The 55,718-nt window shown below is 55.8% G+C and carries 55 protein-coding genes (2 of these 55 running past the window's edge); 34 read left to right on the top strand and 21 right to left on the bottom strand.

Translation table 11 applies throughout. The annotated features are described in order from the left end of the window. Window positions 1-231: the 5' portion of a DoxX family protein gene (locus IEW12_RS07725; RefSeq protein ID WP_188565339.1), read on the bottom strand. 162 nt of this gene lie to the left of the window's left edge; the window shows 231 of its 393 coding nt (coding positions 1-231); its start codon is at window positions 229-231; its stop codon lies beyond the left edge, outside the window. Between the two features lie 148 nt (window positions 232-379). Between IEW12_RS07725 and IEW12_RS07720 the strand changes: the two genes are divergently transcribed. After that, window positions 380-1,294 carry a LysR family transcriptional regulator gene (locus tag IEW12_RS07720; protein WP_188565338.1) on the top strand — a complete coding sequence of 305 codons (915 nt, stop codon included), beginning with the start codon at window positions 380-382 and terminating at the stop codon, window positions 1,292-1,294. Between the two features lie 108 nt (window positions 1,295-1,402). On the opposite strand, the gene IEW12_RS07715 is transcribed toward IEW12_RS07720, so the two are convergent. Then, entirely contained in the window at window positions 1,403-1,774 is a 372-nt protein-coding gene (locus IEW12_RS07715; RefSeq protein WP_188565337.1) for a DUF4148 domain-containing protein, read from the bottom strand. Window positions 1,775-1,813: 39 nt separating this feature from the next. Then, complete coding sequence (locus tag IEW12_RS07710) at window positions 1,814-2,239, bottom strand: organic hydroperoxide resistance protein (protein ID WP_188565336.1); 426 nt, start codon at window positions 2,237-2,239, stop codon at window positions 1,814-1,816. A 425-nt stretch (window positions 2,240-2,664) separates the two neighbouring features. Between IEW12_RS07710 and IEW12_RS07705 the strand changes: the two genes are divergently transcribed. Next, window positions 2,665-3,099 carry a MarR family winged helix-turn-helix transcriptional regulator gene (locus IEW12_RS07705; protein ID WP_188565335.1) on the top strand — a complete coding sequence of 145 codons (435 nt, stop codon included), beginning with the start codon at window positions 2,665-2,667 and terminating at the stop codon, window positions 3,097-3,099. 222 nt (window positions 3,100-3,321) lie between these two features. Then, window positions 3,322-4,092, top strand: a complete 771-nt coding sequence (locus IEW12_RS07700) for an alpha/beta fold hydrolase (protein ID WP_188565334.1) — start codon at window positions 3,322-3,324, stop codon at window positions 4,090-4,092. A gap of 118 nt (window positions 4,093-4,210) precedes the next feature. Here IEW12_RS07700 and IEW12_RS07695 read toward each other — a convergent pair whose 3' ends face one another. Together IEW12_RS07695 and IEW12_RS07690 are read right to left on the bottom strand one after the other, a co-directional pair. Further along, complete coding sequence (locus IEW12_RS07695) at window positions 4,211-4,717, bottom strand: DUF6882 domain-containing protein (protein WP_188565333.1); 507 nt, start codon at window positions 4,715-4,717, stop codon at window positions 4,211-4,213. A gap of 96 nt (window positions 4,718-4,813) precedes the next feature. Next, on the bottom strand, window positions 4,814-5,536 hold the full coding sequence (locus tag IEW12_RS07690) for a GntR family transcriptional regulator (protein WP_188565332.1): 723 nt from the start codon (window positions 5,534-5,536) through the stop codon (window positions 4,814-4,816). A 299-nt stretch (window positions 5,537-5,835) separates the two neighbouring features. Between IEW12_RS07690 and IEW12_RS07685 the strand changes: the two genes are divergently transcribed. The 4 genes from IEW12_RS07685 to IEW12_RS07670 all read left to right on the top strand — a co-directional run bounded on the left by IEW12_RS07685 (window position 5,836) and on the right by IEW12_RS07670 (window position 12,469). Beyond that, entirely contained in the window at window positions 5,836-7,041 is a 1,206-nt protein-coding gene (locus tag IEW12_RS07685; protein ID WP_188565331.1) for a pyridoxal-phosphate-dependent aminotransferase family protein, read from the top strand. 130 nt (window positions 7,042-7,171) lie between these two features. After that, a complete protein-coding gene (locus IEW12_RS07680; RefSeq protein WP_188565330.1) occupies window positions 7,172-8,464 on the top strand; it encodes an MFS transporter in 1,293 nt (430 codons plus the stop codon). A 123-nt stretch (window positions 8,465-8,587) separates the two neighbouring features. Next, window positions 8,588-9,379, top strand: coding sequence for a 2-keto-4-pentenoate hydratase (locus IEW12_RS07675; protein WP_188565329.1), 792 nt, complete (start codon window positions 8,588-8,590; stop codon window positions 9,377-9,379). A gap of 72 nt (window positions 9,380-9,451) precedes the next feature. Then, the gene (locus IEW12_RS07670; RefSeq protein ID WP_188565328.1) at window positions 9,452-12,469 is read left to right on the top strand and encodes an FAD-binding and (Fe-S)-binding domain-containing protein; all 3,018 of its coding nucleotides are present in this window, start codon (window positions 9,452-9,454) and stop codon (window positions 12,467-12,469) included. 17 nt (window positions 12,470-12,486) lie between these two features. Here IEW12_RS07670 and IEW12_RS07665 read toward each other — a convergent pair whose 3' ends face one another. Next, a complete protein-coding gene (locus IEW12_RS07665; RefSeq protein ID WP_188565327.1) occupies window positions 12,487-13,473 on the bottom strand; it encodes a helix-turn-helix domain-containing protein in 987 nt (328 codons plus the stop codon). A 136-nt stretch (window positions 13,474-13,609) separates the two neighbouring features. Between IEW12_RS07665 and IEW12_RS07660 the strand changes: the two genes are divergently transcribed. Next, complete coding sequence (locus IEW12_RS07660) at window positions 13,610-14,266, top strand: cysteine hydrolase family protein (RefSeq protein ID WP_188565326.1); 657 nt, start codon at window positions 13,610-13,612, stop codon at window positions 14,264-14,266. 128 nt (window positions 14,267-14,394) lie between these two features. Here IEW12_RS07660 and IEW12_RS07655 read toward each other — a convergent pair whose 3' ends face one another. The 3 genes from IEW12_RS07655 to IEW12_RS07645 all read right to left on the bottom strand — a co-directional run bounded on the left by IEW12_RS07655 (window position 14,395) and on the right by IEW12_RS07645 (window position 17,681). Further along, a complete protein-coding gene (locus IEW12_RS07655) occupies window positions 14,395-15,495 on the bottom strand; it encodes a S41 family peptidase (RefSeq protein WP_188565325.1) in 1,101 nt (366 codons plus the stop codon). 142 nt (window positions 15,496-15,637) lie between these two features. Then, entirely contained in the window at window positions 15,638-17,263 is a 1,626-nt protein-coding gene (locus tag IEW12_RS07650) for a M56 family metallopeptidase (protein ID WP_188565324.1), read from the bottom strand. Between the two features lie 31 nt (window positions 17,264-17,294). Then, the gene (locus IEW12_RS07645; RefSeq protein ID WP_188565323.1) at window positions 17,295-17,681 is read right to left on the bottom strand and encodes a BlaI/MecI/CopY family transcriptional regulator; all 387 of its coding nucleotides are present in this window, start codon (window positions 17,679-17,681) and stop codon (window positions 17,295-17,297) included. A gap of 134 nt (window positions 17,682-17,815) precedes the next feature. Between IEW12_RS07645 and IEW12_RS07640 the strand changes: the two genes are divergently transcribed. After that, window positions 17,816-18,163 (top strand): ArsR/SmtB family transcription factor, encoded by a 348-nt coding sequence (locus IEW12_RS07640; RefSeq protein WP_188565322.1) that lies wholly within the window; start codon window positions 17,816-17,818, stop codon window positions 18,161-18,163. 8 nt (window positions 18,164-18,171) lie between these two features. Further along, window positions 18,172-18,429, top strand: coding sequence for a hypothetical protein (locus tag IEW12_RS07635; protein WP_188565321.1), 258 nt, complete (start codon window positions 18,172-18,174; stop codon window positions 18,427-18,429). 159 nt (window positions 18,430-18,588) lie between these two features. On the opposite strand, the gene IEW12_RS07630 is transcribed toward IEW12_RS07635, so the two are convergent. Continuing rightward, window positions 18,589-19,590: a zinc-dependent alcohol dehydrogenase family protein gene (locus IEW12_RS07630; RefSeq protein WP_188565320.1), complete on the bottom strand. Its 1,002-nt coding sequence runs from the start codon at window positions 19,588-19,590 to the stop codon at window positions 18,589-18,591. 219 nt (window positions 19,591-19,809) lie between these two features. Between IEW12_RS07630 and IEW12_RS07625 the strand changes: the two genes are divergently transcribed. After that, on the top strand, window positions 19,810-20,700 hold the full coding sequence (locus IEW12_RS07625; RefSeq protein ID WP_188565319.1) for a LysR family transcriptional regulator: 891 nt from the start codon (window positions 19,810-19,812) through the stop codon (window positions 20,698-20,700). Between the two features lie 120 nt (window positions 20,701-20,820). Further along, window positions 20,821-22,038, top strand: a complete 1,218-nt coding sequence (locus IEW12_RS07620) for an aspartate aminotransferase type Ic (protein ID WP_188565318.1) — start codon at window positions 20,821-20,823, stop codon at window positions 22,036-22,038. A gap of 25 nt (window positions 22,039-22,063) precedes the next feature. Here IEW12_RS07620 and IEW12_RS07615 read toward each other — a convergent pair whose 3' ends face one another. Continuing rightward, the gene (locus IEW12_RS07615; protein WP_188565317.1) at window positions 22,064-23,017 is read right to left on the bottom strand and encodes a GlxA family transcriptional regulator; all 954 of its coding nucleotides are present in this window, start codon (window positions 23,015-23,017) and stop codon (window positions 22,064-22,066) included. Between the two features lie 201 nt (window positions 23,018-23,218). On the opposite strand from IEW12_RS07615, the gene IEW12_RS07610 reads away from it, so the two are divergent. After that, entirely contained in the window at window positions 23,219-24,019 is an 801-nt protein-coding gene (locus IEW12_RS07610) for an SDR family NAD(P)-dependent oxidoreductase (RefSeq protein ID WP_188565316.1), read from the top strand. Window positions 24,020-24,064: 45 nt separating this feature from the next. Here the strand turns inward: IEW12_RS07610 and IEW12_RS07605 are convergent, their stop codons facing one another. Both IEW12_RS07605 and IEW12_RS07600 read right to left on the bottom strand, forming a co-directional pair. Then, window positions 24,065-24,991 (bottom strand): lipase secretion chaperone, encoded by a 927-nt coding sequence (locus IEW12_RS07605; protein ID WP_268237232.1) that lies wholly within the window; start codon window positions 24,989-24,991, stop codon window positions 24,065-24,067. 26 nt (window positions 24,992-25,017) lie between these two features. Further along, a complete protein-coding gene (locus IEW12_RS07600; protein ID WP_188565314.1) occupies window positions 25,018-25,950 on the bottom strand; it encodes a lipase family alpha/beta hydrolase in 933 nt (310 codons plus the stop codon). Between the two features lie 407 nt (window positions 25,951-26,357). Between IEW12_RS07600 and IEW12_RS07595 the strand changes: the two genes are divergently transcribed. Then, the gene (locus tag IEW12_RS07595) at window positions 26,358-27,371 is read left to right on the top strand and encodes a DUF2804 domain-containing protein (protein WP_229750977.1); all 1,014 of its coding nucleotides are present in this window, start codon (window positions 26,358-26,360) and stop codon (window positions 27,369-27,371) included. 33 nt (window positions 27,372-27,404) lie between these two features. Here IEW12_RS07595 and IEW12_RS07590 read toward each other — a convergent pair whose 3' ends face one another. Next, window positions 27,405-28,541 carry a nickel/cobalt efflux transporter gene (locus IEW12_RS07590; RefSeq protein WP_188565313.1) on the bottom strand — a complete coding sequence of 379 codons (1,137 nt, stop codon included), beginning with the start codon at window positions 28,539-28,541 and terminating at the stop codon, window positions 27,405-27,407. Window positions 28,542-28,642: 101 nt separating this feature from the next. On the opposite strand from IEW12_RS07590, the gene IEW12_RS07585 reads away from it, so the two are divergent. Beyond that, window positions 28,643-28,918: a metal/formaldehyde-sensitive transcriptional repressor gene (locus IEW12_RS07585; protein ID WP_188565312.1), complete on the top strand. Its 276-nt coding sequence runs from the start codon at window positions 28,643-28,645 to the stop codon at window positions 28,916-28,918. Window positions 28,919-28,938: 20 nt separating this feature from the next. Here the strand turns inward: IEW12_RS07585 and IEW12_RS07580 are convergent, their stop codons facing one another. Beyond that, window positions 28,939-29,325 (bottom strand): cupredoxin domain-containing protein, encoded by a 387-nt coding sequence (locus tag IEW12_RS07580; protein ID WP_188565311.1) that lies wholly within the window; start codon window positions 29,323-29,325, stop codon window positions 28,939-28,941. Between the two features lie 13 nt (window positions 29,326-29,338). Beyond that, window positions 29,339-30,241: a metallophosphoesterase gene (locus tag IEW12_RS07575; protein ID WP_188565310.1), complete on the bottom strand. Its 903-nt coding sequence runs from the start codon at window positions 30,239-30,241 to the stop codon at window positions 29,339-29,341. 195 nt (window positions 30,242-30,436) lie between these two features. On the opposite strand from IEW12_RS07575, the gene IEW12_RS07570 reads away from it, so the two are divergent. From IEW12_RS07570 to wrbA, 3 genes are all read left to right on the top strand, one after another. Beyond that, the gene (locus IEW12_RS07570) at window positions 30,437-31,009 is read left to right on the top strand and encodes a sigma-70 family RNA polymerase sigma factor (RefSeq protein ID WP_188565309.1); all 573 of its coding nucleotides are present in this window, start codon (window positions 30,437-30,439) and stop codon (window positions 31,007-31,009) included. Beyond that, the gene (locus tag IEW12_RS07565; RefSeq protein WP_188565308.1) at window positions 31,009-31,806 is read left to right on the top strand and encodes an anti-sigma factor family protein; all 798 of its coding nucleotides are present in this window, start codon (window positions 31,009-31,011) and stop codon (window positions 31,804-31,806) included. The genes IEW12_RS07570 and IEW12_RS07565 overlap by 1 nt, the downstream gene beginning before the upstream one ends. A gap of 196 nt (window positions 31,807-32,002) precedes the next feature. Continuing rightward, complete coding sequence (gene wrbA, locus IEW12_RS07560) at window positions 32,003-32,602, top strand: NAD(P)H:quinone oxidoreductase (RefSeq protein WP_188565307.1); 600 nt, start codon at window positions 32,003-32,005, stop codon at window positions 32,600-32,602. 64 nt (window positions 32,603-32,666) lie between these two features. Here wrbA and IEW12_RS07555 read toward each other — a convergent pair whose 3' ends face one another. Both IEW12_RS07555 and manD read right to left on the bottom strand, forming a co-directional pair. Then, a complete protein-coding gene (locus tag IEW12_RS07555) occupies window positions 32,667-34,223 on the bottom strand; it encodes a UxaA family hydrolase (protein WP_188565306.1) in 1,557 nt (518 codons plus the stop codon). Between the two features lie 53 nt (window positions 34,224-34,276). Beyond that, entirely contained in the window at window positions 34,277-35,488 is a 1,212-nt protein-coding gene (manD, locus tag IEW12_RS07550) for a D-mannonate dehydratase ManD (protein ID WP_188565305.1), read from the bottom strand. A 253-nt stretch (window positions 35,489-35,741) separates the two neighbouring features. Here manD and IEW12_RS07545 point away from each other — a divergent pair, with 253 nt between their 5' ends. The 9 genes from IEW12_RS07545 (at window position 35,742) to IEW12_RS07505 (ending at window position 46,375) form a co-directional block, all read left to right on the top strand. Next, on the top strand, window positions 35,742-36,503 hold the full coding sequence (locus tag IEW12_RS07545) for a FadR/GntR family transcriptional regulator (RefSeq protein WP_188565304.1): 762 nt from the start codon (window positions 35,742-35,744) through the stop codon (window positions 36,501-36,503). 50 nt (window positions 36,504-36,553) lie between these two features. Beyond that, complete coding sequence (uxaC, locus tag IEW12_RS07540; RefSeq protein ID WP_188565303.1) at window positions 36,554-37,975, top strand: glucuronate isomerase; 1,422 nt, start codon at window positions 36,554-36,556, stop codon at window positions 37,973-37,975. A 256-nt stretch (window positions 37,976-38,231) separates the two neighbouring features. Beyond that, window positions 38,232-39,407: an extracellular solute-binding protein gene (locus IEW12_RS07535; RefSeq protein ID WP_188565302.1), complete on the top strand. Its 1,176-nt coding sequence runs from the start codon at window positions 38,232-38,234 to the stop codon at window positions 39,405-39,407. A gap of 119 nt (window positions 39,408-39,526) precedes the next feature. Then, on the top strand, window positions 39,527-40,627 hold the full coding sequence (locus IEW12_RS07530) for an ABC transporter ATP-binding protein (protein ID WP_188565301.1): 1,101 nt from the start codon (window positions 39,527-39,529) through the stop codon (window positions 40,625-40,627). After that, window positions 40,624-41,511 carry an ABC transporter permease gene (locus tag IEW12_RS07525; protein WP_229750976.1) on the top strand — a complete coding sequence of 296 codons (888 nt, stop codon included), beginning with the start codon at window positions 40,624-40,626 and terminating at the stop codon, window positions 41,509-41,511. Before IEW12_RS07530 ends, IEW12_RS07525 begins: the two co-directional genes overlap by 4 nt. Window positions 41,512-41,633: 122 nt before the next feature. Continuing rightward, on the top strand, window positions 41,634-42,422 hold the full coding sequence (locus tag IEW12_RS07520; protein WP_371874520.1) for an ABC transporter permease: 789 nt from the start codon (window positions 41,634-41,636) through the stop codon (window positions 42,420-42,422). Window positions 42,423-42,472: 50 nt separating this feature from the next. Next, window positions 42,473-43,975: a mannitol dehydrogenase family protein gene (locus IEW12_RS07515; RefSeq protein WP_188565299.1), complete on the top strand. Its 1,503-nt coding sequence runs from the start codon at window positions 42,473-42,475 to the stop codon at window positions 43,973-43,975. Further along, a complete protein-coding gene (locus IEW12_RS07510; RefSeq protein ID WP_188565298.1) occupies window positions 43,965-44,921 on the top strand; it encodes a sugar kinase in 957 nt (318 codons plus the stop codon). The genes IEW12_RS07515 and IEW12_RS07510 overlap by 11 nt, the downstream gene beginning before the upstream one ends. A gap of 419 nt (window positions 44,922-45,340) precedes the next feature. Further along, window positions 45,341-46,375, top strand: a complete 1,035-nt coding sequence (locus IEW12_RS07505) for a porin (protein ID WP_188565297.1) — start codon at window positions 45,341-45,343, stop codon at window positions 46,373-46,375. Window positions 46,376-46,446: 71 nt separating this feature from the next. On the opposite strand, the gene IEW12_RS07500 is transcribed toward IEW12_RS07505, so the two are convergent. Then, window positions 46,447-46,959 carry a disulfide bond formation protein B gene (locus IEW12_RS07500; RefSeq protein ID WP_188565296.1) on the bottom strand — a complete coding sequence of 171 codons (513 nt, stop codon included), beginning with the start codon at window positions 46,957-46,959 and terminating at the stop codon, window positions 46,447-46,449. A gap of 250 nt (window positions 46,960-47,209) precedes the next feature. On the opposite strand from IEW12_RS07500, the gene IEW12_RS07495 reads away from it, so the two are divergent. Further along, window positions 47,210-47,755: a hypothetical protein gene (locus IEW12_RS07495; RefSeq protein ID WP_188565295.1), complete on the top strand. Its 546-nt coding sequence runs from the start codon at window positions 47,210-47,212 to the stop codon at window positions 47,753-47,755. Between the two features lie 39 nt (window positions 47,756-47,794). Here the strand turns inward: IEW12_RS07495 and IEW12_RS07490 are convergent, their stop codons facing one another. Further along, window positions 47,795-48,190 (bottom strand): helix-turn-helix domain-containing protein, encoded by a 396-nt coding sequence (locus IEW12_RS07490; protein ID WP_188565294.1) that lies wholly within the window; start codon window positions 48,188-48,190, stop codon window positions 47,795-47,797. A 273-nt stretch (window positions 48,191-48,463) separates the two neighbouring features. Between IEW12_RS07490 and IEW12_RS07485 the strand changes: the two genes are divergently transcribed. From IEW12_RS07485 to IEW12_RS07470, 4 genes are read left to right on the top strand one after another with little or no spacing between them, the layout of a single operon-like run. Then, window positions 48,464-49,138, top strand: coding sequence for a paraquat-inducible protein A (locus tag IEW12_RS07485; protein WP_188565293.1), 675 nt, complete (start codon window positions 48,464-48,466; stop codon window positions 49,136-49,138). Continuing rightward, entirely contained in the window at window positions 49,125-49,781 is a 657-nt protein-coding gene (locus tag IEW12_RS07480; protein ID WP_188565292.1) for a paraquat-inducible protein A, read from the top strand. Before IEW12_RS07485 ends, IEW12_RS07480 begins: the two co-directional genes overlap by 14 nt. Beyond that, window positions 49,774-51,429 carry a PqiB family protein gene (locus IEW12_RS07475; protein WP_188565291.1) on the top strand — a complete coding sequence of 552 codons (1,656 nt, stop codon included), beginning with the start codon at window positions 49,774-49,776 and terminating at the stop codon, window positions 51,427-51,429. Before IEW12_RS07480 ends, IEW12_RS07475 begins: the two co-directional genes overlap by 8 nt. Next, on the top strand, window positions 51,426-52,070 hold the full coding sequence (locus tag IEW12_RS07470; protein ID WP_188565290.1) for a PqiC family protein: 645 nt from the start codon (window positions 51,426-51,428) through the stop codon (window positions 52,068-52,070). Before IEW12_RS07475 ends, IEW12_RS07470 begins: the two co-directional genes overlap by 4 nt. 53 nt (window positions 52,071-52,123) lie before the next feature. On the opposite strand, the gene IEW12_RS07465 is transcribed toward IEW12_RS07470, so the two are convergent. Continuing rightward, window positions 52,124-52,339 carry a hypothetical protein gene (locus tag IEW12_RS07465; RefSeq protein ID WP_188565289.1) on the bottom strand — a complete coding sequence of 72 codons (216 nt, stop codon included), beginning with the start codon at window positions 52,337-52,339 and terminating at the stop codon, window positions 52,124-52,126. A gap of 342 nt (window positions 52,340-52,681) precedes the next feature. Between IEW12_RS07465 and IEW12_RS07460 the strand changes: the two genes are divergently transcribed. Beyond that, complete coding sequence (locus IEW12_RS07460; RefSeq protein WP_188565288.1) at window positions 52,682-55,003, top strand: catecholate siderophore receptor Fiu; 2,322 nt, start codon at window positions 52,682-52,684, stop codon at window positions 55,001-55,003. A 111-nt stretch (window positions 55,004-55,114) separates the two neighbouring features. Then, window positions 55,115-55,718: the 5' portion of a Fe2+-dependent dioxygenase gene (locus IEW12_RS07455; RefSeq protein ID WP_188565287.1), read on the top strand. 77 nt of this gene lie beyond the right edge of the window; 604 of the gene's 681 nt are visible here — the first part of the coding sequence; its start codon is at window positions 55,115-55,117; its stop codon lies off the right edge, out of view.

Genomic DNA, 55,718 nt, shown 5'->3' with positions numbered 1-55,718 from the left:
GATCAACAATGCTGCCCAGCGTGCCTGGAAACCCAGTATCAATAACAATCCACCGCCGACTTCGATGGTGATCGTTGCAGCCAGCAACAGGCTGGCGAATGGCAGTCCGGCACTGGCCATCCAGCCGGCGACACCGGCAAATCCGGCAATTTTTCCCAAACCCGAGATCAGGAACAGCGCGCCGATCAAGGCACGACCAACGCGATACGCATTTTTATTCAAGTCTTGCATGATGATTTCCTTAGATGATTGATAAGTACTGCCGATTTTTCGCGCTAAACCTCGTTCAGCGTTGAAGCGATTCTAGGACACATCCTTTGTTCGGAAAAGTGGGATAATTTAGAACAATTTGTTCTAAATACTTGATAAGGTGATGCCGATGCCCCTGCCAAAGACACCAAGACCCCCTACGCTGGACCAGATCCAGGTTTTTTTGGCGGTAGTGGAGGAGGGCAGCTTTGTCGGTGCCGCCAGGAGGCTGAGCCGCGCCACTTCGGTCATTAGTTACGCGATTGCCAACCTGGAATCGCAACTGGAGCTGGAACTATTTGACCGTAATACCACCCGCAAACCGCAACTGACCGATGCCGGCCGCGCGGTGCTGGCAGAGCTGCGCAAGGTATCCATGGGGGTGGAAGATTTGCTGGCCAAGGCCAGGGGTTTGCTGACCGGGCTGGAGGCCGAGGTGGTACTGGTGGTGGACGTGATGTTTCCCACTGCCTGGCTGGTGGAGGTGATGCAGGATTTCCAGAAGACTTTCCCCACAGTCGGCCTGCGCCTGCATGTGGAGGCGCTGGGCGCGGTGGCGCAGCATGTGCTGGACGGTAGCGCCACCATAGGCGTCAGTGGGGCGATAGAAATCAAGACCGCGCAACTGGAGCGCTATAGCTTCGCCGGAGTCCGGCTGATACCGGTTGCCGCGCCTACGCATCCGCTCAGCCAGCATCAGGGCGAGGTCACGCAGGCGATGGCGCGCAACTACCAGCAACTGGTGCTGACGGACAGGTCAAGGCTGACCGAGGGGCAGGATTTTGGCGTAATCGCTGTCCGCACCCTGAGGCTGACTGATTTAAATGCGAAGTATGCGCTGCTGCTGGCCGGGCTGGGCTGGGGCAGTATGCCGGAAACCATGATAAGCGATGACATCGCATCTGGCCGGTTGAGCGTATTGCAATCCAGCGAATGGAGGCATGCGACGTACCGCTTCCAGACGCTATCCCGGACAGACATTCCGCCGGGTCCGGCAGCTCGCTGGATGCTGCAGCGGTTCAGGGAAACCAGCTGGCAGGTGTAACGTAGAGAAAAACATAGCGAAAAAAATAAAGGGAGCCGGCGTGCAGCACGCCGGCTCTCCGCTAGGGAATGTCATCGAAAGACGATATTTATCCGGTACGGTCCAGCCTTAGCCGCCGTAGTTATAGTCGCGATCGCTGCCGCTTGATTTTCTGGCGGCCACGGCTTCTGCTTTCACCTCGCTGCGTACGCGGCTGCTTGTTGCTACCGGGAGTGCAGGGTAGCTCGCATCGCCCACGGCCAGCAAGCCTTGCTGTTTGGCCTGTTTCAATTCCGCGGCAACTTCTGCCCTGGTTTTGCTGCCTGCCGTCTGCTGGTCAAAGAAGACAAAGTCCAGATGCTGGCCAAGTTCTCCGCTGGCACGAGCCTGCTTCAGTTCATTGATGACTTCGGTTCGGGTTTTGGCTGGTTCTGCCGCATTGGCGACGCCGAGACCGGTAGTAGCGAGTATGGCGGCGATGATCAGTTTTTGTGCGTTCATGGTAGTTCTCCTAAAACAATAGTGTGGATGGCGCTGGTGTTATACCAAGGTCAAGGTAATGTCGATATTGCCGCGGGTCGCGTTTGAGTAAGGGCAAACAATGTGGGCCTTGGCGATCAGGGCTTCTGCGGCTGCGCGCTCCATGCCGGGCAGGGAGATTTTCAATTCCACTTCTATGCCGAAGCCGGTGGGGATGGCACCTATGCCCACACTGCCGTCAACGCTGACGTCTGCCGGAATGGAAATCTTGTCGCGGGCTGCGGCAAATTTCATCGCACCGAGGAAGCATGCGGAGTAGCCGGCGGCAAACAGTTGTTCAGGATTGGTGGCAGCACCACCGGCGCCGCCGAGTTCTTTAGGGGTAGACAGTTTGACGTCGAGCACACCGTCAGAAGAAACGGCGCGTCCGTCACGGCCGCCGGAAGCTTTTGCATTTGCGCGGTACAGTACTTTTTCGATAGACATGGTAAATCTCCTTTGAATGATGATGCAGATATGAATAAATAAAATTAAATATCCAGCTATTAAATAGTGAGCTATGTATTTATCAAAGCCAGATGGATATTATTTCCAGATCCATCTACTTCCTTTATTGCTCGGCACTGCGTGTGTCGATGGAGTGAATTATAGTTAGTGCACTATTTAATAGCAAGCTATTTTTAAAAATAAATGAAATCTCGAGATGAAAGCCAAAATCAGCTACTTCAGTATGCGTGCATTTTAGCCGTGTGTTTTCTATTGCCCAGGCCGTTGGGACTAGACTTTTACGACATTGTGCGAGGGCGAAGCCGCACGATGCTAAAGCCGATTCGGACAGGAATGGATTGACATCTGAGTGTGGCATGGTAATTTATGTATATTGTTTATCTTTTGCCTGCACCGCACCACTTATGACCAAGAACAGCCCTCCCAGCATCGATCAGCACCTGTGTTTTCAGTTGTATACCACGTCGCTGAGAATGACCCAGCTATATAAGCCCTTGCTGGAAAAGCTGAAGCTGACCTATCCGCAATATCTGGTCATGGTTGTGCTATGGGAGCAGCAGGGCATAGGGCTGAAGGATCTGGCGGAAAAGCTGCATCAGGATTCAGGTTCCGTCACGCCTCTGGTCAAGCGCCTGGAGGCAGAGGGATATCTCTTGCGCCGCCGCGATCCTCAGGATGAGCGCAGCCTGATCCTGACACTCACTCCTGCAGGGGAGACGCTGCGCAAGCAAGCCTACGAGGTAAGCCAGGCCATACAGTCGGCATGCAATATCGATGAAAAAGGCTTCCTTAGCCTGATGAGGGGGCTGGCCTCCCTGCAAAAAGAGCTGGATAAGTAGCCATCCATTCTGCGGCGCCGCCACTGCGCGCCAATTGCCCTATCCACGTATCGCCCTCGAAATCGCCTGAAATAAAAAAACTAAAATACATGTTGCGTACTAACTATTAGTGCGCTATATTTATGTCTACGCGCTGATTCAAACCTTAAAGAAGCAGCATGCGGAACCGGACAACCCACATTTTTTGAACAATTTAGCTCTTAATTCTATAAAGGAAATCGTATGAAACAAGCATCCTCCCTGTTGAAAAAATCCCTGTTGGCCCTGGCTGCTGTGAGCGCATTCGGTTCAGCGATTGCGGCACCCGCAGACAATGCAGACAAAACCGTCGTGCTGGTGCACGGTGCTTTTGCAGACGGCTCCAGCTGGGACAAAATTGTTCCCTTGCTGCAGGCTAAAGGCTTGAAAGTGGTTTCCGTGCAAAATCCTCTGACCTCGCTGGCAGATGACGTGGCTGCCACGAAACGCGCGATTGATGCACAGACCGGCAAGGTAATCCTGGTAGGCCACTCCTGGGGCGGCACAGTAATTACGCAAGCCGGCGCAGATGCGAAAGTAAGTGCACTGGTCTATGTGGCAGCGTTTGCGCCATCCGAAGGTGAAGCTGTTGGCGCCTTGGGTAAAGAGTTCCCTACGCCTCCAGGCATCGCCAAACTGAAAGCCGATGCTTCCGGTTTCCTGAGCCTGCCTGCACAAGCGGTAGCGGAAGACTTTGCGCAAGATTTGCCTGCAGCGCAAACCAATCTGATGGCAGTCAGCCAAGGCCCTATCAACAGCAAAGCCTTCGGTGAAGCAGTGACTGTCGCGGCATGGAAGACCAAGCCTTCTTTCTACATCGTTTCTGCGCAGGATCGTATGATCGCTCCTGGCCTGGAAGCAGCAATGGCGAAGAAAATCAATGCGACTACCACCACATTGAACACCAGCCACGTACCTATGTTGTCCAAGCCGGCTGATGTTGCTGCGGTGATTATTGCAGCGGCTGCCAAGTAATTGAAGCAGTAGTGATGGCTGCAAAGTAAAAGCGCCGGGTCTGATAAGGCTGGGCGCTTAAAATAAAAATGCCGGGAGACTCAGTCTATCCCGGCATTTTTATTACCAACACTGAATGCTAGCGAAAAGCTGAAAATAACGGCGGGTCTTTTTCCAGTTGCACTTCGCCAAAGTTGATGAACACATGCGTGCCGTGGGCTGCAACTGCGCGGAAAGCGCCGTTCGCGCTGGCCAGGCGCATTGCCAATGCGGTCAATTCCCAGGCCCGCTCTTCTGTGCAAGAGATCTTTTGCGTCGTCATTTCCTTGATGCCGTGTTTTTGTCCAAATTCCCGGACCAGCGCAGCATTCCTTTGCAGTTCGGGATCGACGGACGGATGTTCCCAGCCCCACAGGAAAGTGCCGTCTTCGGTATTGCGGGTACCGATGATCTGCATGTCGGCGGTGGCGACTGTGCCGTCTTCAAAGTGAAGGCTGAGCTCTCCGGTATCCTGGTTTGCATTCCAGCGTCCTTCGCGGCCCAGGCCCCAGGTGGCCTTGTGGGCCTCAGTGGCCAATTCCAGTCCCTTCAGGCTTTGCTGTATGTAAGCCTCGACATCGAATTGCTCATTTTGTACATCGGCCATGCAATGCTCCATCGCTCTATTGTGATGACGGCATTTTGCCAAAATTTTGCATTTACGTCATCATCTTGATGGCGGTCAATGAGAGGGGTAGGGGGGCTACGCTTCGTCGGCGGTGCTTTCCACCGACTTGGCTACACTGAGTACCGCATCGCGCTTATCCAGCAAATGCTGGCGCAATACCGCCGCCAGCTTTTTGCCGTCGTGCGCATCCAGTGCCTTGATCATTTCTTCATGGTCATGCACTGCGCTATCCCACTTGTCGGCCTTGAAATTGGATTTGAAACGCAGTGCCTGGAGGCGCCTGTTCATCGCTATATAAGTTTGCCGCAGTACTGAATTGCGAGCGGCTTCATTGATCTTGTTATGGATGGCCTGGTTGCGGCTGTAGTAGCCGGGCAAATCGTTCTGTGCCTTGCAAGACAGCATCGCATAGTGCAGTGCCTTGATTTCGGCCAGTTCCACCGCCGTGATGCGTTCGCAGGCCAGCTCGCCAGACAAGGCTTCCAATCCACTCATCAGCTCGAAGGTTTCCCAGATTTCGGTTTCCGTCATGCGGGATACCGAAGCGCCGCGGTTCGGCAGTATTTCCACCAGGCCCTCGGCACCCAGTACCTTCATCGCTTCACGCAGCGGCGTGCGCGAGATACCCAGGGTTTCGCACAGCTCGCGTTCATTCAATTTGGTGCCTGGGGCCAGGATGCCTTCAACAATCTGGTTGCGCAGATGGTCCACGACGGTATCGTGCAGGCGCTGGCGCTCCAGGCGCATGTTCAGCGGCGCGCCTGGCGTTGCGTCCGCTCCTAAGATTGTATTTTGCATGCAATTTCCTATTATTTCTTCTGAAGTGATTTTAACGCATAAGTGTTTTAACCGAAATAGCAGCGCTTTTATAGTATGTGAAATTTAGTTAATAATTCTTTGTGGAAACTAAAATTTATCGACTAAAATAAGCTTTTACCTATGAAAATTCATCAATTCTCGAACACGCTTGTGATGATTTTGCGCACCTGACATGCCACTTTGGCGGCTTCGCATACATTCAAATTAACACTTTACCTTCCTATTCTCATCTGCTAAAGTATTTTGTATACAAAATTCAATTTAAAAAGGAGATGTCAGTGTTAAAGCTTAACTTCCATCCAGCCGGCCGCCATTTTTTGCAAATCCCTGGTCCTAGCCCTGTACCTGACCGCATCCTGAGGGCGATGAGCTATCCGACAATAGATCATCGAGGCCCTGAATTTGGCGCTTTGGGTTTGCAGGTGCTGGAAGGCATCAAGAAAATTTTCAAGACGGAACAGCCTGTCATCATCTACCCAGCCTCCGGCACCGGTGCCTGGGAAGCAGCGTTGAGCAATACATTGAGCCCAGGCGACACCGTGCTGATGTATGAAACCGGCCACTTCGCCACGCTGTGGAAAAAAATGGCGGAGGCCCTGGGCCTGAAACCTGAGTTCCTCGGCTTGCCAGGGATAGAGGGATGGCGCCGTGGCGTGCAGGCTGACCTGATAGAAGAGCGTCTGAGGGCAGACAAAGGGCATGTGATCAAGGCCGTTTGCGTGGTGCATAACGAAACCTCCACCGGCGTGACTTCCAATATTGCAGCAGTCCGCAAGGCGATTGATGCTGCCGGCCATCCGGCCTTGCTGCTGGTTGATACCATCTCCGGCCTGGCCTCTGCCGACTATCAGCACGATGCCTGGGGCGTGGACGTTACCGTGTCCGGCTCGCAAAAAGGCCTGATGCTGCCTCCTGGCATCAGCTTCAATGCAGTGTCGAAAAAAGCACTGGAGGCCAGCAAGTCCGCCAAATTGCCGCGCGCATTCTGGGACTGGACCGACATCATAGAAATGAACAAGACCGGCTACTGGCCGTACACCCCCAATACCAACCTGCTGTATGGCCTGGTGGAAGCGCTGGACATGATACTGGGCGAGGGACTGGACAATGTATTCGCCCGCCACAAGCGTCTGGCAGCAGCCTGCCGTGAAGCGGTGAAAGCCTGGGGCCTGGAAGTGCAGTGCGCCGATCCTGAAGTGTATTCACCGGTGTTGACAGGTGTGATGACACCGGAAGGTTTTGATGCCGATGCCATCCGCAAGACCATCTATGAAAACTACGACATGTCGCTTGGCACCGGCCTGGGCAAACTGAAAGGCCGCATGTTCCGTATCGGCCATCTGGGCGAAGCGAATGACCTGACCTTGATGGCGACGCTGGCCGGTTGTGAAATGGGTCTGAAACTTGCCGGTGTTCCTTTGGCCGGTAGCGGCGTCGCAGCAGCAATGCAGTACTTGACGACACATAAAGCCAGGCAGCAATAAGAACCGGGTAGCAGGATGGGAGAGTGGGCTGGTGAACCTTGCATAGACGAGGTCATCAGCCAGACATTTGAACCTGCTTGAATATGCCGTGCCTTGACGCTGTTATGCAATAAATTATTGGAGACAAAGAATGAAACGATCAGGTTTTCGTGCAACAAGTATTGTGCTGTTCATGCTGTGTTTGATGTATTTCATCACCTATCTGGACCGCGTCAATGTCAGCACTGCCGCTGCAGGTTTCGGCAAGGATTTTAATCTTAACAAGACCGAGATCGGCCTGGTCTTTTCTGCGTTTGCCTACCCCTACCTGGTATTCCAGATCATAGGCGGCTGGGTCAGCGATAAATTCGGCTCCAAGCGCACTTTGATCGTCTGCGGCGCACTGTGGGCAGTCGCCACCATATTGACCGGTTTTGCCGGTGGCCTGGTCTCGCTGTTGCTGGCGCGTCTGCTGCTCGGCCTGGGCGAGGGGGCCACATTCCCTGCTGCCACGTCGGCGATGTCGCGCTGGGTTAAAAAAGAGAATCGCGGTTTTGCGCAGGGCATCACGCACGCTTTTGCCCGTATCGGCAATGCGGTCGCGCCGGCAGCGGTTGTCTTTATCATGGCGGCCTATGGATGGCGCATGTCCTTCTATGTATGCGGCGCGCTGAGCCTAGTCTGGGTCGTCGCATGGATGTATGTCTTCACGGAAGACCCGGCAGATCATCCCGGCGTATCCAAGGAAGAACTGGCCGAACTGCCTGCGGTAAGAAAGAAAAATGTGCAGGTACCCTGGAGTGCGTTGGGCAAGCGCATGGCGCCCGTCACGCTGGTGTACTTCTGCTACGGCTGGACACTATGGCTGTTCCTGAGCTGGATACCGCAATACTTCCTGCATAGCTATGATCTGGACCTGAAGAAATCCGCACTGTTCGCCTCCAGCGTTTTCTTTGCCGGTGTAGTCGGCGATACGTTGGGCGGTATTGTCAGCGACAAGATACTGATACGCACCGGTAATCTGAAGTGGGCGCGCAGCTACATGGTCTCCATCTGCATGTTTCTGACCTTGCTGTCTTTGCTGCCGCTCTTGTTTACGCACAACCTGCTGGTATCGATACTCAGCCTGAGCGCCGGTTTCTTCTTTGCAGAAATGACGATAGGACCGATGTGGGCAATCCCGATGGACATCGCTCCGGAATTTTCAGGCACGGCAAGCGGCATGATGAATACCGGCTCGGCACTGGCGGCGATCATCTCGCCGGTATTGTCCGGCTATCTGATAGACAGGTTCGGCAATTGGGAACTCCCCTTTGTCGGCAGCATGATATTGATGGGTTTTGGCGTCTTCCTGGCGTTCCGCATGCAACCGGAAAGCAAATTCCAGTTGGCTGCGCCAGCCAAAGCGGATGGCACCGAGAGTGCATATCCTGCCAACACCTAGCAGTACTTTAGTAATCACCAAGCTGTAGATAGCTTCATTCAGGTCTGGCATGGGCAAGCGTTTCAGGTGGTATCGCGAACGTTTGCTCATGGCATAAGGACTATCGATAAAAGAGAGACAAGGATGTCAGCCTCAAATTCCATTCAGCCTGAACACTCCGGTATTGCGGACATAGCCGGGGCATTGAGCAGCGCCTACCAGACTCACAGCATGGTTGCCATTCCCGGTGAGCTGCTACTGGCGAACGCGGAGCAGGCATATGCGGTACAACGCGATTTTCTGGGCCGGGTCAGTACAGGTGCGGGCGGCTGGAAAATAGGCGCCAAGTCGGCAGACGGACCTATACAAGGGGCACCTTTGCCCCGCGACGGAATCCATCGTTCTGGAGCGACCCTGAGCAAGGCACACTTTCCCGTGCTGGGTCTGGAACTGGAAATCGCTTTCACTTTTAAACGCGACTTCACATCCGCCGATGCAGGTCTTACTGATGCCGACATCATGGGCAGCGTAGCGACCATGCAGGCATCCATAGAAATTGTTTCCAGCAGGCTGACAGGCTGGCCGGAAGTAGACAAGTTATTGCAATTGGCGGATCTGCAAAACCATGGCGCATTGATCGTCGGTGAAGCGGTAGCCTATCAAGATAACTTTAATTTCCAGCAACCGACAGCCCATCTGCGGATGAGCAGTGCCGGCGATGTAGAGATATTCAACGGCAATGGAAATAATCCGGCCGGGGATCCGCGCCGCCTGTTGCCATGGCTGGTCAGGCATTGCGCTGCCCAGGGGCTGACGCTGGCAGCGGAAGATATCGTTACTACCGGTTCGTACACCGGTATCCATTTTCCAACTGCTGCGGGCACAGTCAGCGGCGAGATCAAGGGACTTCCTCCGATACAGTTCACGCTGGCGTGAGTGGCATAAGTGGTGTAAGTGGCGCGCCGGCTTGACCGGCACAGCGCTTAGCCCAATTACAGGATATTTGACATGCTAGTAAAACCCATCCATCTGGTTCCCCCAGGCCGTAGTTTGGGGGCATCGCCCATGCTGCGCCAGTTGCAGAAAGAGCTGCAGGGCGACGTGCTGTTCAGTGCGGCCGACCGCGGGCGCTATTCAACGGATGCCTCCATTTACCAGATCATGCCGCTGGGTGTCGTGGTGCCGCGCAGCCAGGATGATTTGCTGCTGGCGCTGGATATTGCGCGCCAATTTCATGCGCCAGTGCTGGCGCGGGGCGCAGGCACTAGTCAGTGCGGCCAGACCATAGGCGAAGCGCTGGTGATAGACAATAGCAAATGGCTCAACAATGTACTGGAGTTTGACCCCAAGGCGATGACGGTGACTGTCGAGCCGGGCATCGTGCTGGATCATTTGAATGCATGGCTAAAGCCGCATGGACTATGGTTCCCGGTGGATGTGTCCACTGCTGCGCAATGTACGATAGGCGGCATGGCAGGCAATAATTCCTGCGGCTCGCGTTCCATAGAATACGGCAACATGGTGCACAACGTGCTGTCCATAGATGCCGTGCTGGCGGACGGCAGCCAGGCGCAGTTTGGTGCTGTCGGCAAGATGAAATCCAGCCCGAGGCTGGATGCAATCCTGGCGGGACTGCAGCAGATCGCCTTGCGCGAGAAGGATGAAATCAGGGAGCAGATGCCGCGCGTGCTGCGCCGTGTGGCCGGTTACAACATCGACATTTTCGATTGCCAGAATCCCAAGGCATATACCGATGACGGTATCGCCAACCTGTCGCATATCCTGGTCGGGTCTGAAGGAACGCTGGCCTATTCCCGCCAACTGACCTTGAAGCTGGCACCGTTGCCGCAGCATAAGGTGCTTGGCGTGGTGAACTTCAACAGTTTCTACCAGGCGATGGACATGACCCAGCATATCGTCAAGCTGGGACCCACCGCGGTGGAGCTGGTAGACCGCACGATGATTGATCTGGCGATTAGCAATCCGGCCTTCAAGCCGGTGATAGAGAAGGCGCTGACAGGAGAGCCGCAGGCTGTCCTGCTGGTGGAGTTTGCCGGCCAGACCCAGGCGGAACAATTGCAAAAGCTGGCGCAACTGGTGGAGCTGATGGCCGATCTTGGTTTGCCCGGTTCAGTCGTTGAAATGCCGGGCGCCAATGAACAGAAAGCCCTGTGGGAGGTACGCAAGGCCGGGCTGAATATCATGATGAGCATGAAGGGCGATGGCAAGCCTGTGTCCTTCATCGAAGACTGCGCGGTGCCGCTGGAGCATCTGGCTGAATACACCAGCCAGTTGACCGAAGTCTTCCACCAATACGGCACCGAGGGTACCTGGTATGCGCATGCCAGCGTGGGTACGCTGCATGTGCGGCCGATACTGGATATGCGCCGTGGTGGCGCCAAGGATATGCGCGAGATTGCCGAAGCGGCCTCCGCGCTGGTGCGCAAGTACAAGGGCGCGTATTCCGGCGAGCACGGCGACGGCTTGTGCCGCGGCGAATGGGTGGCATGGCAATACGGTCCCAAAATCAATCACGCATTCCAGCAGATCAAGCAGTTGTTCGATCCTGAAAATCGCTTCAGCCCTGACCGCATCGTCAATCCGCCGAAAATGGACGACACCGGCAATTTCCGTTTTGCTCCCGGTTATCAGGAACTGGCGCACGAAACACAGTTGGACTGGTCGCCCTGGAATGTGTTGCGCGATCCGCTTAGCGGCGTGGAAACTGCACCCGGTAGCGGCCCGGACCACACCGGCGGCCTGGCCAAGCTGGTGGAGATGTGTAACAACAACGGTCATTGCCGTAAATTTGACGCGGGCACCATGTGCCCCAGCTACCGCATCACCAAGGATGAGAAGCACGTTACCCGCGGCCGCGCCAATACCTTGCGGCTGGCCATATCCGGCCAGTTGGGGCAGGAAGGACTGGCCAGTCCGGAAGTCAGGGAAACACTGGATCTGTGCGTATCCTGCAAAGGCTGTAAGCGTGATTGTCCTACCGGCGTGGACATGGCAAAGATCAAGATAGAAACCAAGGCTGCGTGGACGCAAAAACATGGTCTGCGCCTGCGCGACAAGCTGGTTGCCTATATGCCGTCTTATGCTCCTTATGCGAGCCGTTTTGGCGGATTGATTGCGCTAGCCGAAAAAATTCCGGTCGTTTCAGCTTGGGTCAAGCAGGGCCTGGGCCTGGCTGCGCAACGCTCAGCGCCGCGCTTCAAGACTTCTTTCCTGTCCAATGCACAAGCTGGGCTAGCTACTGGTAGCAATGGCAAGGAGGTCTTGCTGTTTGTGGATACCTTTAATAACTATATGGAGCCGGAAAATGCCAGGGCAGCGCAGCAGGTGCTGGAAGCGGCCGGCTACCGCGTGCATTTCAGCGCAGTGCCGGGGCAGCGCCCGCTCTGTTGTGGACGAACCTATCTGTCTGCCGGTCTGGTGGACCAGGCCAAGGCGGAAGCACGGCGCGCACTGGATGCCTTGCTACCATTTGTGAATCGCGGTGTTGCCGTGGTCGGCCTGGAACCCTCTTGCCTGCTGACATTGCGCGACGAGTTCCTGAATTACGGTTATGGCCAGGAAGCAGAAAAATTGTCCAGATCGGCTTTCCTGTTTGAAGAATTCCTGGTCCGGGAAAAGCAGGCCGGTCGCTTGCAACTGAACCTGCAGGCGCTTGATAGCAGCAAGGTATTGGTGCATGGGCATTGCCATCAGAAAGCCTTTGATGCCTTTACGCCGGTGCAGACGGTGCTGAAATGGATACCGCAAATGGAATTGTCGGTAGTGGAATCATCCTGCTGCGGCATGGCCGGCAGCTTCGGCTATGAAGAGGAACACTACGACGCGTCCGTGGCGATGGCCGAATTGTCCCTGTTGCCTGCCGTCAGGAAAGCGATGGCGGATGATCGCGATACCATTGTCGTTGCCGACGGTACCAGTTGCAGGCACCAGATACACGACGGTGCACAGCAAGAGGCCATCCACGTAGCCCGCGTGTTGGCACGTTCGCTGAAGCTGGCGGCATAGCTGTAAAGGGAGGGGGCTTAAATTCCCTGGAATTCCCGCCGGTAGGCTGACGGCGAGGTCTGGAAAGCGCTGGCGAAATGCCGGCGCAGTACCAGCGCGGAACCGAAGCCGGTATCGCTGGCGATATCGTCTATTGATCTGCGAGTTGATTCCAATTGCCGCTGTGCCTGCGCCAGCCTCTGGTTCAGCAGCCACTGGCCCACCGTGGTGCCTGTCAGTTTCTGGAAATGCCGGGTAAAGCTGCGCCGGCTCATCAATGCACGTTGTGCCAGTTGATCCAGGCTCTGCGGTTCCGCCAGGTGCTGCAGCATCCAGTCCAGCACTCTGGATAGCCTGTCGTCGCTGGCCAGTACCGGCAAAGGCTGGTCTATATACTGCGCCTGTCCGCCCTGGCGATGCGGTGCGACCACCAGCCTGCGCGCGATATGCGTTGCAACATCCGATCCGTACTGCGAGCGCAGCAGGTGCAGACAACAGTCTATGCCTGCGGCAGTGCCCGCCGACGTGGTGACGTCTCCATGATCCACATACAGGACATTCGGGTCCAGGCTGATCTGCGGGTAGCGCTGTACAAACTCTTCCGCCAGCGCCCAGTGGGTAGTCGCGCTGCGTTGATCCAGCAAGCCGGCCTCTGCCACCACAAACGCTCCCAGGCATAGCCCGACGATGCGAGCGCCGCGCGCATGCGCCTTGCGCAGGGCTTTTAGCAAGGGGGCAGCAGGTGCTTGCAGGTTGGTGCGCCACGAGGGTATCACGACCATATCGGCCCGCTCTATGATGGACAGGCCATATTCAGTATTGATGCTGAATCCGGCATTAGTCTCTATCTGCTGCCTGCGCGGTCCCGCTTCGGACGAGCATACGCAAACCTTGAATGCAGGCAAATCCAGGCCGCCATGATGCTCGCCGAATACCATGCAGGGCACCGACAAGTGGAAGGGGCTAATGCCGTCAAAGGCAATAACGGCAATAGTTTTTGCAGGATGGCGGGATAAGGTAAGCATGGCCTGATTGTATCGTTTAATGGCAACCGGGTCACTATCGCCAAAACCTGGCCTCCTCGATAATGCTTTCCACGGACTGCATATTGCATATGGCATATGGCAGCCGCGACACCGGTTCAATTTATGAGGAAACATCATGCCAGCATCTGAGAGCACGCTTAACGCCGCCAAACCGAAACGCGCACTGATTGTTATTGATGCGCAGAACGAATATTTCAGCGGCAATCTGCTGATTGAATACCCTGATCCAGAATTGTCCATACGCAATATAGGTGCAGCGATGGATGCTGCACGCAGCACAGGCATACCGGTACTGGTGGTGCAGCACACCTCTGTAGCGGGGGCTCCGGTTTTTCAAAAAGGCCAGCCGACCTGGGAGTTGCATGACACGGTGAAGAGCCGTGGCCATGATCATCATATAGAAAAGCAGATGCCCAGCATCTTCAGCGGCACGGATGCCGCCGCGTGGCTGCAACAGAACGGCATCGATACGCTGAGCATCACCGGCTACATGACGCAAAACTGCAATGCCAGCACGATATACCAGGCAATGCATGACGGCTATCAGGTAGAAATGCTGAGCGATGCCACCGGTGCCGTACCCTACGCCAATGCCGCCGGCAACGCTACTGCAGAAGAAATACACCGTGTGCTGAGCGTGATCTTTCACTCCAAATTTGCAGCCGTGGTCAGCACCAGGGATTGGATAAAGGCCGTCAGCAGCGGCCAGGCAATAGGAAAGAGCAATGTGCTCGTTTCCAACCACGCTGGCCGCGCATTGAAAGCAGCCTGAGCTGAGTTGGAGGGGAGGGAGCGCTACTTTTAGCGATCGCTTCCTTCTTCATACCCACGTCGGCTTAAGCTACGGGCTGGCATCATTTCACGTCACCGATAAGGTCCAGCGCACGTATTGTGCTATTGCTAGCGACGTGGCTTGTAGGTCGGCGTTGGGCTTTCTCCTTTTTCTGCCAGCAGCAGGATCCTTTGTAGGTCATCACGCTCTTCGGGATCAGTATTTTTCGCCAGCAGGCTGCGCAGGATTTCCATGTAGGCTGTTTGTTGCGCCTGTGCTGCTGCAACGGCAATATCCGGCTTTACGCCGATGTGTTCCCAATTGGCATGGGTCACGGGATTGATCGCGCGTCCGGTAGGGATATTGACCACCAGGCCATGGCCCAATGAAAACCGGTTCCCCGGATTGGCACCACCGCCAGTCGTCTCGCCCACCAGCGTGGCGCGTTTTTGCGTCTGGAAGTCGTAAGCGCATTCTTCCCCGCCGGAAAAAGTGCGGGCCGAGGTCAGCACATATACAGGCTTGGAATAGCGTTCACCGACACTGCTGCTGGTCCAGAATTGCTGCGTCGTATTGGTCGGCCTATCGTAGATATCGTTCAGGTGGCGCTCATCTCCTTTAGTAAAGAAATGGCTCATCAGAAAGGCAACGCTGCTGGGGCTGCCGCCGTCATTGCGGCGCAAATCCAAGATCAATGCATCTGTTCCACCCAGCAGCGAGAGTGCCGAAGTATACGCTGCTGCCACGAGTTCGGTGGGGCCAAAGCCGCGCAATTCCAGGTAGCCGACATTGCCAGGCAGGCGCTGCAGCTTTTCTATGCCATAAGCCATGTTCGCGGCGTCGACGCGCTGCCTTTCCATCTCTTCGGCGCTTGGTACGGCGTTCGGATTTTCTTGCACATGAAAGCGCGGATCATGGAAGACCATGAAGTGCTTGTCGTTGCCTTGCTCCCGTAAATCTTTTGACAGCTCGGCGGCGAACGCCGCAGAGCTGGCGGCTGTTGCGTAGCCATTCTTTGCCGCCTTGTCTTTCAGCGCTTTCCTTATCCGTTCCGCGACATCAGGAAAGACATAATTGGCCTGTAGTTTGACGTCCAGTGTTTGCAGGACTTCCTTGCGCTCAGCCTGAGAAATGGGGGCGTCCGCCGGTTGAGCAAGCGCGTGCATGGACAAGCCTGAAATGACGGCGCTTAAAAAAAGTGAAAATATCAGTTTCAATTTGTTCTTCATAAATGACTCCTTAGCCTCTGTTTAATGTTTGCTGATTAATGTCTACTAATTGATTAGTAGTTTTGTTTAAAAAAATGCTTACGCCCAAAGGGGGCAAGCACTGCTGCTCTTCGTTTGCAGGACTCCAATTGCCAATAGCTATTCACTGCTGCATCAATGGAGAAATAAATGGAGAAATATCGAGCTTTGCGGTCTGCCAGATTCCGTTGTGCGTTGTGCCGGCATAAGTTACCTTGGCCTTGCCCTTGGGGCCGCTAAATACCATGGAGAACGCCGCTTTACCGCCTTCAGGCTCTTCCAGGCCCCATAGCCGGAAATCCCAGGAACCCCAGATGCGTATGCTTCCATGAAATGAATCACGCTCGAAATTGACCGGTGTGCCCAGGGTTTCAAGCAATTGGCGGTCATTTTGCAGCTTGCTGAACAAGGCCCTGAGTTCCGTTGAGTCGGACGCGCGCGCCGGCGGGGGCTGCACTGGTTCCAAAGGAAGGGGAGGAATTTCCGGCAAGGGCGGCAATGGGGGCAGGGGTGGCCGAGGTGGCTGCGGTGGCAGGGGCGGCGTATCCATAGGTTCCAGCTCCTTCAGCCATACGCGGACCTTTTCATCGACAGGCATGTCATGGCCGTCTTCCTTATAGCTTTCCTTCACACGGCCTTGATCATCCATGCTGATCCGGTAATAGCGCTGCTTGTCCAGCAGATAGCTTGCCGTGAACTCGCGGAAGTTGCCGGCAGTGAGCTCCCCGCTGGACGATGCATTGATCTTCAGATTCGTCAGCAAATGCTTGGGCGGCACGATCTGTGTTGCCAGCAAGGTGCCTGAGCACAGCAGCAATAGCAGTGCAACAGGTACGCGCCAGTTCTGGGGCGCCGGTGAACTTGATAGCAGATGTGTGATGCGTTTCATCAAGGAGCCTCCCTTTGCAGCAAGCGCAAAACGCGGGGGAAGGGAAGGTCGATGCCGCTGCGTTGTTAGCGCTGTCAAGGCCTCTGCCAGGACGATGGCGTCGCCGCATACTTCTACCGCCAGATCGTCGCAGGCATGCTCCCTTTCCTGGCGTATGCGCTTGCTCAGCCACCACATGGCCGGATGGAAGAAAAGCAAGGATTCGACCGCGCATTGCAGTCCATTCCACAGCCAGTCCAGGCGGCGGATATGCGCTAATTCGTGTGCCAGCAGCGCCTCTAACTGCTCAGGCGGTAAGTGCGTCAGCAAGGATGCCGGCAACCAGATGACAGGCCGCCAGAGGTGGGCGGTGAAAGGCGATGCAACATGGCTTGCAACACGTATTGCCACCGTGCGCGTTATGCCAAGCGCAGTACGCAGCGCCTGGGAGCGGTGTAGCCATTCAGCAGGCAAGTCAAGATAGGCTTGCTGCTCCATGCTGTTGATCAGGCGCCAGCCGCCTAGCTGGAGAGCCAGCATGCACGCAACACCGGCCAGCCACAAGCCGGACACGAATACCAGGATCCAGTCCGCCCAGGGCGGGTTGCTGATGCTGCCATGATCGATGCCTGTGACGATGGCAATCCCCGGTTCGCCGGCCGGAAAAAGCGGAAATGCCTGCCAGAACAAGATAAACGTCAGCAGGGGCGCTGCCAGCATTGCCATCATCCACGCCATTCCTACAGCGTGACGTATCCTGGCGCTGCTTTTTCCCAGCAGCGAAAAACTCAGAGCCGCCAGAAAGGCCAGCAGCGCCAATTGCCACAATGAGTGCAGCAATACGTGGGCGATGGCGGATGTCAGTTCAAAAGGCGCGTTCATGCGGAGCTTTCCTCTTTTCGCAAGTGAGGGCTTATTTGGAGCGTCGTTTTTTTGCTTCAGCGATCATCCGTTCGATAGCATCCAGCTCTTCATTGCTGGCCGTATCGTCGTCCAGCGCCCGCTGCACCAGCTTGAAGGCAGAACCGGCAAAGGCATTTTGCACAAAGCTTTTCAACATCGAGGATTGCACCACAGGTTCGGAATACAGCGCGACATAGCGATGGCTGCGCTCGCTTTCATCTCTCTTGACGAGCTTTTTTTCACTCATGATCGTCAGCATTTTGAGCACGGTGGTGTATGCAGTGTCCTTGCTGAGCAGCAGGTCCTCATGCACTTCACGTACGGTAGCGGGGTCCTTGCGTTTCCACAGGATACGCAATATGGCAAGTTCCCCTTCGGTGGGCTGCGGGCTGGTCATGGCGATCTTTCTTTTGTCAGGTCATCTACTACTAAGTTAGTAGTACTATAGGATTAGTATGTTCGCGCGTCAACCAATTTAGTGTTGTCAAAATAGTCGTTGACACTGTTTTATATGTAAGATATTGTTTACACATGAAATCAAAAACAGCGAAACTTCCGGGAGATCAATTGCTGGCCATCCTGGCGGCTTTATCAAATCCGCATCGCTTGCGCATCCTCGCGGCGCTGCAGTCGGAAGGCCGCAATTATGTCAGTCAACTGGCGCGTGAGATCGGTATCAGTCGTCCCTTATTGCATCTGCACTTGCAGAAGCTGGAGGGAGCCGGTCTTGTCACCAGCCAGTTGGAACTGTCACAGGATGGCAAGGCGCTCAATTATTTCGAAGTGTCCAGTTTTGCCATAGAACTGACGCCTGCCGCGATTGCCGAGGCGGTAAAAACCCTGACTTCCAACCCAGAATCTACCAACCCAGAATCATAGAGGCCCATATGTATCAAGACGTTTTTCTCGCCGCGTTCTTCTTTCCAGCCGTTGCCGTGGTACTGGTTTTCTTCATGAAATATGTGTCTGCGATCTTGCAGGCACGCGTACGCCTGGCTCAGGACGAGGCCTATCGCGAGATCGCGAATAAGGGGGTAGCCGCCCAGGCGGAAACAGCGGCGGCTATCGCATCAATGACTGCGATGCTGGCTGATATGCAATCCAGGCTGACAGGCGTGGAGAAAGTTCTTCGCGAAGTGGAATAAGCGGTAAATACGCAGGCTATTGCAGAGGTGGGGCAGCGGACTCTCCTGGCCTCGTACCGGCAGACCTGGGTACGATCTCCGGTAGTGGTTTTGCGCGTGGAGGAATGCACCAGCGTTAAAGCCGCCCCTTGGGCGGCTTGTTATTTGCCAAATTGCGGATCAGATAATATTGATCACGACCTTGCCGCGCGCCGTGCCGGTTTCCAGCAAGGCATGTGCTTCCATCGCGGTATCCATTGTAAATTCACGGCTATCCATCAGCGGGCGTAGTTTGCCTGCTTCGGCCAGCTTGGCAGCTTCTTGCATGATGTTGCCATGCTGTACCCGGCCTTTGCCTGTGATCAGCGGCAACAGCGTAAATACGCCTGAATAGGTGGCGGCGCGGAAAGACAAAGGCGCCAGCTTATGCGTGCCCCAGCCCAGGCAACTGACCACATGGCCGCCATAGGTGCGCGCTGCTTCAAAAGACGCATCCAGCGTGGCGCCGCCCACGGTGTCATAAATAATGTCAAAACCTTCGCCATCGGTATAGGCGGCGACATATTCACCGACTGTCATCGCCTGATAGTCGATGGCGACTGCTCCATAGCCTTCAATAATCTCTTTTTGTGCAGCAGAGCCGGTGGCATAGACGATTGCACCGCGGGCAACTGCCAGTTGCACCACAATATGGCCGACGCCGCCGGCACCGCCGTGCACCAGCACTTTTTGACCGGGCTTGACTGCCGCACGGTCCACCAGGCCTTCCCAGGCAGTGATGAAGATCAGCGGCAAAGCAGCAGCTTCGCGCATGCTCAGCTTGGAGGGCTTATGTGCCAGCAGCGTCGCATCCACCGCGGCAAATTCAGCCAGCGATCCTTGCACACCGGCAATACCGCCCGTCATGCCATACACTTCATCACCGGCTTTAAACCGATTGACGCCAGGGCCAACCGCTTCCACTACGCCAGCCAGGTCGATGCCGAGGATGGCAGGCAGCACGGTCTTGGCATGAGCAGCATTGCCGCCGCGTATTTTTATATCTAGAGGGTTCACGCCGCTGGCAAGGATGCGTACCAGCACTTCACCGGCTGCGGGTGCAGGGCGAGCGACGCCGCGCAGGATAAAAGATTCCCCATAATTTTCCAAAACCAGTGCTTGCATATTCGCTGCGTTCGACATGATGATTCTCCATTAGATGATTAAAAGTTGTCGCTATTTGCCGGGAAGCTTTGCCCCTTGCGATGGAATAGAGTCTATGCGCTGGGCCGCTCAGGAAAAACAGGGCTCGGCGCAATGCAGAATTATGAAAAACTGGATAATCGGCGAAAAAATTGACAGTGATACAATAAGTTCTGCTTCAGTTTCTTGTTAATTGCCTGGCTATATGGAAAATTGTCTATGGATCGTCTGGATGCGCTAAGGATGTTTTGCAAAGTGGTGGAGTTCGGCGGTTTTAGCCGGGCTGCCGACAAGATGGGCGTTTCCACGTCATCAGTGACCAACCAGATCGCAGCGCTGGAAAAGCATTTCAATATCAAACTGCTCAATCGCACCACGCGCAGCATGTCGCTGACGGAAGAGGGGCGCCAATGCTATGAACAGGCCTTGAGGCTGATCAGCGATATGGAGGATCTGGAAGGCAGCCTGCTGCAATCCAATCAAAAACCCAGCGGCAGCCTGCGGGTGGACATGCCCAGCATTATCAGCCGCATGTACGTTGCACCGGCACTGCCGCGCTTTATCGCCGCCTACCCCGACATCACGCTGAAAATTACAGTGGGCGACCGTAATATCGATATGGTGGAAGAGGGTGTGGACGTGCTGATACGCATAGGTGATCTACCCAGCTCCAACCTGATAGCCAAAAGCCTGTATAAAACCGACTATGTTTGCTGTGCTTCTCCTGCCTTCCTGGAAAAGCATGGCGTTCCTGCAACGCCGGAAGATCTCGCGCAGTTTCCTTGTCTCAGCTTCCTGAAGCCGAACTCGCGCCAGGTCAGGCCCTGGACCTTTGAAAAAGACGGCGAAAAATTCCAGCATATTCCACAGCCCCTGATCGCAATAGATCATGTCGCATCATTGATAGAAGCCGCCAAAGCCGGTGCGGGTATCGTCCAGCATATGTCGGTATCGGTGGCGGAATCCTTGCGTGCCGGCTCGCTGGTGCCCATCCTCCGGGACTGGGCTGCACCGGGGCCGGAGGTGTCGGTGCTGTTCCAGCAAAAGCATCACCGCGCCGCCAAGATCAAGGCCTTTGTCGATTTTGCCGAGGATCTTTTCAAAAACTGAATAAAATCGGAACACATTCCGGCCTTCAGCGATCTGTTACGGTCTGTATCGTAGCAATCTATATCTGTTCAGATACAGGCAGGCGGCGGATGATGGAGCAACAGCCTCATGGAGAAAAGCATGGATGCATCACAAGTTCACAGGCAATATCAGGCATTTAAACAAAAGGGCCTGAAGCTGGATATGTCGCGCGGCAAGCCTTCGCCGGAGCAGTTGGATCTGTCCAACGCGCTGCTGGGGGCAATGGAAACTTATGTCGCTGCCGATGGCACAGATACGCGCAATTACGGCGGCGCACTGGGTTTGCCTGAGGCGCGTGCGCTATTCGGCGAATTGCTGGATTTGCCTGCATCACAGGTGGTAGTGGATGGCAGCAAGAGCCTGTCCATCATGCATGATGTGATTGTGTTTCATTTGCTGTATGGCGCCACAGGCCAGCCGCGCTGGCTGTCTGCCGAGCCGGTCAGCTTCCTGTGCCCGGTGCCGGGTTACGACAGGCACTTCGGTATCTGTGAGGCGCTGGGCATCAAGATGATCAATGTTCCCATGAATGACGATGGTCCTGATATGGATCTGGTCGAAAAACTGGTTGCCAGCGATGCCAGCATCAAGAGCATGTGGTGCGTGCCCAAGTATGCGAATCCCTCCGGCACGGTGTATTCGGATGAGGTAGTGCGGCGCCTGGCGGCCATGCCGACTGCGGCAAAGGACTTCCGCCTGTTATGGGACGATGCCTACCGCTTCCATCATCTGGGCGAAGAAAAAATCGCCATCCCGAATATGCTGGAAGAGTGCGCGAAGGCCGGCAATCCGGATCGCGCCTTTGTGTTTGCGTCTACCTCAAAAGTTACCTTTGCCGGTTCCGGCTTGGCTGCGATGGCGAGCTCTGCGGCCAATATCGCCTGGTGGCAGAAATGCTCTTCGGTGCGCAGCATAGGTCCGGATAAAGTTAATCAGCTACGCCATGTACAGTTCCTGAAAAACCGTGCCAATGTGGAGGCCTTGATGGAAAAGCACAGGCAATTACTGAAGTCCAAGTTTGCCGCCGTGGACGCGCAATTTGCGCTGCAACTGGAGGGCATGGCTGATGTGAGCTGGAGCCATCCGAAAGGCGGCTATTTCATTGACTTGCTGACCCCGCCCGGCATGGCAAAGCGCACGGTGGCATTGGCAAAAGACCTGGGCATCGTGCTGACAACAGCCGGCGCTTCCTTCCCGTATGGAGTCGATCCGCAGGACAGGCACATCCGGATTGCTCCCAGCTATCCTTCGCTGGCCGAGATCACGCTGGCAGCAGAAGGGATAGCGCTGTCGCTGAAGATGGCGGCGACGGAGTAGGGCGTTCTCCAGTTCTTGTAAAAATTCATGCGGCCAGGCTCTTTGCCGCGCGCTTGATGGATTGCGGCGGTTGGCCAAAGGCGCGCAGGAAGGCTCTGCGCATGCGCTCGGGGTCGCCGAAGCCGGTTTCCGCTGCAACCATATCTATCGTATGGCGGCCATCTTCCAGCATATTGCGCGCGGCTTCCACCCTCAGGTTTTCTATCGCCTTGGCGGGTGATTGCCCGGTTTCTTCAGTAAAGGCACGGCTGAACTGGCGCGGGCTCAGATGGGCAACCGCTGCAAGCTCTTCGACCGTCAGCGCCTGCCGTAAATTTTCCTTGGCATAGACCAGCGAAGACTGGATGCGGTCCGACTTGGGACTTAATTCCAGCAATGCCGAATACTGCGATTGTCCGCCGCTGCGGCGGTGATATACCACCATCTTTTTCGCGACACCCCGCGACATTTCCACACCCAGGTCTTGCTCTACCATCGCCAGGCACAAGTCTATGCAGGATGTCATGCCGGCAGAAGTCCACACCGGACCGTCCACGATAAAAATGCGGTCTTCCTCTATTTTTGTGTTTGGAAAACGCCGCTGCAGGTCGCGAGCGTAGTACCAGTGGGTGGTTGCGCGCCGGCCGTCCAGGATGCCCGCTTCCGCCAGGATGAATGCGCCAGTACAAATACTGGCCGTGCGGCGCGATTCCAGCAGGGCCCGATTCAAAAAGGCATGCAGACCATCCGACTGCGACTCCACGCCCATGCTGCCGGCCACCAGCACCGTATCGAAGCTAGGACCCGGCTCGGCATCTGTGAAGGCGGCTGTCTCTACCCTTACGCCGGCAGAACTCATCACCGGGCCGCCATGCTCGGACAGTACTTCGATTGTGTATGCGGCTTGCTCCAGCGCCAGATTGGCCAGCTCAAATACCGATATCGCGACCATATCCAGAATCTGGAAGCCGGGGAAAACAATAAATCCTATGCGTTTCATATGATGTCCTAAAACGAGGTATATACGTCATTTATGCCAAAATCATAAACCCATACACTGACCCCGTCAATCCGCAAACGCCAGCAGCGTGCAGGTATTTCGGCTTTCGATGCTTTTATTGCAGCTTAGTTTATTGCTGCTTATTTATTAATCATCTGCTCAGCTCCTCTTTCGGACTGGGCTTGCTAAAAGGAATATGAAATGAACATACAGACACACAAAGGAACGGCACTGGTCACCGGCGCGTCTTCAGGTATAGGTGCGGTATATGCAGACAGGCTGGCACGCCGCGGTTACGACCTGATCCTGGTCGCCCGCGATCAGCAGCGCTTGAACACCCTGGCAAGCCGTCTGACGCAGGAAACCGGACGTAAAGTGGAAGTGATTGCAGCCGATCTGGCGCAGAAAGCGGATTTGCTGGCACTGGAAAATCGCCTGCGCAGCGATGCTTCCATCACTTTGCTGCTGAATAATGCAGGTGTAGGCGCTACGTCAAAATTGCTGGATTCCGATCTGGATAAAATGGAAGCGATGATACAACTGAACGTCATCGCCCTGACCCGCCTGGCAGGTGCGGCGGCTGCCGGTTTCGTGCAGCGCGCGAGTGGCATCGTCATCAATATTGCTTCCATTGTTGCGGTGGCGCCTGAACTGCTGAACGGCGTGTATAGTGGTAGCAAGGCTTTTGTCGTGAACCTGACGCAATCCATGCACCACGAACTTGCAGACAAAGGCATACAGGTTCAGGCTGTGCTGCCGGGCGCAACCAGCACCGATTTCTGGGACAAGGCTGGTGTCGCGATACAGCATTTGCCGACAGAAATCGTGATGACTGCGGAAGAGATGGTGGATGCTTCTCTGCTCGGCCTGGACAGGCGCGAGCTGATCACCATTCCTTCGCTGCCGGACGCGGCAGACTGGGATGCGTATGACGCGGCCCGCAAACACCTGGGACCCAACCTGTCACACAAACATCCGGCCAAGCGTTACCAGGCTGCTTAAATACGGGGAGGTATTCCCGGCAGTGTGCGGGAATATCGATTTATTTCACTCGTAAGCCGCCAGCCGCTTTTGCTCGCTGGCGGTGAACTGCCTGTCACGCAACTGCTGTATGGCTAGTGAATTGTCGCCGCCTGAGCCGAGGATTTGCCGGCGAGCTGCCTGGTAGGCAGAAATGCGGTTTTTCCATTCCGCGTCTTCACGGTCCACTTCTGCCAGGCGCGCAGCGGCTTCCGGTGATACCGTGGCTGCGCGCATGCGGTACACATCATCTTCGCTGCCGCCCTGAGCGCGCAGTACATTTGCCTTTTCTTCCAGCTTGACGACGATAAAAGGCGCTTCCTTTTCTTCACGCAGTGCAGGTGGCATCGCCGCGTCTAGCGCGGCCAATTTTGCCTTTTTCTGTGCATCGCTCAAGTTATTGTCCTGGCTGATCTCCAGTCTGGCGACTGCGTCCTTATCATAAGCGTCGTCAAAACCGAACATTGCCTGGCTCTCCGCGGAGCTGAAAAAATGTCCGCGGGCGATCTGCATGGCGGCGTAACGGCCCCGAATGCTGGCGGCGCTGTTGCCAGCGAGCTGGCTGTTCTTTTCCACGTCGGCCAGTTCTCGCTTGTACGCCAGGTAGCGGCCCAGCAGATCCTTGGCGGACGCTGCCGCACCGGGTTGGAGTTTGCGATCCAACTCCTTTTCTATCTCTGCCCGGATTGCTTCCAGCGATTTTTCTCCCAGCGCGGAGAGGTAGTAGTCAAACATGCGCCTCAGTTCTGCGCTGGCGATCAAATCCCCATTCGCATTGGCCTCCAGCTTGCCATCCGTCGCTGTGCCTTGCAGCGAACGCACGAAAGGAAACAGGTTTTTTTCTGTGTCCTTTACGGGTACCGGGGTCTCTGCCTTTTGCATGCCGGCGGTTATAAAAAAAAAGGCGGCGGACAGCGCCGCCACCGCAAGGAGTAAGACAGATTTTTTGATCATCATTGTGAAAGATTATTTACCTGAACTCATAGGCCCATGTTCTTCAGACGGTTAGCCTGCTGCCTGTATAGCGTCACCGGGCTGGTCTCAAAAATGTTCACCAGCCCTATGGTCTGGTTCACTTCGTCCAGGTGGTTCATTGCATAGTCATCGCGTATCACCTTGCCCAGATGGCTGGAGCAACTGGCAACCAGGCCGTCGTTCTTTGCTGGTCCAAAGGCCAGCGAAGTCAGCGCCAGCGAAGGGTCGATCACATCCAGCACATTGGTATAAGGCTGCGCGCCGCTCCAGGAGAAATAGGACACGCCGTTGACCTGGTACGCGCCTTCACCGCAGGCCGATACCGGTATGCCTTCCGGATGCGATGCATTGAATTGCAGCGATCCAGCGGTGCTCAGCGATTTTGCTGCCAGCAAGGAGCTTTGCGGCAAGGTGGGGCTGCCGGACAGGAAACTGATAATCTTGGCTAGGCCATTGGTAATGGATACCAGCACTGCATTGGATAGCGAGCCGTCAGGCGCAACGCCGAGCAGGATATCTGCGACCTTGGAACCCTTGTTGACGCCGCCCACAGAGGTGACCGATGCCACCAGGTCCGGCCTGACGGAGGCAACATAGCGTATCGTCGGCCCGCCGTGGCTGTGGCCGATCAGATTCACTTTTGCTGCGCCGGTGACGGCCAGAATCTGCTTGACCTGGATCAGCAACTGTTCACCGCGCACTTCCGTGCTGTTGGCTGCCGATACCTGCGTGACATACACCTTGGCGCCATCTGCGCGCAGCGCGGAAGGGATGCCATACCAGTATTCAACCGGGCCTATATTGTCAAAACCGAATAGCCCGTGTACCAGCACAATGGGGTATTTGGTTTGCGTATAGCCTGCCGCCCAGGATGGCGCGGGGATGATGCTGATCGCCAGCAGCAGGGCTGCCAGTTTTTTCCAAAGGTTCTTTTTCATTTTGTCTCCTGTTGGTTGCTTCAGCTTTTATTGGGGATTGGCGTGCTGATAGCGGGATGATGTTCATGCAGTGGAAAACGCTTGGGCTTATCTCCTTTTTGAGAAAGACAGGGTGGCGGATTTGCATCCGGTCGCCATGCAGGCTAGGATCTGCTTGATAGCTAAGCAAGCCGCAATGCAGCATAAACAACGGGAATCCGGCAGGCATTACACATCTGGAGTCGGTGGGAATCTTCTGTCGAAGTCGCGAGTTTCACTGTGCAGGCCATGTCTAAAACCGGGCCGTGCATGTCAACTAGAGTGATTGCACTAAAGATAAGCCTTGCCACAAAAAACGGGATATGAGATTCAGAGAGACAGGTGCTGCAGAAAAACGGCAGCCGATAAAAAACATAAAAACGGGGACTATGATTTCTTCCAATCAACTCATGACCGCTCCGGCGAGTCTGCTGGATGCACGCGGCCAGCCTCAGTTTGGCAAGTTTTCAGGACAGATCGCGCAATGTGACTGGACTGGCCTGAGCGCTCCATATCAGCGTAGCGGCCCGTGGCGCTATTTTCATCACAAGCGCTGGCAATATGTGGCGCTAGCGACTGAGGAACTATTTTGCGGCATTGCCATTGTGGACCTGGGCTGGATCAATACCGCATTCGCCTATGCGTTTGACCGCAAGCAGGGCAAGGAGGTAGGCAGCTTTTCCCAGGATGGGCTTCCGGGTTTGACGGCCAATGTCGGCGACAGGCCGGCGGCGGGCGCAGCTAGCAGCTTTCGCTTCTTGGCCAACAGCATTGACTACAGGCATATGGCGGGTACCGATGTCTATCGCCTGCAACTGCGTTGCGGTGCGTTTGAGATCGATGCCGAGTTGGATGCAGGAAGCGCTGCGCCTTTCCTGCTGGCGCTAGGGCCTATCGCCGGAGGTGCTGCGCATGCGACACAAAAATCTTCCGGCATGCCTATGCGGGGTGTCGTCAAGGCGTCCGGGAAATCTTATATGCTGGACAGCGGTGTCGCCAGCTTTGATTACTCGAACGGTTTCCTGGCTCGGGAAACATCCTGGCGCTGGGCTTCTGCACATGCGCTGGACATGGGCTTCAATTTGCAGGCCGGCTATTTTGGCACGCAGGAGAATGTTTTATGGCTGGACGGGAATCTGATCTCGCTGGGCCAGGCCAGCTTTCAGTTTGATGCCTCCAATCCCATGTCGCCGTGGCATATCAGGACTGATGATGGCCTCCTGGATCTGCATTTCCAGCCGGAGGGATTTCGCCGCGAGAACAAGGATTTGCTGATTGCCGCCAGCCGTTATTTACAGCCGGTGGGCAGCTTTAACGGCTGGGTCAAGGCCAGCCATGATGCCGAACCGAGGCTGGTGCGCGATCTGGTGGGTGTGACCGAGGATCATTTCTCGCGCTGGTAGCAGGCCGAATTGGCCATTCTGCGGTAGTAGATGTCAGGCTGGGATGTGTGCATAGCCTTGCACGCACATGACCAGTCCCACTACGACCATCAGCACGCTGGACAGATAGGGGAGCTTGCGGGCGATAGTACTCAGATTCCCCAGTTTTTTGCCTATCTGCTGTGCTCCCCAGGCGGCGATGACGCCGACGCTGACTAGCGAAAGTGCAAGGCCCAGGCTGAATGAGGCCACCATCGCAATCCCCAGCGTGAACTTCTTGAGCTGCAGGCAGATCATTAATATCGTCACCGAGGCCGGGCAGGGCATCAGGCCGCCGGTAAGGCCGAACAAGGCAATCTGCCCCGTCGTTACTTGCTGCCCGTTGAAGCGTTGCTTGATTTCTTCCGCATGGGCGCGTTCATGTGCGTCCTGGTAGCCGGCGCTACCGCCATGTTCATGCGCATGGCTGTGGCCATGATCGTGTCCGTGGTGAGCATGGCCGTGGTCGTGTTCGCTAAATTCGATATCAAAATGGTGTGCATGCGTTCCATGGCTTACGCTCAACAAGACTTTGAATTCATGCGGTTCGGGGATGCTTTCACTGGATTGTAGATAGTCCTTGTGCGGGACCATTGTGAAGGAATTTTCACTACCGTCCGGGCGCTGAGTTTTCAGCGTAATTTCCTGTTCCTGACTGAATGGAATAGGACGTTCATGCTCATCGTAGGCATACAGCCGGAATACCGGCGGCACACCGTCTTCGAATATGAGTAATTCCAGCATGCCGTGGCCGGTGCTGATGACCTGGCCGCCATGCAGTGCATGCTGGTGTGCCTTGGCCGCCAGCTCATCCTGCCGGGTTCGCCACAGCATCCACAATGCTACTGCGATCACGATGCTGCCCGACAGCAGCATGATGTAGGGCTCGGCCTGCTCCGCAATCAACTGGTTGCCGAACTTTAGTGCGAACGCGGCCAGCGCCCACACGATCAGCGAGTGCGACAGGGCTGCACATAGTCCCAGGATGACCGCCTGCGCTATCGTGCCGCGCACTGCGATGATGAACGACGCCATCATTGTCTTGGAATGGCCCGGTTCCAGCCCGTGCAGCGCTCCCAGCAGGATGGCGGTAGGGATGAAAAGCCAGAGATTGGTCGAGCCCTGGAGTATCAGGTCTGAGATAGGAGGCATAAAATTTTTACAATATTGGTGAGGCAGTGGAAGCTGTTGCAGCTATCCCCGGAAAACAATTATACTGTACCCCACTATACTATAAGGCGGGAAAAATACTCATGGCGCATACCGTGAAGTCGAAAAAGCAACTATTGACCCGGGTCCGGCGTATCAAAGGCCAGGCAGAAGCGCTGGAGCGTGCGCTGGAAGCGGAAACCGACTGCTCCGCCATCCTGCAGCAGATTGCCGGAATACGCGGTGCAGTCAATGGCCTGATGGCGGAAGTGCTGGAAGATCATTTGAGGGAACACCTGGGGCCGGATGCGGTGGACCCCAGGCAGCGTGCGGAAGATATGGAGCAGGTGGTCAGTGTACTGAAGTCTTATCTGAAATAAGTTTTAGCAGCCAACGTCAATCAGCCCTCGACGATGAGTTTTCCAGACATATCTTCATGCCCAGAGCCGCAAAAGACGTCGCACAGGAATACATATTCACCGGCCTTGTCCGGGGTAATGAGCAGCGTCTGGGTTTTCCCCGGGACCAAATCAGCGCGCATCTTCAGGTCCGGCAAGCTAAATCCCATCAACACATCTTGGGTGCTGAGTTCAAGGATCACTTCTTCCCCGCGTTTTAGCCTGACTTCGGCTGGAATGAACTGAAATTTCTTTGCACTGATGCGTATCGTCTTGGGCGCAGGCTTGGCGCTGGCGATCTTCATCAGGCCGCCCAGCGCCAGCGATCCGGCAACGGCTGTCAGCAGCAGTTGCCTGCGGGTGCTATCGGTTTTCTTTGATGTATGCATTTCACTTTTCCTCTTATGCTTTTATTACTGGCAGTTCTGTGATTTCCAGTGCCGGCTTTGCCGCTTCGGCTTCAATATCGCGAAAACCCAGCCCTTGGTAAGGATGGGCCGGGTCCCAGGCCAGCGGCACGCGCTTGGGTACGGAGCCTGGCGCGGGTAGCGGGAAAATCAGGGATTTGGCTGCATGATGCGGAATGTGCGCAGTCATATGATGGTGCTCTTGATGTATATGCCCGTAGAACACGGTCACATTCTGGAAGGGCATCAATAGTTCGACCGCCTTGGCGCCATCCCGTGTAGCCCAGTCCCACTGCGGTGCCAGGTCAAACAAGGGGCGGTGCGTGAACACGACCAGCCTCTGTTTCTTGTCCAGCGTGGCCAGTTCATCCTTCAGCCATTGCAATTGCGCTTCTCCTATCGAGGCCGTGGGGTCGGAGACATTATCAACCACGATAAAGTTCACGCCTTTGTGGGCAAAGCGGTAATGGGTCTTGCCGAAAAATTCCTGGAAGGCCGCGCCATTGTCCAGCGATGCATCATGCTCGCCCGGCATGAAATACAATTTCTTGACCTTCAGTTGCGAGGTCATTTCGCGGAATTCCTGCATGCGCTTCCTGCGCTCCACCGGGTCATCGGTAGTATGGGTCAGGTCGCCGGTAAATACGATGAAGTCGGGTTGTTCGGCCAGACTGTTGACGGCTGCCACGGCTTTGGGCAGCGTGCCCTTGGCATCTGGATTGGGCGCGCCCTCAAATCCCCAATGGGTATCGGATAGTTGTACAAAATAAAAATCATCCTGGTAAGCGGCCAACGCATTGCGTCCGCCAGCCAGGCCGGAGGCAAATACCACGCCCCCTATGCCGGCCATTTTCAGAAAATCCCGTCTCGCAATATGCTTGGCTGATTTTTGTTGCATGATATGCTCCTGTTTTATGTGACTTATCGATGACCTGCCTATGATCCGCCGGCGGCTCATTGCGGCGGGAGAGTGGTCTGCCCACATCTCGTATAACTCCGCAGCGCCTGGGATATTCCCGAAATAAAAATTTATTTATTTCGGGAATAAAATCCGGAGAGATGGAGTCTTCACCATCAGGACAACAGGGGATTGATGGATACGCGTTTGGACGAAGAACAATTGGTTCGCCAATTTGAGGCACTGGTGCTACCGCATCTGGATGCCGCCTACAGCCTGGCGAGATGGCTGACGCTCAATACCCAGGATGCCGAAGATCTGGCGCAGATGGCCTATGTGCGTGCCTACCGTTTTTTTCCCGGTTTCCAGGGCGGGGATGCGCGCTCCTGGCTGTTGACCATCGTGCGGCACACCTACTTCACCTCCCTGCGCGACCACAAGCACGAGCAGCATGACATTGCCTATGATGAGGCCGAGCACGCTGATGCGGGGGAGGATGCCTACCTTTCGGCCTCTTCTTACGACGATAGCGTCAATCCGGAAATCATCGCCGCCAGGCAGGATGCCAAAAATATCGTGAACAGGGCGCTGGAGCAGTTGCCGCAGCGTTTTCGTGAGATCGTCGTCCTGAAAGAGATCGAAGACCTGTCTTATAAGGAAATTGCCGAGATAGTCGGAATACCCTTGGGTACGGTGATGTCGCGCCTGGCGCGTGGCCGCAAGTTGCTGCTGGAAACCCTGAAATCGGCCGGCGAAGGAGGAGTGTGATGAATTGCCAGGAAAGCCACAGGCTGATACAGGCCTATGCGGATCAACAGCTTGCGCCGCCGGAGGCGCAAATGATGGCCGCGCATCTGGCCGAATGTGCCGCATGCAGGGCCGAATTGCTGCAACTGAATAGCCTGCATGGCTTGCTCAAAACGAATGCCACGCAGCATGTGGCGCCTGCACACTTGCGTCAGCGCATACAGTCTACACTGCGAGAGCAGATTACGCCTCGGCCTGTACGGTCGATCGGATGGTGGCAAAGACTTGCACGTTTACCGTGGGCCTGGATCAACTTGGGAATGGCAAGCGCCTGCGCTGTTGCTCTTGCCGTTGCACTGATATTGCCTTCTGTTAATTCCGGCGAGGATGCACTTGCTCAGGAACTGACCGATAGCCATTTTCGCTCTTTGCTGGTGGACCATCTGGCAGACGTTGCTTCGTCGGACCAGCATACCGTTAAACCCTGGTTCACCGGAAAGCTGGACTTTTCGCCACCCGTGTATGACTTTGCGCAGCAGGACTACCCTTTGATCGGAGGCAGGCTGGATTATGTAGGGCAACGTACGGTAGCGGCTCTTGCCTACCGGCATAAGCGGCATGTGCTGAATCTGTTTATCTGGCCGGCCAAAGATGCCGGGCGCACCGACGTTCAACATCTGTCCAGGCAGGGCTATCAGTTGCGGCACTGGACACAGGCAGGCATGCAATACTGGCTCATTTCAGATATGAATGTGGCGGAACTGAAGGGTTTTGAATCCTTGCTGAGAGAACAGTTGCAGAAGGATGCCGCTTCCTGATCATGTCCGCTCGATGATAGCTTTCCCAACTATAACAATATTGCTGAATATAGGGCCAGGCGAGAGTATTCCTTTACGAATGCGGGTTTAGATTCTAGTATGGTTTGGTGCGTATCTGCTTGCATCTAATTGCAGAATGGGAAGTAAACCTCACTTCCGCGCGCACCCACATTCCCGCTCATTTCAGGAGATTCATATGGCCAAAGTTCTGGTTTTGTATTATTCCGCTTATGGACACATAGAGGCGATGGCAAATGCCGTTGCCGAGGGTGCGCGCTCGGCGGGCGCTACCGTTGATATAAAGCGCGTGCCGGAACTGGTGCCGCCGGATGTGGCCAAGGCATCGCACTACAAAATGGATCAACCGGCGCCGGTCGCCACTATTGCAGACTTGGAAAACTACGATGCAATCATCGTCGGCACCGGCACCCGCTTCGGCCGCATGTCATCGCAGATGGCAAATTTCCTGGACCAGGGCGGCGGCTTGTGGATGAAGGGAGCCTTGCACGGCAAGGTGGGCGGCGCTTTTACTTCCACAGCGACCCAGCACGGCGGGCAGGAACAGACGCTGTTTTCCATCATTACCAATCTGATGCATTTCGGCATGACTATCGTCGGCTTGAATTATGGGTTTGCGGGCCAGATGAGCCTGTCCGAAATCACCGGTGGCTCGCCGTATGGCGCTACCACGATTACCGGCGGCGACGGTTCGCGCATGCCTTCGCAAAATGAACTGGATGGCGCGCGCTACCAGGGCAAGCAGATTGCCGAAACCGCGAAGAAGCTGAAGGGCTGAGTATGCAAATAAAAAGGGGCCTGTGTGAACAGAGCCCCTTTTTTTATTTGATGTGGATGAGCGCTTACATGACGGCGCCGATCTGCCATGGAACGAATTCATTTTGCCCGTAGCCGTGCAATTCACTCTTGGTTTTTTTGCCTGAAGCGACATCCAGTATCAGTTCGAAAATTTGTTGTCCTACTTCCTCCACCGTGACCAGTCCATCTGCGATATCGCCGCAATTGATGTCGATATCTTCTTCCTGCCTTTTCCATAGCGCGGTATTGCTGGCCAGTTTCAGCGAGGGCGAGGGCGCGCAGCCGTAAGCGGAGCCGCGTCCCGTGGTAAAGCAGATCAGGTTGGCGCCGCCGGCTACCTGGCCGGTCGCCGACACAGGGTCATAGCCTGGTGTATCCATGAACATGAGGCCTTTTGTCTTGACGGCTTCCGCATATTCCAGCACATCCACCAGGTTGGTGCTGCCTGCCTTGGCCACCGCGCCCAAGGATTTCTCCAGTATCGTCGTCAGGCCGCCCGCCTTGTTGCCGGATGAGGGATTGTTGTTCATCTCCGCACCCATGCGTGCGCAATAGTCTTCCCACCAATGCACGCGCGCCATCAGCTTTTCTGCGATTTGCGGAGTGGCACGCCTGGTCAGCAAATGTTCTGCGCCATAGATTTCCGGGGTTTCGGAAAGGATCGCGCTGCCGCCATGCCTGACCAGCAAATCCATCGCCGCACCCAGCGCCGGATTGGCAGTAATGCCGGAATAGCTATCGGAACCGCCGCACTGCAGGCCGACGGTAATATGGCGAACAGGCAAAGGCTGGCGCTGTACCTGGTTCGCCGCGGGCAGCATGTCCTTGATCATTGCAATGCCGCGTTCCACAGTTTTGCGCGTGCCACCACTGTCTTGTATCGTAAAGCTGCGCAGGCGCGAATTTTCCTGCAGGCCGTTTTGAGTAAACATTTCAGCGATCTGGTTGGTCTCGCATCCCAGGCCGACGAACAGCACTGCGGCAAAGTTGGGGTGGCGCGCATAGCCGGACAGCGTGCGGCGTAGTATGGCCAAGGCCTCGCCGTCGGGATCCACGCCGCAGCCTATGCCATGCGTCAGAGCGATAACGCCGTCCACATTGGGGAAGCCAGCCAGCGCCTGCGGATTGGTGTCGCGCCGGAAGTGGTCTGCAATCGCGCGCGCTGCCGTGGCAGAGCAATTGACCGATGTCAGCACGCCCAGGTAATTGCGGGTGGCGACCTGGCCATCCGCGCGCACGATGCCCTGCCAGGTCGGCGAGTCGGCTTCGGCGACATAGTCGGTTGCCCGGGCATCCACGCCTACGCTATGTTCCCGTTCAAACTCAGCCACCTGCAAATTATGCGTATGCACATGCTGGCCGGCGAGTATCGCTTGCGAGGCAAAGCCTATGATCTGCCCATAACGGATCACCGCCTGTCCTGCGGCGATATCGGCAGTGGCAAGCTTGTGCCCCGCAGGGATGAGGCCTGCTATCTGAACTTGCTCGGTTTCCAGCAAGGTTCCGCCTATCAGTTGCCGGCGCGCGATGACGACATTGTCCGATACATGAAGGCGTATGCTCAATGCATTTTTATTGACGCTAGTGCTGGGATTGGCCACGTCTCTACTCCTGAGGTACTGGCTGTAGTTGCTGCATATTTCCGTTCACCGTGTTACCAGTTGGTCAGGGTGCCATCGTGGGCCAGGCGGTTGACCGGCAGGTAGGCGCGGCTATACGGATATTTTGCTGCCAGTTTTTCGTCGATATCCACGCCGTGGCCGGGCTTTTCTCCTGCGTACAGGAAGCCTTTGTCGAAGTGGTAATCATGCGGGAAGACGGCATCGGTTTCTTCAGTATGGCGCATATATTCCTGTATGCCGAAATTCGGTACCCAGGTATCAAAATGCAGTGCGGCACCCATGCAGACCGGGGACAGATCCGTGGCTCCGTGGCAACCTGTACGCACTTGGTACATGGCGGCCAGGTCGGCGATGCGGCGCAAATGGGTGATGCCGCCCGCATGCACAACAGTAGCGCGGATATAGTCTATCAGTTGATTCTGTATCAGATCCTTGCAATCCCAGATGGTGTTGAACACCTCGCCGACCGCCAGCGGCGTGACGGTGTGCTGGCGTATCAGCCTGAAGGCTTCCTGGTTTTCTGCCGGGGTTGCATCTTCCAGCCAGAACAGGCGATAGGGTTCCAGTGCTTTGCCCAGGCGGCCTGCTTCTATCGGCGTCATCCTGTGGTGGGCATCGTGCAGCAGGTGATGTTCCCATCCCAGCTTGTCGCGCAGCTTTTCAAATAGCTTGGGCGTGTGATCCAGGTATTTTTCGGTAGACCAGTCGTGTTCAGAAGGCAGGCTGGCGTCGGCCGGTTCGTAAAACAACTGATCTTTTGAAACGCCGTACACCTTCTTCAGGCCGGGTATGCCGGCCTGCGCGCGTATTGCCATATATCCCATCTCGGCATAGCGCAGCGCCTCATCCACTGTATGTTCTATGTCGCTGCCGTTGGCATGTCCGTACACCATGACGCCGTGCCGGCTCCTGCCGCCCAGTAATTGGTATAGCGGCATATTGGCTGCCTTGGCCTTGATATCCCACAAGGCGGTATCGACGGCGGCAATTGCGCTCATCGTCACCGGGCCGCGCCGCCAGTAGGCGCCGCGGTACAGGTATTGCCAGATATCTTCTATCTGGTGGGCGTCGCGTCCTATCAGGCAGGGAATGACGTGGTCGGTCAGGTAAGAGGCCACGGACAGTTCGCGTCCGTTTAGCGTTGCGTCGCCGATGCCTGTCAGGCCTTCATCGGTGTAGATCTTGAGGGTAACGAAATTGCGTCCTGGTGAACAAACGATGACTTTGGCATTTGTGATTTTCACGAATTCCTCACATGTGTTGTGGCAAATCTTGTCTCAAAAAAGCGCTCAGCCCAGACTTCTTGTCTCTATGTGGTCAGGTCAAAAAGCAATATTGGTACGACCAGTATGCCATTTTAAAATTAAATTGGCTAGACCTTATTGCATTTTTGGTCTGACCACTTTAGAATGGTCTGACCGGTTTGCGATGCGCAGCCTTAGTTTTGTGGCAAAAAGACGCTAAACTTGCGGCTCCGAAACACTAGTGAATAAGAACATGTCAAAAAATCCGTCGATAGCAACAGAAGCTAATGTCAGTGAAACCCGCCTGTATCGGGTGGTGGCAGACCGCATCCAGGCGCTGATCAAGGATCAGAAGATAGAAGCCGGCTCAAGGCTGCCCTCCGAGCGTGATCTGGCTGCCAATCTTAATGTCAGCCGTGCATCGGTGCGCGAGGCGCTGATTGCGCTGGAGTTGACCGGCATTATTGAAGTGCGTGGCGGCTCGGGCATCTATGTGAGCGAGAAGGGCGAAGCAGCGTCCGGCATGAATGAAGTCGGTTCCGGACCGTTTGAGGTGTTGTCGGCACGCCGCTTGATAGAGAGCGAAGTGGCGGCAATGGCTGCCAGGATGGCAACCGATTCAGCCATCGATGCAATCCTGAAGGCAATGCAGGACATGGAAAGGTTTTACGACGACATCGCCGCCAATCACCGCGCCGATCGAGCCTTCCACGTGGCGATTGCCAGGGCGACCGGCAATACCGCGCTGGTTGAAGTGTTGGAAAACCTGTGGAATCAGCGCGGCCGTCTGTGGAGCAAGATGGAAGAGCATTTTCAGACTGAGGAATTGCGTCAGGCAACCCTGACCGATCACCGCCGCATCCTGGAAGCGATCGTCGCCCGCGATCCTGCCGCCGCACGCAAAGCGATGCGCGCGCATCTGGAAAGGGTGACCCGTGAGTTTTCTCGCGGCTGGGGAGTGAAGGATAGTCTGGCCAGATTGCCGGCAGGGTCTGCAGGCAAGAATGAGACGTAAGTACAAGTAGGCACACGTAAGCTAATTAAGAAACCGTTCAGGAGTCGAGAATGTCTTTGCTGCACCCGCAACGCCTGTTTCCTGCTGACCCGACCACGCGTGCCATCACGCAGAGTCTTTATGACGGTATAAAGCATTTGCCTATCGTCAGTCCGCATGGCCATACCGATCCGCGCTGGTTTGCAGACAATGAAGCTTTTCCCAATCCTTCCGCTTTATTGATACAGCCGGATCATTATGTGTTCCGCATGCTGTTCAGCCAGGGTATCAAGCTGGAAGACGTGGGTGTGAAGACCCGCGACGGCACGCCGGTAGAAACAGATCCCCGCCGTATCTGGCATGTGCTGGCGAAGAACTGGATGCTGTTTCGCGGTACGCCTTCCCGCATGTGGCTGGACCACGTATTTGCAGAGGTGTTCGGCATAGATGAAATCCTGAATACGGACAGTGCGGACGCGATCTACGACCATATCGCCGCCAGGCTGCAGACGCCGGAATTCCTGCCGCGTGCACTGTTTGAAAGCTTCAATATAGAAGTCATAGCAACCACGGAATCACCTATAGACAGCATGCAGCACCATAGCAAGCTGGCCAACGACGCATGGCAGACCGCAGGCGGCAACAAGCGCGTGGTGACTGCCTACCGGCCCGATCCTGTGGTAGATCCTGAATTTGACGGTTTCATCGCGAATCTGGAAAAGTTCGGCGAGATGACCGGCGAAGATACTTTTAGCTGGGACGGCTATCTGCAGGCGCACAGGATACGCCGCGCCTTCTTCAAGCAACTAGGAGCGACGTCAACCGATCACGGCCACCCCAGCGCCAGGACGGCGGACCTCAGCGATGCAGAAATCCAGTCCCTGTTTGCTGTCGTCACTTCCGGCAAGGCCAGCGCTGCGGAGGCAGAATTGTTCCGCGCCCAGATGCTGACCGAGATGGCCAGGATGAGCATAGACGATGGGCTGGTCATGCAGATACATCCCGGCTCCTGGCGCAATCACAGCGACAAGATGCTGGCGCGTTTTGGTCGCGACAAGGGTTTTGATATCCCGCGCGGCACTGAATATACGTCGGCGCTCAAGCCTTTGCTGGACAAGTTCGGGCTTGATCCGCGCCTTTCCATCATCCTGTTCACGCTAGATGAAACCTCGTATTCCCGCGAACTGGCGCCGCTGGCCGGTGTCTATCCCTGCCTGAAACTGGGGCCGGCATGGTGGTTCTTCGATGCGCCGGAAGGCATGCGCCGCTTTCGTGAGTTGACGACGGAAACCGCCGGTTTTGCCAATACCGTGGGCTTCAATGATGATACGCGCGCTTTCCTGTCGATACCGGCAAGGCACGATGTCGCCCGCCGTGTCGATTGCAGCTACCTGGCGCGCCTGGTGGCGGAGCACAGGATTACAGAAAACGAAGCGCATGAACTGGCGCACGACCTGACTTATCGCCTGGCGAAGAATGCCTACAAATTATAGGAATAGCGGCGTCTGGCAGCGAGCCCACGGCGCCATGTAACAGTATCAGTGCATCAAATATCAAGCTTCATCAGGCATCAAAACAGGTATCAGAGCAGGTATCAGAACAGCATCAGAGCAGTGTCAGATCGGGTAGCAAGTTCGTCATATGTTGCAGACGGAAAGCCAGGATTTGCGACACGACGTAAAAATGTCCACAAGAGTGTAGATAAGCACCGGGCAGAAAAATCAGATTCTAACAATCGGAGACAAACAGATGAAAGATTCAAGAATTTCAAAACGCATGGCGCTGAAAACCGTCGCGGCAGCAGCGGTGGTGGTAATCGCCGGTTCCAGCCTGCCGGTGCTGGCACAGCAGCCGGTGACCATCAATGTAGTGGACGTGGCTGGTTCGCTGGCCCTGCTGCAGGATGCGATAGAAAGCTACAAGCTAAAGAACCCTAACGTCAAATTCACTTTTACCAAGGCTCCTGCGCCTGAACTGCCGAGCAAATTGCGCGCGATGCAGGCGGCTGACCGCAGCGACATCGATCTGGTCCTGGGTGGCACGGATATCCTTGCCGCCGGCATAGAGCAAAAATTATGGGTCAAGATGCTGCCCGACAATGCCGCAAAATTTCCCGGCGTGCTCGACAACTATCTGCCGGAAGCCCGCAAGATGCAGGAACTTGCACATGACCAGGCACTGGCCGTGGTATTCATGCCTTCCGGCCCGCTGATGGAATACAACCCGGACAAGGTCAAGCAGGTACCTACCAGCCCGCAGGAGCTGCTGGCCTGGTGCAAAGCCAATCCCAACCGCTTCATCTATGCGCGCCCGGCCAATTCCGGCCCCGGCCGTACTTTCCTGATGGGTCTGCCTTATCTGCTGGGCGACAAGAATCCTAAAGACCCGGTCAACGGCTGGACCAAGACCTGGGCCTTCCTGAAAGAGCTGAATACCTGCATCGAATATTATCCAGGCGGCACCGGCGCGGTGATGAAAGAGCTGGGCGAGGGTTCGCGCGATATGACGGTGACGGTCACCGGCTGGGATATCAATCCACGGGCACTCGGCGTTGTACCGAAAAACTTCAAGGTTGGCGCTTTCAAGAACATGACCTGGGTCAACGATACCCAGTACATGATGATGCCTAAAGGCCTTTCTGCAGAAAAATCCAAAGTGGTGCTGGATGTGATGGCTTATCTGTTAAAGCCTGAGCAGCAGGCGCTGACTTATGACAAGGGTTATTTCTACCCCGGTCCCGCCATCAAGAACGTGCCTATCACGATGGCGCCGCAGTCCAGCCAGGATGTGATCAAGGAGTTTGGCCGCCCTGAATATGCAGAGCTGATCGCCAAGAATCCGCATGTCCAGCCACTGGATGCCCAGGAAATGGTGAAAGCCTTCCGCATCTGGGATCAGGAAATCGGTACGCAAAAAGCCAAATAGGCCCAGGACGTCGTTAGCCAGAGAGAACATGCCATTCCACTGAAAGGCATGTTCTCAACCAGCACAAGAAAATTGCAAGTGACTTGTGCCAGCAAAAAAATGTTATTGGATCAAAGACCATGAAACACGATTTTAAAACCCTGCGCCTGGATAAAGTGACACGCCGTTTCGACGGTCCCAATGCGGGGAAGGGCGATGCACCTGTTGCTGCCTTGGGCGGCCTCAGCATGAATATTGCACGCGGCGAATTTGTCGCTCTGCTGGGTCCTTCCGGCTGTGGCAAATCCACCGCGTTGAACTGCCTGGCCGGTTTGCTGGCCTTGTCCGACGGCGGTATCTATCTGGATGATTTCCGCATAGATACGCTGCCGCCGGAACAGCGCGGCTTTGGCATGGTATTCCAGAACTATGCCTTGTTCCCTCATATGACGGTGGCGAAGAACGTCGGTTTTGGCCTGCTGATGCGCGGTGTGGCTGCAGCCGATATCGCAGTGCGGGTGAAACGTGCGCTAGAGCTGGTACAACTGCTGCAGCACGCCGACAAGTTGCCGGGCCAATTGTCAGGCGGCCAGCAGCAGCGTGTGGCGATTGCGCGTGCCATCGTGATAGAACCGCCGCTGATACTGATGGATGAACCCTTGTCCAACCTGGACGCCAAGCTGCGCCTGGAAATGCGCTCGGAAATACGCCGTATCCATGGCGAACTGGGCCGCACGACGATCTACGTGACCCATGACCAGGATGAAGCGTTGTCGCTGGCAGACCGCATCGTGGTCATGAAGGATGGCCTGGTGCAGCAGATAGGCACGCCGCAGGAAGTCTATGGCCAGCCTTCCAATTTGCATGTAGCCCGTTTCATGGGGTATCGCAATGAGCTGGTGCTGGACGTTTCCGCCCAGGATGGCAACGGCGCGCACCTGAGCGGCCCCGGAATTTCACTGGCAGGCATCCCCAAGTCCCTGCTGGGGCAACGCGCTACGGTATCCATCCGCCCGGAAGAATTCACGATTTGCGCACCGGGTGAACAGGCTGGAAACAGCATCACGGCCAGTGTGGAGTCGGTTGAGTATTATGGTTGCGAATCGCTTTTCATGTTACGCACGCAAGACCGTTCCCGCTTATATGTCCGTGGGGCTGGCAATGCAAAACCCGGCGACAACATGACGGTCTCGGTGCCGCAGGAGCGCGTACTGGCCTATCCGGTGGAGCAGGCAGCATGATGAACAGCAAAGCGATGGCAGCCGGCTCGCGCTGGCTTGATCCCGTCATGTGGATGCTGGTGCCGGCGGTATTGTTCATGCTGCTAGTCTTTGTTTATCCCTTCGGCCATGGCCTGCTGCTGTCCTTCAAGCCGCTGGACCCGAGCGAAGGCGGCGCCTTTGCCAACTACATCAAATTTTTCAATACCGATCATCTGTGGATGACGATAGGTACGACGCTGAAGCTGGCGCTGCCTGCGACCATTATCAATGTCGGCATTGCCTTGCCTATCGCCTACCATCTGCGGCGCAAGACCCGCTACCAGAAGATAGCGACGACTATCCTGGTGATACCTATCACGCTAGGCACGGTGCTGATCGCGGAAGGCATGCTGACCTACTTCGGCCCCAAAGGCTGGTTCACCCAGGGTCTGCAAATGCTGCATCTGTTTGAAAGCGGCATACGACTGACCCATAACTATTGGGGCGTGCTGATCTCTCTGGTGATCTCGGGTTTTCCGTTCGCCTTCCTGCTGATCCTGTCCTACATCACGGGTATAGACCCGGTGCTGACACGCGCTGCGGCGACGCTGGGAGCAACACCCTACAAGCAATTCAGGCACATCATCCTGCCCTTGCTGCTGCCAGGCTTGGCCATGGCATTCTGCCTGTCCTTCGTGCAGGCTTTTTCGGTATTTCCTTCCGCCGTATTGCTGGGTTCGCCGGCGGGGCCGACCAGGGTTATTTCCATAGCGGCCTACGAGGCGGCGTTTGAAAATTATGACTATTCCATGGCTTCCACCGTAGCGATGATCATGGGAATGGTGCAATTGGCCGTCGTGGCGCTGGTGCTGGGTGCGCGCGGCATGCTGTACCGCGGCCCTGTCACCGGCGGAAAAGGTTGAGGTCCATCATGCAAACAATTTCTCCGAATATTTCCGCCATGCCTGATTCTATTGCCAGCAAACCTGCGAAACGTCCTGTCAACTGGAGCAGCAAGGTATGGAGTAGTGTCGTCATCGGTTTCATGACCTTTTTCCTGCTGAATGTGGGTTTGATGATTGCGTCGGTGGCCACCAATTCGGTCGCCACTCGCTGGTTTGGCACCTTGCTGCCGGAAGGGACTACCTTTGAGTGGTATGCCGCCGCCTGGAAGGAATTCCAGTTGGGTGACGTGTTGCTGGTGACGATAGAGGTCGTGCTGGCGGTAGTCGTGCTGGCGTTGGTAATCGGCGTGCCTGCAGCCTATGCGCTGGCCAGGCGCGAGTTCAGGGGTAAGCGCCTGCTGACCGGCCTGTTCCTGCTGCCGCTGATGGTCCCTCCCATCACTTACGGCATTCCGCTGGCGACTTTGATGTATCAGTTGCACCTGGCTGGCACTTTGGCTGGCGTGATCATCGCCAATCTGCTGCCGGCTTTGCCTTTCGTGATCCTGGTGATGACGCCTTTCATTGAGCAGATAGATCCCAATCTGGAATCGGCTGCGCGCGTGTTTGGCGCTTCCACCGGCAAGATGTTCCGCCATGTCCTGGTGCCTTTGCTGGCTCCGGGCATCCTGGCTGCCTCGCTGCTGGTGCTGGTGCGGACGATAGCAATGTTTGAACTGACCTTCATGACGGCTGGCTCGGATACGCAGACGCTGGTGGTGGCGCTGTATTACGCGGTATTTGCCGCCGGGGTCAGGGCGCCGCAGTCTATCGATGCAATGGCGATGGTGTACATGATCGTTACCTTGCTGTGGTTGCTGATCGCGATGCGTTTTGTCAGTCCTACGCAACTGGTGTCACGGGTGCGCGAGCATCCGCAACCTGCATAACCACGAACCGGCCCCAAGAATAGACCCCTGAGGAAGAATAAAGCACTAGTATGTCCAAGCAATTCATCAATGACAAAAACCTGCAGCAACTGGCGGTGCACGCGGCCATACCAGGCTATGACCGCAGCCAAGTTGCTCCCGGCATCGTCCACCTGGGACTGGGAGCATTTCATCGCGCACATCAGGCGGCTTATACCGAGGCTGTGCTGGCCAGCGGAGATCTGCGCTGGGGCATCGTCGGCGTTTCCTTGCGACAGGCGGATACCAGGAATGCGCTGGCGCCGCAAGATCAGTTATATACGCTGGCGATCAGGAGCGAGCAAGAGGAACGCCTGCAGCTTATAGGCGCGCTGGTCAAATCCCTGCTTGCACCGGAAGACCCGGCTGCGGTATTGGCGGCGATGGCCGATCCGCGCTGTCACATCGTCAGCCTGACTGTGACTGAAAAAGGTTATTGCCATGACCCGGCCAGCCGGGCATTGCTGCTGGATCATCCTGATATCGTGCATGACCTGGCCAGGCCGGACAGCCCCAGGTCAGCCCTCGGTTTTATCGTGCACGCGCTGGCATTGCGCAAACAGGCGGACATTGCACCTTTCACCGTCCTGTCTTGCGATAACCTGCCTTCCAATGGCGACACGACACGCGGCCTGGTACTGGCTTTTGCAGAAAAAGTGGATATCTCGCTGGCTGTATGGATAGCAGAGAAAGGCGCTTTTCCGAATGCCATGGTGGACAGGATAGTGCCGAAGACCACGGATACGGACCGCGAGCATATCGCCTCTGTGCTCGGCGCGGAGGATGCATGGCCAGTGATGACCGAGGCATTCACTCAATGGGTAATAGAAGATAAATTTGCTGGGCCACGGCCTGCATGGGAGCGTGTTGGCGTGACGATTGTCAGCGATGCGCAGCCCTATGAACATGCAAAGCTGCGCATGTTGAACGGTAGCCATTCATCACTGGCTTACCTCGGTATCCTGATGGGATATGCGACGGTCGACCAGACGATGCAGGATGTCTATTTGCCGCAATTCATTTCCGGCATGATGGCGCAGGAGATTGCCCCTACGCTGTCGCGCCCGGGGCTGGATGCCTACCGCACGGAATTGCTGCAGCGTTTTCGCAATCCGGCACTAAAACATCAGCTTCATCAGATCGCGATGGATGGCTCACAAAAAATGCCGCAGCGCCTGCTGGGTACCATACGGGCAAGGCTGGCTGCCGGTCTGGGGATAGAGCGCCTGTGCTTCGCGGTGGCCGGCTGGTTGCGCTATCTGGCTGGCGCGACGGATGCTGGGGCAGCGTATGAGCTGTCCGATCCACTGGCGGTCACACTAAAGACTGCCGCTACGGCGCCGTCCGATCGTGTGCAGGCACTGCTGAATATTACCGCGGTCTTCGGCAGCGACTTACCTGCAGACAGACGTTTTGTAGAAAGTATAGGCAGGCACTATCGCCGCATCAGTGAACTGGGTACGGCGACGGCCTTACAGCAATTAAGCGCCGAACTGGCCGAACTGGCCGGGATGGAGGCAGAGCATGCAAGATAGAGCCGCACCGGACCAGAAGATCGACATCGTCGCGCTGGGCGAGCCCATGGTGGAATTCAATGAAACCGCCGCTGCACAGTACCGTCAGGGATACGGCGGCGATACCGCCAATTTTGCGGTGGCGGCTGCGCGCCAGGGTGCCCGGGTTGCCTACAGCACCCGCCTGGGCGACGACAAATTCGGTCGCATGTTCATGGCCTTGTGGGAAAAGGAAGGCATCGATACTTCATCCGTGCAGATAGATACTCACGCACATACTGGGGTGTATTTCGTCAGCCACGATGAGCAGGGTCATCATTTCGATTACCTGCGGGCAGGTTCTGCCGCCAGCCGCATGACGCCGGCTTTCCTGGATAAAAAAATGCTGCAGAGTGCGTCCTACTTGCATGTGTCCGGCATCAGCCAGGCCATCAGCGAAAGCGCTTGCGAGACTGTGTTTGCCGCAATAGAAATTGCCCGCGCTGCAGGTGCTGTGGTGAGCTATGACCCCAATCTGCGCCTGCGCCTGTGGGCGCTGGATCAAGCAAAAGCGACGATAGAAAAAACCATTCCGCTGGCGGATGTATTCCTGCCTAGCCTGGATGAGGCGCAAACCTTGTCCGGCGTAGAGGATATTCCATCGGTGCTAGCCTGGTGTGCATCGCACGGTGCCACGAAGGTCGTGCTGAAATGCGGTGCCCAGGGAGCCTGGGTATGGGAAAAGAAAGAGGAGAAGGCTCGCCACGTGCCTGCTTTCAGGGTGGAGCCTGTAGACGCCACCGGTGCAGGTGACTGCTTTGACGGCGCACTGATCGCCAGGCTGGCCGCCGGCGACAGCCTGCTGGATGCAACCCGCTACGCGAACGTGGCGGCGGCAATTTCCACCACAGGATATGGTGCGGTAGCGCCTATTCCCGATCAGGGCAGGGTGCTGGTGCACATTGTGGAAACACTGCTGGTGGAATAAGCGAGAACACGTATTTTTCGTATTTTCTTGTATCTATGAGTTAGGCAAGTTTTATTCACCGATATTCGCATGAGCAGCATGCAGGTTTCCAGCGCAGCTGCCTTCCGGGATCGGCACAGAGTACGCGAGGTGCTCTGAAACGTCGTGTGATGGCTTTGTTCATCCACGCGCTATCGTTGTCCGCTGGAACCCGTTTCATAAAGATCAGTTGCATCTGCGGCTCTTTATGAAATCGGTTGCAGTGTGCCGTGACCATTAAGGTGGTAGGGCAAGGGCAGCGGTTTCGTCTGCTTCGGCAAAGACGTTTCAAGGGACCCGGTGCTTGAAAGGCAGTTGCTTCAAGTCTCCCAAACCCGCTTTGCAGAAGTGAGTTTATAAAAAATCGAATCAATAGTCGAAATAAAACAGGAGACCTCTTCATGAAGAAATCAACACTTGCGCTGGCGATATTGTCCGCATGCTGCATTATGTCCGGCAGCGCTCTGGCACAATCCAGCATTACCATCTACGGCCTGGTGGATGCCGGCCTGGCAATAGAACGCGGCGGAGCGGCCGGCAATGTTGTCAAACTCAGCAGCGGCATGGGCAATGGCTCACGCGTGGGCTTTCGCGGCACGGAAGATCTGGGCGATGGCATGTCCACCTACTTTACGATGGAGATGGGTATGGCCGTCGATACCGGCGCATCGACCCAGGGCGGCCTGGCTTTCGGCCGCCAGATCTTTGTCGGCCTGAAGGGCAGCGGGGGGCAGGTACAGATGGGCCGCCAATATAATCCTATCGACGATACGCTAGGCCAGGTCGATCCTTTCGGCAATGGGTTTGCAGGCCGTACCGCCAGCCTGTTCGGCAATGGTCCCAAAAACACCGGCGGCTATACTGCGCGCCTGAACAATGTACTCCAATACATCACGCCTAATCTCAGCGGCTTTACCGGTTACGCCAGCTATGGCTTTGGCGAAGTAGCTGGCGACAATTCCGCCGGGCGCTACATAGGCTTGTCCGTGGCATATGCCAATGGCCCGTTCTGGAGCAGGCTGGCGTATAGCAAAGTCAATGGCAACCCGGCAACCAGCTCGGTCAAAAATACGGTACTTGCGGCCACTTACGATTTTGGCCCCGTTAAGGCTGCTGCTGCGTATGGTATCAACAAGGATGAGGCAGGCGGCGCAACCACGCTGGACAGCTCGGACATGATGGTGGGGATTACCGTCCCTATGGGACAGGGCAACTTCCTGGCAAACTTCACCAAGAAGAATGACAAGACCGCAGCGGACAACGGTGCCAAGATGTACGCCATCGGTTATCAGTACGACTTTTCCAAGCGTACGCGGTTTTACATAGATTATGGTCACGTGAGCAACGATCATACACTGCTGTATGCGGTCAACTATTCTGTGGATACCGGTAGCGGCACCAATGCGGTAACAGTAGGCATGCAGCACAGGTTCTGATGCCGGAAGTACTGTAAAGAAAAAACGCCGGATCTGTAGCTGATCCGGCGTTTGCTTGTATTCCTCAGGCTTTAGCCAAACATCATCCTGGCCGATTCGCGCCGTTTCCTCTTGGTACCGATGATGCCCATCACTGCAATCAGCACGAATGCGATCATGGACAGGTCCGCGATTGAAAATTGCAGCATCGTCCATTCCAAGGCCGCGCAATCCGCCCACGACTCAAACATGGCGGGCCACCATTGTGCCAGCGGTAGCGCATGCAAAAGGGTTTCTGCGGTGCTTGAATGGCATCCCGTGGCTGATTTGTAGCTGGACCAGATTTGCCATCCGGCCAGCAATATGCCCATGGCCGGCCACGCAAGCAGTAAGGACTCGGAAAGAGCAGGTTCCCGGCGCCGCGGATCGCGGTTGACCAGCAATAGCGCCGTGATCGCGATCAGCAGATAGGCAATGCGCTGCAAGACGCACAGTGCACATGGCCGCAGGCCGAGGTAGTCCTGAAAATAGAGGATGTTGACCGCTAACACGGCAATACTGCCTAAGCCTATGCCGAGATAGATATGTCGGGACTTGATAGCCATTGTCAACAGGGAGGGTTAATTATATTGCCATAGTGTAACCTGACGTATACTGTTTTTGGGGCAATAAATGTGGCAAATTAACCATGCTGGATGCACATTGGCGTATCAGGGCTGATTTTGTTGTTTTTCCTGACAGAAATAACAGTTTATGGGCGAATTTAGCGCTTATCATCCTGTTTTTAGGGTGTACAGCCGGTTTTTCCTATTTCTTGGAGGCAGGGGGAATGCCCTTCCTTTTAAATTGTCAGACATGTCATTTTTCCACGCATGCACGGACCTGGCGCCGGCATATCTTTGCAAGTATCAGGACCTGGCAATATACCTGTTGCCGTCTGCCTTGCTGGCACTGCTGATACGCTTTCTGTCGGCTAGGTACCCTGTTTTCTTTTTATTTACTCTTGCCGGCACCATCAGCCACGAAGCAGCGCATTTTCTGGTGGGTTTGCTGACAGGCGCCAGGCCTGTCTCTTTCTCGGTCATTCCCCGCCGCAGCGGCAATAGCTGGGAACTCGGCTCTGTTGCGCTCAGCAATCTGCGCTGGTACAACGCTGCGCCTGCGGCGCTGGCGCCTTTCCTGATCATCATCATTCCGATTATTGTCGCCTTCTGGCGTACGCAGGCAGGCTTGAAATTTGAACTGTTCGATATTGCGCTGGCCTTTGCGCTGGCTCCGCAATTTCTTTCCTTCTGGCCGTCCTGGGTGGACTGGAAACTGGCGGTGCGATCCTGGCCTTATCTCGTATTTGCCGCCGCTGGCTGGTGGCTGATGGCGCAGGGCCCTCGTTTTCCGGCGTAGTGCGGGGGTAGTCAGGTATGCGTGAGGGCCGGGCAGTGTTTATTCGTCGAGAGGCTGGCCGAGCCGTATATATTCGCGCGGCGTGACTCCCGTCATTTGGCGGAAAATACGTGTGAAGTGGCTGTGATCACAAAAGCCCAGTTCCACCGCCACATTCGAAAGCGTGTGCTCTCCGTCCTGCAGCAGTTGTTTGGCTTTTGCGATACGCCGGCTAACGACGTAACCCATAGGGCTGGCACCTGTGCTGACGCGAAACATGCGCGCAAAGTGAAAGCTGCTCATGCAGGCGGCGTCGGCCAGCGTAGTCAGTGTCAGATGCTCACCGAGATTGGTCTCGACATATTCGGCGACTCTTGCCATTGCGCGGGGACGTAGCCCCTTGCCGCGAGTCGTTTCAACTGGGTTGGAATACGGGTGCTCCTGCAATTTATCCACTGGAAACCTCCTCGCGGCCTGAATTGGTCGCATCCAGCCATAGTATGGAATGCTGCCTGAATAGGCCAACCTACTAAGCGCGGGAGCCTGCTCTCCCAATAGAGGTAGTTGCGAATAACCATTCCGTGGCCGGCACAACAGCCTAGCCTGTGATCTGGCATAAAAACACCAAACAAATATCATCCGCGATATAGTCATACCGTATTTAGCTTATTTGCTGTATTTTCTCTATTTGCAAAATGCAATCATTGGCCCAGATTGATATCGAGAAAGATGATACGACCCTCACCAATCCCTTTAACTGACAACAAGCTGATCGTTTGCCATGAATGCGACCTGATCTGCCGCGGCGCGGTGCTGGCTGCTGGGGAGTCGGCCAATTGCCCGCGCTGCCACGCCAGCTTGTACAGAAATAGCCGTGCCACGCTGGATCAGGCACTGGCAGTTGCACTGACCTCGGCAATCCTGTTGCTGATACTAAACAGTTTTCCTTTGCTGGCGCTGAAGGTGCAGCAGGTTACCCGCGATACCACCTTGTTCCATGCGGCCTTATCGATGTGGGATGACGGCATGCACATCATTTCCTTACTGGTTGTCCTGACCACGATGCTGGCGCCGGCGCTGCAAATTGCGGTGGCCCTGTATGTATTATGTACGCTGAAGTTTGGCGATGCCGGCCGGGCGGTGGGGGTGCCGATGCGCTTCCTGCAAAAGATACGGCCGTGGAGCATGGTGGAAGTATTCATGCTGGGCCTGCTGGTGTCGCTGGTCAAGTTGCAGAATCTGGCGGATATCGTGATAGGCCCGGCTCTGTGGTCGTGCGCCGCCATGATCTGCGTCTCTGCGGCGCTGGCATCGATACTCACGCCGCGCAATGTCTGGGTATGGGCGCATCAGCAGGGGCTGGGAAGAGCTGCCTACATGGGAGAAACGCATGCCGGAACTTGACAGCGTGCCTGCCGGCACCCTGGTGGGGAGAAACGGCGCGGACGCGGAGCTGGTGACTTGCGGTATTTGCGAGACGCTGTGTTCGACCGCGGACGACTCTGCCACCCATTGCACTTGTTGCGGCGCTTCATTGCATCTGCGCGATCCGAATAGCCTGTCGAAGGCTGCCGCTTACCTGATAGCGGCCGCTATCCTATATATACCGGCCAACCTGCTGCCGGTGATGCATACTGAAACCATTTTCGGTGCGCAGGACGATACCATCATGAGTGGTGTTTTATTGCTGCTGGAAACCGGGTCCTGGCCGCTGGCCTTGCTTGTATTTTTTGCCAGCATCATGGTGCCCTTGCTGAAACTGTTTTCGATTACTTTGTTGCTGATCACCTGCTGGCGGAAGTCGCCCTGGAACCCCTTGCCGCGCACGCAGCTTTTCCGTATCGTCGAGGCCGTGGGGCGCTGGTCCATGCTGGATGTATACGTTGTGACCGTGTTGGTGGCCCTAGTACAATTCCAGTCGCTGGCTTCGGTGCACCCCGGTGCCGGCGCGCTGGCATTTGGTGCTGTCGTCGTGCTGACGATGCTGTCGGCGCAAAGCTTTGATTCACGTTTAATCTGGGCAGCCATAAAAACTACCGATGAATGATCCAACTTCAGAAAATCCCGGCTTGCCTGCAAGTAGTGCCCCTGCCGTGACTATCAAAAAACGCCGCAGGCTGCCGTCTTTTGTATGGGCCGTGCCCATTATTGCCGCACTGATCGGCATCTGGCTGGTCATACACAGTATTACCAGCCAGGGGCCGGTGATTACCATCAGTTTCAAGTCGGCCGAAGGGCTGGAGGCGGGCAAGACCAAGATACGCTACAAGGACGTCGATGTCGGTCATGTCAAGGCGATTACACTGTCGCCTGACCGCAAGCGGGTGCTGGTGACGGCGCAGCTGATCAAGAGTTCTTCCGATATTCTTGCGACCGATACCCGCTTCTTTGTTGTCAAGCCGCGGATTTCCGGCGGCTCGGTATCCGGCTTGAATACGCTGCTGTCCGGCAGCTATATCAGCGTCGATGTCGGCACGGCAGAGTCGATGACGGATGAATTCGTCGGGCTGGAAGAACCGCCGCTGGTGACGCGTGACTCTCCGGGCCGCGAGTTTGTCCTGCACGGGGCTCAGACCGGCTCGGTCAATTACGGTTCGCCCATCTTCTTTCGCCATATTAATGCCGGCCATGTGACCAAGTTCAACCTGGATCAGGATGGCAAGGGGGTCACTATTCGGGTATTCATCGATGCACCGTATGACCAGTATGTAACTCCGGACACACGCTTCTGGCATGCCAGCGGCATAGACATGCAACTGGATGCCAACGGCCTGCGCGTGACGACGGAGTCCCTGTCGTCGCTGATAGAAGGAGGCCTGGCTTTTCAGGATCACGATGATGCGCTGCCCGGCGGCAAACCCGCGTTTGAAGGTTCTGTATTCCCCTTGTTTGAAGACAGGGAGCATGCGATGCGCGCACCCGACACCAAGGTGCGCAGCTTCCTGATGTACTTCCCCGAGTCCCTGCGTGGCTTGTCCAAGGGCGCGCCGGTGGACTTGCGCGGCATCGTCATCGGCGAGGTGAAATCGCTGGGTGTGGAGTTCACCGAAAATGGGCGCCTGCCGCGTTTCCCGGTAGAAGTCAGCCTGTATCCGGACCGGCTCAAGTCCAGGGTCAGGGCCGGCGCCAAATTGCCGGATGACGATACCGAGGCAAAAGAACGGTCCTTGCTGGAGCACCTGCTGGCGCGCGGCATGCGGGCGCAATTGCGCAGCGGCAGCCTGATTACCGGCCAACTGTATATTGCGCTGGATTTCTTTCCCGATGCACCTCCGGCCAAGATGGATTGGAGCAGCGCTTATCCTGTATTGCCGACGGTGGGCGGTGGGCTGGGAGAAATCCAGGACACAGTAGGCCGTATCGCCAAGAAAATAGACAAGCTGCCTTTCGACCAGATATCCGCCGAGCTGGTGCAGGCGCTGAACAAGCTCAACACGACCTTGTCCACCACAGAAAAACTGGTGCGCCGTCTGGATTCGGAAGTGACGCCGGAATTGGCGTCTACCTTGAAAGAAGCGAGGAGCACTCTGGCGAATGCCAATTCGGTACTGGCGGAAGATGCGCCCTTACAGCAGGATGTGCGCGAATCGCTGAAGCAGGTGGCAAAATCGGCACGCGCGCTGGCCAACCTTGCCGACATGCTGGAGCGCCATCCGGAGGCGCTGGTATATGGAAAACAAAAGGTCAAACCATGATCACAAGGAAAAAAACGGAGCCTGCTTTGCCGCTGGCGGCATTGACGGGATTGGTGATGCTGGTGAGCACTCTGGTTCTGGCTGGCTGCGCAACTCCGGCGACCGAGCGCTACTACAGGATCGCCTATCCTGGCAATGCTGCGGCCGACGCCGGCGATGCGGCAGGAGTCCAGTATGAATTGATACTGGGAAGCGTGCAGATACCCGAATCCATCAACAGGCCGCAACTGGTTGTGCAGAAATCCGCCACCGAAGCCAGCATCACCGATGACCAGCGCTGGGTGGCGCCTTTGGATGAACAGATCGCGCAGGCCGTCATCGCCAACCTGAGGGGCCAGTTACCCGGCGCATGGCTGGCAAGTAGCACGGCAGGGCTTGCTGCGTCAGGGCAGGGTTTGCCGCGCTATCACTTGAAGATACAGGTAGAGCAGTTACTGATACTCAGCGGCGACAAGGTTGTGCTGGAAGCGAACTGGGTACTGCAAGACGGCAGCAGGAAGTTATTGAAGAGAGAACGCAGCGTTATCAGCGTTGCGATGAGCGGCGCCGGTTACGATCCGGTCGCTCCTGCTGTATCGGAGGCCGTGCGCCAATTGTCTGCTGCGGTGGCGAAGGGCATGCAGACTGCCCGGGCTTCCTGAGCCAAGCCTAATCTGCGAATTCAAACAACTCAGCCAAGGCTGAAACAAGCGCTTTAAACCTTGATGACGGTGATTCTCTGGATCAGGAATTCGCCGTCTATCACCTTCCTGAACGGCACTCCGGCAGCCTTGAAGCCGGGGCCTCCGTGCTGGATCCAGACCTTGGCGGCCTGATCGAATTCCTCTATCCCCATCCCTAGCATAGGCGCAGACAATACGAATTGCGCTCCCGCTTTTTGTTTGCCTACGATGTCTTCCAGTTTTGCCACAACAACAACTCCCAGTCTTTACAAGTCTTTGCAGCATGCATCATAAGGTATTTGTTTGTGTGCGGGCTGTGTGCGGGCTGTGTGCGGGCTGTGTGCGGGATTTTATAATCCGGATCCTCAAATCATAGGCTTTTCCCAGTAGGAGCCTGTTGGGAGATGATGAAAAAATGCAACAAATTATGACTAATGATAATCATTATCATTTACATCTCTGTTATCGTTTGTTACAATCGCTGCCAACTTGATATCCCTATTCAGCCAGCCATTTGCCTTTCCCGCTTTACAGCGCCGATCGTTTGCAGCAGCCAGCCAATCCAATTGACTACTGACTGAGAGACGTTCATGGCGCTGATAAAAAGCCGCAAACATTCGAAATCCCGTTTCAATCAACATATGAGCACGGCGCTGGCCGTGATGCTGCTGCCGGTCGCCGCTCAAGCCGCGGACCAGGCAACTGCCACCACAGCGGTGGCAGCAGCAGCGACGAGCGGACAGACCTTGCAGGAAGTAAAAGTTGTTGGTTCCAAGGAAAACGACTTCAAGGCCGATAAAGCTGCGTCGCCAAAATACACTGAAGCGCTGGTCAACACGCCGCAATCGATCACTGTCATCAAGAAGGAACTGATAGAGCAGCAGGGCGCAGTCACGCTGACCGAGGCATTGCGCAACACGCCAGGCGTAGGTACTTTCTTCCTGGGTGAAAACGGCAGCACCAGCACCGGCGATTCCATCTACATGCGCGGCTTTGATTCTTCAAGCAGCATCTACGTTGACGGCGTGCGCGATCTGGGTTCCATCTCGCGTGACGTGTTCAATATTGAGCAGATCGATGTCTTGAAAGGTCCGGCAGGTACCGACAATGGCCGCAGTTCGCCAACCGGCTCGGTCAACCTGACTTCCAAACAGCCAACGTTGGAAGATGCGCTATATTCATCCGTCACCATTGGCGGCGGCGAGCAGAAGCGTGTGACAGCCGACTGGAACAAGGTCATCAATGCCGACAATGGCACTGCATTCAGGCTGAATGTGCTGGATCAGGACAGCGGCAATCCAGGCCGTAATGAAGTCAAGAACAAGCGCTGGGGCATTGCGCCAACCTTCGTTTTCGGCTTGAAAACGCCAACCCGCTTCTACCTGGACTATCTGCACGTCAAGCAGGAAAACGTGCCTGACGGCGGCGTGCCAACCATCGGCCTGCCAGGCTACACCAGTCCGGACCTGAATAACGGTCGCCCATTCCTCAGCAAAGCAGCACCCGTCGATCCGAAGAATTTTTACGGCGCCAAATCCGATTTCGACAATGTGACCGCTGACATGTTCACTGCCCGCATCGAGCACGATTTCAATTCCAAGGTAAAGCTGCTGAATACCACCCGTTATGGCAAGACCAAGCAAAACTACCTGCTGACGGCGTTCATGGGCACTACTGCCAACCTGCTGACGCCGGTGCCGGCTGATCCATCGACCTGGACCCTGGCGCGCAGCACACGTACGATCAAGGACCAGCAAAATGAAATCCTGACCAACCAAAGCACGGTCACTGCCGATTTCGAAACCGGCGCGATCAAGCACACAGTCGTAGCCGGTCTGGAGCTGACCAACGAGAAGCAACTGACTTATGGCTACAACGGCACCGGCACCTTGCCTGCTGCCAATCTGTACAACCCCAACCCGAACGTGGTTGCAACAGGCCTGAACCTGGTGCGTAACGGTGTGCGCACTGACGGCTCCACCAATACCCAGAGCGCCTATGTGTTTGATACGCTGAAGCTGAATGAGCAATGGCAGATCAATGGCGGCGTGCGTTTCGACCACTACAGCACGACCTACAATGCGACCGCATTGTCGACAGCCGCCGCCAATCCTACGCTGCCGGTAGGTACGCTGGTGCCGACCGCGCTGGAATTGTCTGATACGCTGTTCAACGGCAAGATTGCCGCCTTGTTCAAGCCTACTGAAGACAGCAGTATCTATGCGCTGTATGCAACATCGAAGCAGCCGCCAGGAGGCTCCAACTTTGCACTGAGCACGTCGGCCAACAGCGCTGCCAATCCAAAGTTTGATCCACAGGAAACAACAACGACGGAAGTCGGCACCAAATGGGATTTCCTGAAACAGAAGTTATCCTTCACTGCAGCGGTATATCGCACCGAGGTGAAAAATGAAGTAGAGCAGGATCCAGTGGATCTGCTGTACTACCAGACTGGTAAAAAACGTGTACAAGGTGTCGAAATCGGCGTTACCGGCGAAGTCATGCGCAACTGGCTGATCAGTGCCGGTTACACCCGCATGAACACCAGCGTAGTGGCCGGCAAGGTCGTGACAGCCAGCGGCATCAACAACCTGAGCTACACACCGAAGCAGGCTTTCACGGCATGGACTTCATACACTCTGCCATTCGGCCTGAAACTGGGCGGCGGCGCGCGTTTTGTTGACTCCCTGCTGCGCGGCACAGACGGCGCTATCGGCACTCCTGCCTACACCAATTCTTACTGGGTCTACGATGCAATGGCATCCTACTCGGTTACCAAGAACGTGGACTTGCAGTTGAACCTGTATAACCTGGCCGACAAGAAATATGTATCCGCCATCAACAAGAGCGGCTACCGCTACACTCCAGGTACCCCGCGCTATGCTTCTTTGACGGCTAATATCAAGTTCTGATATCCGGTACGCCGTGGTAATCTGGCCCCTCCTGCACAGGAGGGGCTTTTTTCGTTACAAGCCTATTGAAACGCCACTCCATATCAATGGAGAGCAAGAAGGAATCACATCATGATGCTGCACATACCTGAAGTACTGACGCGCGAACAGGTTGCCGAAATCCGGCGCCGGCTGGACCATACCGACTGGGTGGATGGCCGTGCCACCGTGGGTGCCCAGGGCGCGCAGGTAAAGCAAAATCGCCAATTGCCGGAGACATCGGAGGTCGGGCTGGAGCTGGGCAAGATCATCCACGCTGCACTGGCGCGTAATCCGCTATTTTTTGCCGCTGCCTTGCCTTCGCGCACCATGCCGCCGCTGTTCAATAGTTACGCGGGCGGCGAGCACTATGGCTTGCATGTCGATGGTTCGGTGCGCAACATACCGGGCAGCGGGCTCAGCCTGCGCACGGACGTGTCCTCCACGCTGTTTTTGTGTGATCCGGAAGAGTATGACGGCGGTGAACTGGTCGTCGTGGATACCTATGGCACACACGAAGTCAAATTGCCGGCCGGCGACTTGATTCTTTATCCGTCCAGCAGTTTGCACAAGGTAGAACCGGTCACCCGCGGCAACCGTGTCTGCTCTTTCTTCTGGACCCAGAGCATGGTGCGCGATGACTGGCAGCGTAGCATGCTGTTTGAACTGGATCAGAATATCCAGAAACTGCGCGCCA

The organism is Parundibacterium terreum (genome assembly GCF_014636315.1).
In the GTDB taxonomy this organism is placed as follows: domain Bacteria; phylum Pseudomonadota; class Gammaproteobacteria; order Burkholderiales; family Burkholderiaceae_D; genus Undibacterium; species Undibacterium terreum.
The sequence above is the reverse complement of the archived record's forward strand: the minus strand, read 5'-3'. Positions and strand labels throughout refer to the sequence as shown.

What these genes read in the sequence shown, in the direction of transcription:
- IEW12_RS07715 (WP_188565337.1), bottom strand. Translation starts at nt 1,774, where the DNA reads ATGAACGCACAAAAACTGATCATCGCCGCCATACTCGCTACTACCGGT.
- IEW12_RS07595 (WP_229750977.1), top strand. Translation starts at nt 26,358, where the DNA reads ATGATTTCTTCCAATCAACTCATGACCGCTCCGGCGAGTCTGCTGGAT.
- IEW12_RS07690 (WP_188565332.1), bottom strand. Translation starts at nt 5,536, where the DNA reads ATGCAAAATACAATCTTAGGAGCGGACGCAACGCCAGGCGCGCCGCTG.
- IEW12_RS07675 (WP_188565329.1), top strand. Translation starts at nt 8,588, where the DNA reads ATGTCAGCCTCAAATTCCATTCAGCCTGAACACTCCGGTATTGCGGAC.
- IEW12_RS07720 (WP_188565338.1), top strand. Translation starts at nt 380, where the DNA reads ATGCCCCTGCCAAAGACACCAAGACCCCCTACGCTGGACCAGATCCAG.
- IEW12_RS07535 (WP_188565302.1), top strand. Translation starts at nt 38,232, where the DNA reads ATGAAAGATTCAAGAATTTCAAAACGCATGGCGCTGAAAACCGTCGCG.
- IEW12_RS07565 (WP_188565308.1), top strand. Translation starts at nt 31,009, where the DNA reads ATGAATTGCCAGGAAAGCCACAGGCTGATACAGGCCTATGCGGATCAA.
- IEW12_RS07575 (WP_188565310.1), bottom strand. Translation starts at nt 30,241, where the DNA reads ATGCAACAAAAATCAGCCAAGCATATTGCGAGACGGGATTTTCTGAAA.
- IEW12_RS07470 (WP_188565290.1), top strand. Translation starts at nt 51,426, where the DNA reads ATGATCACAAGGAAAAAAACGGAGCCTGCTTTGCCGCTGGCGGCATTG.
- IEW12_RS07655 (WP_188565325.1), bottom strand. Translation starts at nt 15,495, where the DNA reads ATGAAGAACAAATTGAAACTGATATTTTCACTTTTTTTAAGCGCCGTC.
- uxaC (WP_188565303.1), top strand. Translation starts at nt 36,554, where the DNA reads ATGTCTTTGCTGCACCCGCAACGCCTGTTTCCTGCTGACCCGACCACG.
- IEW12_RS07525 (WP_229750976.1), top strand. Translation starts at nt 40,624, where the DNA reads ATGATGAACAGCAAAGCGATGGCAGCCGGCTCGCGCTGGCTTGATCCC.
- IEW12_RS07635 (WP_188565321.1), top strand. Translation starts at nt 18,172, where the DNA reads ATGTATCAAGACGTTTTTCTCGCCGCGTTCTTCTTTCCAGCCGTTGCC.
- IEW12_RS07590 (WP_188565313.1), bottom strand. Translation starts at nt 28,541, where the DNA reads ATGCCTCCTATCTCAGACCTGATACTCCAGGGCTCGACCAATCTCTGG.
- IEW12_RS07640 (WP_188565322.1), top strand. Translation starts at nt 17,816, where the DNA reads ATGAAATCAAAAACAGCGAAACTTCCGGGAGATCAATTGCTGGCCATC.
- IEW12_RS07670 (WP_188565328.1), top strand. Translation starts at nt 9,452, where the DNA reads ATGCTAGTAAAACCCATCCATCTGGTTCCCCCAGGCCGTAGTTTGGGG.
- IEW12_RS07570 (WP_188565309.1), top strand. Translation starts at nt 30,437, where the DNA reads ATGGATACGCGTTTGGACGAAGAACAATTGGTTCGCCAATTTGAGGCA.
- IEW12_RS07680 (WP_188565330.1), top strand. Translation starts at nt 7,172, where the DNA reads ATGAAACGATCAGGTTTTCGTGCAACAAGTATTGTGCTGTTCATGCTG.
- IEW12_RS07705 (WP_188565335.1), top strand. Translation starts at nt 2,665, where the DNA reads ATGACCAAGAACAGCCCTCCCAGCATCGATCAGCACCTGTGTTTTCAG.
- IEW12_RS07700 (WP_188565334.1), top strand. Translation starts at nt 3,322, where the DNA reads ATGAAACAAGCATCCTCCCTGTTGAAAAAATCCCTGTTGGCCCTGGCT.
- IEW12_RS07605 (WP_268237232.1), bottom strand. Translation starts at nt 24,991, where the DNA reads ATGATCAAAAAATCTGTCTTACTCCTTGCGGTGGCGGCGCTGTCCGCC.
- IEW12_RS07610 (WP_188565316.1), top strand. Translation starts at nt 23,219, where the DNA reads ATGAACATACAGACACACAAAGGAACGGCACTGGTCACCGGCGCGTCT.
- IEW12_RS07510 (WP_188565298.1), top strand. Translation starts at nt 43,965, where the DNA reads ATGCAAGATAGAGCCGCACCGGACCAGAAGATCGACATCGTCGCGCTG.
- IEW12_RS07710 (WP_188565336.1), bottom strand. Translation starts at nt 2,239, where the DNA reads ATGTCTATCGAAAAAGTACTGTACCGCGCAAATGCAAAAGCTTCCGGC.
- IEW12_RS07650 (WP_188565324.1), bottom strand. Translation starts at nt 17,263, where the DNA reads ATGAACGCGCCTTTTGAACTGACATCCGCCATCGCCCACGTATTGCTG.
- IEW12_RS07460 (WP_188565288.1), top strand. Translation starts at nt 52,682, where the DNA reads ATGGCGCTGATAAAAAGCCGCAAACATTCGAAATCCCGTTTCAATCAA.
- IEW12_RS07665 (WP_188565327.1), bottom strand. Translation starts at nt 13,473, where the DNA reads ATGCTTACCTTATCCCGCCATCCTGCAAAAACTATTGCCGTTATTGCC.
- IEW12_RS07580 (WP_188565311.1), bottom strand. Translation starts at nt 29,325, where the DNA reads ATGCATACATCAAAGAAAACCGATAGCACCCGCAGGCAACTGCTGCTG.
- IEW12_RS07695 (WP_188565333.1), bottom strand. Translation starts at nt 4,717, where the DNA reads ATGGCCGATGTACAAAATGAGCAATTCGATGTCGAGGCTTACATACAG.
- IEW12_RS07660 (WP_188565326.1), top strand. Translation starts at nt 13,610, where the DNA reads ATGCCAGCATCTGAGAGCACGCTTAACGCCGCCAAACCGAAACGCGCA.
- IEW12_RS07625 (WP_188565319.1), top strand. Translation starts at nt 19,810, where the DNA reads ATGGATCGTCTGGATGCGCTAAGGATGTTTTGCAAAGTGGTGGAGTTC.
- IEW12_RS07585 (WP_188565312.1), top strand. Translation starts at nt 28,643, where the DNA reads ATGGCGCATACCGTGAAGTCGAAAAAGCAACTATTGACCCGGGTCCGG.
- IEW12_RS07545 (WP_188565304.1), top strand. Translation starts at nt 35,742, where the DNA reads ATGTCAAAAAATCCGTCGATAGCAACAGAAGCTAATGTCAGTGAAACC.
- IEW12_RS07500 (WP_188565296.1), bottom strand. Translation starts at nt 46,959, where the DNA reads ATGGCTATCAAGTCCCGACATATCTATCTCGGCATAGGCTTAGGCAGT.
- IEW12_RS07600 (WP_188565314.1), bottom strand. Translation starts at nt 25,950, where the DNA reads ATGAAAAAGAACCTTTGGAAAAAACTGGCAGCCCTGCTGCTGGCGATC.
- wrbA (WP_188565307.1), top strand. Translation starts at nt 32,003, where the DNA reads ATGGCCAAAGTTCTGGTTTTGTATTATTCCGCTTATGGACACATAGAG.
- IEW12_RS07505 (WP_188565297.1), top strand. Translation starts at nt 45,341, where the DNA reads ATGAAGAAATCAACACTTGCGCTGGCGATATTGTCCGCATGCTGCATT.
- IEW12_RS07495 (WP_188565295.1), top strand. Translation starts at nt 47,210, where the DNA reads ATGTCATTTTTCCACGCATGCACGGACCTGGCGCCGGCATATCTTTGC.
- IEW12_RS07475 (WP_188565291.1), top strand. Translation starts at nt 49,774, where the DNA reads ATGAATGATCCAACTTCAGAAAATCCCGGCTTGCCTGCAAGTAGTGCC.
- IEW12_RS07485 (WP_188565293.1), top strand. Translation starts at nt 48,464, where the DNA reads ATGATACGACCCTCACCAATCCCTTTAACTGACAACAAGCTGATCGTT.
- IEW12_RS07480 (WP_188565292.1), top strand. Translation starts at nt 49,125, where the DNA reads ATGCCGGAACTTGACAGCGTGCCTGCCGGCACCCTGGTGGGGAGAAAC.
- IEW12_RS07645 (WP_188565323.1), bottom strand. Translation starts at nt 17,681, where the DNA reads ATGACCAGCCCGCAGCCCACCGAAGGGGAACTTGCCATATTGCGTATC.
- IEW12_RS07615 (WP_188565317.1), bottom strand. Translation starts at nt 23,017, where the DNA reads ATGAAACGCATAGGATTTATTGTTTTCCCCGGCTTCCAGATTCTGGAT.
- IEW12_RS07520 (WP_371874520.1), top strand. Translation starts at nt 41,634, where the DNA reads ATGACCTTTTTCCTGCTGAATGTGGGTTTGATGATTGCGTCGGTGGCC.
- IEW12_RS07630 (WP_188565320.1), bottom strand. Translation starts at nt 19,590, where the DNA reads ATGTCGAACGCAGCGAATATGCAAGCACTGGTTTTGGAAAATTATGGG.
- IEW12_RS07530 (WP_188565301.1), top strand. Translation starts at nt 39,527, where the DNA reads ATGAAACACGATTTTAAAACCCTGCGCCTGGATAAAGTGACACGCCGT.
- IEW12_RS07515 (WP_188565299.1), top strand. Translation starts at nt 42,473, where the DNA reads ATGTCCAAGCAATTCATCAATGACAAAAACCTGCAGCAACTGGCGGTG.
- IEW12_RS07620 (WP_188565318.1), top strand. Translation starts at nt 20,821, where the DNA reads ATGGATGCATCACAAGTTCACAGGCAATATCAGGCATTTAAACAAAAG.